The sequence below is a fragment of the Psychrobacillus sp. OK032 genome (genome assembly GCF_900111345.1).
GTDB lineage: Bacteria > Bacillota > Bacilli > Bacillales_A > Planococcaceae > Psychrobacillus.
The window spans coordinates 173015-230685 of record NZ_FOGY01000008.1 but is presented as its reverse complement, the minus strand read 5'-3'; the positions used below and the strand labels follow the sequence as shown (position 1 = coordinate 230685).

The 57671-nt window shown below is 37.1% G+C and carries 54 protein-coding genes, 1 pseudogene and 2 riboswitches (2 of these 57 running past the window's edge); of the genes and pseudogenes, 48 read left to right on the top strand and 7 right to left on the bottom strand.

The annotated features are described in order from the left end of the window. The 37 genes from cotE to BMZ04_RS16130 all read left to right on the top strand — a co-directional run. On the top strand, window positions 1-261 hold the final stretch of the coding sequence (gene cotE / locus BMZ04_RS16310) for an outer spore coat protein CotE (protein WP_093273715.1). The gene continues 288 nt to the left of window position 1, outside the view; only the last 261 of its 549 coding nucleotides appear in the window; the start codon falls outside the window, past its left edge; it ends in the stop codon at window positions 259-261. 980 nt (window positions 262-1241) lie between these two features. After that, window positions 1242-3803: a DNA mismatch repair protein MutS gene (gene mutS / locus BMZ04_RS16305; RefSeq protein WP_093273712.1), complete on the top strand. Its 2562-nt coding sequence runs from the start codon at window positions 1242-1244 to the stop codon at window positions 3801-3803. Between the two features lie 316 nt (window positions 3804-4119). Continuing rightward, complete coding sequence (gene mutL / locus BMZ04_RS16300; RefSeq protein WP_093273708.1) at window positions 4120-5928, top strand: DNA mismatch repair endonuclease MutL; 1809 nt, start codon at window positions 4120-4122, stop codon at window positions 5926-5928. Window positions 5929-5939: 11 nt separating this feature from the next. Then, entirely contained in the window at window positions 5940-7451 is a 1512-nt protein-coding gene (glpK, locus tag BMZ04_RS16295; RefSeq protein ID WP_093273705.1) for a glycerol kinase GlpK, read from the top strand. Then, a complete protein-coding gene (locus tag BMZ04_RS16290) occupies window positions 7452-9104 on the top strand; it encodes a glycerol-3-phosphate dehydrogenase/oxidase (RefSeq protein WP_093273700.1) in 1653 nt (550 codons plus the stop codon). It abuts the gene before it with no gap. Between the two features lie 20 nt (window positions 9105-9124). Next, window positions 9125-10021: an alpha/beta fold hydrolase gene (locus tag BMZ04_RS16285; RefSeq protein WP_093273696.1), complete on the top strand. Its 897-nt coding sequence runs from the start codon at window positions 9125-9127 to the stop codon at window positions 10019-10021. Further along, window positions 10014-10934 (top strand): tRNA (adenosine(37)-N6)-dimethylallyltransferase MiaA, encoded by a 921-nt coding sequence (miaA, locus tag BMZ04_RS16280; protein WP_093273691.1) that lies wholly within the window; start codon window positions 10014-10016, stop codon window positions 10932-10934. Before BMZ04_RS16285 ends, miaA begins: the two co-directional genes overlap by 8 nt. A 64-nt stretch (window positions 10935-10998) precedes the next feature. Next, window positions 10999-11220: an RNA chaperone Hfq gene (gene hfq, locus BMZ04_RS16275; protein WP_093273687.1), complete on the top strand. Its 222-nt coding sequence runs from the start codon at window positions 10999-11001 to the stop codon at window positions 11218-11220. A 73-nt stretch (window positions 11221-11293) separates the two neighbouring features. After that, window positions 11294-11593, top strand: coding sequence for a rhodanese-like domain-containing protein (locus tag BMZ04_RS16270; protein ID WP_093273682.1), 300 nt, complete (start codon window positions 11294-11296; stop codon window positions 11591-11593). A gap of 326 nt (window positions 11594-11919) precedes the next feature. Continuing rightward, entirely contained in the window at window positions 11920-13167 is a 1248-nt protein-coding gene (locus tag BMZ04_RS16265) for a methionine gamma-lyase family protein (protein WP_093273678.1), read from the top strand. Window positions 13168-13804: 637 nt separating this feature from the next. Beyond that, a complete protein-coding gene (locus tag BMZ04_RS16260; protein ID WP_093273672.1) occupies window positions 13805-14188 on the top strand; it encodes a MerR family transcriptional regulator in 384 nt (127 codons plus the stop codon). 41 nt (window positions 14189-14229) lie between these two features. Then, entirely contained in the window at window positions 14230-15564 is a 1335-nt protein-coding gene (gene glnA / locus BMZ04_RS16255) for a type I glutamate--ammonia ligase (RefSeq protein ID WP_093273667.1), read from the top strand. A gap of 528 nt (window positions 15565-16092) precedes the next feature. Then, window positions 16093-16212, top strand: coding sequence for a YjcZ family sporulation protein (locus BMZ04_RS16250; protein ID WP_093273663.1), 120 nt, complete (start codon window positions 16093-16095; stop codon window positions 16210-16212). 416 nt (window positions 16213-16628) lie between these two features. Further along, complete coding sequence (locus BMZ04_RS16245) at window positions 16629-17123, top strand: hypothetical protein (RefSeq protein WP_093273658.1); 495 nt, start codon at window positions 16629-16631, stop codon at window positions 17121-17123. 117 nt (window positions 17124-17240) lie between these two features. Beyond that, on the top strand, window positions 17241-17462 hold the full coding sequence (locus BMZ04_RS16240; protein ID WP_093273654.1) for a transcriptional regulator: 222 nt from the start codon (window positions 17241-17243) through the stop codon (window positions 17460-17462). A gap of 1 nt (window position 17463) precedes the next feature. Continuing rightward, the gene (locus tag BMZ04_RS16235) at window positions 17464-18720 is read left to right on the top strand and encodes a Y-family DNA polymerase (RefSeq protein ID WP_093273649.1); all 1257 of its coding nucleotides are present in this window, start codon (window positions 17464-17466) and stop codon (window positions 18718-18720) included. A gap of 12 nt (window positions 18721-18732) precedes the next feature. Beyond that, window positions 18733-19062: a YolD-like family protein gene (locus BMZ04_RS16230; protein WP_093273645.1), complete on the top strand. Its 330-nt coding sequence runs from the start codon at window positions 18733-18735 to the stop codon at window positions 19060-19062. Between the two features lie 15 nt (window positions 19063-19077). Then, window positions 19078-19278, top strand: a complete 201-nt coding sequence (locus BMZ04_RS16225; RefSeq protein ID WP_093273641.1) for a hypothetical protein — start codon at window positions 19078-19080, stop codon at window positions 19276-19278. Between the two features lie 403 nt (window positions 19279-19681). Beyond that, entirely contained in the window at window positions 19682-20416 is a 735-nt protein-coding gene (locus BMZ04_RS16220; protein ID WP_093273636.1) for a polysaccharide deacetylase family protein, read from the top strand. 502 nt (window positions 20417-20918) lie between these two features. After that, a riboswitch (cobalamin riboswitch) is annotated at window positions 20919-21105 on the top strand. A gap of 151 nt (window positions 21106-21256) precedes the next feature. Further along, window positions 21257-22978 (top strand): precorrin-3B C(17)-methyltransferase, encoded by a 1722-nt coding sequence (cobJ, locus tag BMZ04_RS16215; RefSeq protein WP_093273632.1) that lies wholly within the window; start codon window positions 21257-21259, stop codon window positions 22976-22978. 10 nt (window positions 22979-22988) lie between these two features. Beyond that, entirely contained in the window at window positions 22989-23744 is a 756-nt protein-coding gene (gene cobK / locus BMZ04_RS16210) for a precorrin-6A reductase (RefSeq protein WP_093273628.1), read from the top strand. 1 nt (window position 23745) lies between these two features. Further along, on the top strand, window positions 23746-24408 hold the full coding sequence (locus BMZ04_RS16205; RefSeq protein ID WP_093273624.1) for a precorrin-8X methylmutase: 663 nt from the start codon (window positions 23746-23748) through the stop codon (window positions 24406-24408). Then, window positions 24395-25531: a cobalt-precorrin-5B (C(1))-methyltransferase gene (locus BMZ04_RS16200; RefSeq protein ID WP_093273810.1), complete on the top strand. Its 1137-nt coding sequence runs from the start codon at window positions 24395-24397 to the stop codon at window positions 25529-25531. Before BMZ04_RS16205 ends, BMZ04_RS16200 begins: the two co-directional genes overlap by 14 nt. Then, window positions 25506-26702 carry a precorrin-6y C5,15-methyltransferase (decarboxylating) subunit CbiE gene (gene cbiE / locus BMZ04_RS16195; protein WP_093273814.1) on the top strand — a complete coding sequence of 399 codons (1197 nt, stop codon included), beginning with the start codon at window positions 25506-25508 and terminating at the stop codon, window positions 26700-26702. The genes BMZ04_RS16200 and cbiE overlap by 26 nt, the downstream gene beginning before the upstream one ends. Continuing rightward, the gene (gene cobI, locus BMZ04_RS16190) at window positions 26699-27406 is read left to right on the top strand and encodes a precorrin-2 C(20)-methyltransferase (protein ID WP_093273619.1); all 708 of its coding nucleotides are present in this window, start codon (window positions 26699-26701) and stop codon (window positions 27404-27406) included. Before cbiE ends, cobI begins: the two co-directional genes overlap by 4 nt. Further along, window positions 27406-28188, top strand: a complete 783-nt coding sequence (gene cobM, locus BMZ04_RS16185; RefSeq protein ID WP_093273614.1) for a precorrin-4 C(11)-methyltransferase — start codon at window positions 27406-27408, stop codon at window positions 28186-28188. The genes cobI and cobM overlap by 1 nt, the downstream gene beginning before the upstream one ends. Continuing rightward, a complete protein-coding gene (locus BMZ04_RS16180) occupies window positions 28181-29320 on the top strand; it encodes a cobalt-precorrin 5A hydrolase (protein WP_093273609.1) in 1140 nt (379 codons plus the stop codon). Before cobM ends, BMZ04_RS16180 begins: the two co-directional genes overlap by 8 nt. After that, window positions 29317-30675, top strand: coding sequence for a cobyrinate a,c-diamide synthase (locus BMZ04_RS16175; RefSeq protein WP_093273606.1), 1359 nt, complete (start codon window positions 29317-29319; stop codon window positions 30673-30675). Before BMZ04_RS16180 ends, BMZ04_RS16175 begins: the two co-directional genes overlap by 4 nt. Further along, the gene (locus BMZ04_RS16170; RefSeq protein ID WP_093273602.1) at window positions 30672-31301 is read left to right on the top strand and encodes a precorrin-2 dehydrogenase/sirohydrochlorin ferrochelatase family protein; all 630 of its coding nucleotides are present in this window, start codon (window positions 30672-30674) and stop codon (window positions 31299-31301) included. Before BMZ04_RS16175 ends, BMZ04_RS16170 begins: the two co-directional genes overlap by 4 nt. Further along, complete coding sequence (cobA, locus tag BMZ04_RS16165; RefSeq protein WP_093273597.1) at window positions 31298-32059, top strand: uroporphyrinogen-III C-methyltransferase; 762 nt, start codon at window positions 31298-31300, stop codon at window positions 32057-32059. Before BMZ04_RS16170 ends, cobA begins: the two co-directional genes overlap by 4 nt. Beyond that, entirely contained in the window at window positions 32053-32607 is a 555-nt protein-coding gene (locus BMZ04_RS16160; protein WP_093273592.1) for a nitroreductase family protein, read from the top strand. The genes cobA and BMZ04_RS16160 overlap by 7 nt, the downstream gene beginning before the upstream one ends. A gap of 13 nt (window positions 32608-32620) precedes the next feature. Continuing rightward, entirely contained in the window at window positions 32621-33160 is a 540-nt protein-coding gene (locus BMZ04_RS16155; RefSeq protein WP_093273587.1) for a cob(I)yrinic acid a,c-diamide adenosyltransferase, read from the top strand. Beyond that, complete coding sequence (locus tag BMZ04_RS16150; RefSeq protein ID WP_177184476.1) at window positions 33160-34638, top strand: cobyric acid synthase; 1479 nt, start codon at window positions 33160-33162, stop codon at window positions 34636-34638. The genes BMZ04_RS16155 and BMZ04_RS16150 overlap by 1 nt, the downstream gene beginning before the upstream one ends. After that, window positions 34614-34792, top strand: a riboswitch (cobalamin riboswitch). (Overlaps the previous gene by 25 nt.) Window positions 34793-34902: 110 nt before the next feature. Next, window positions 34903-35733: a class I SAM-dependent methyltransferase gene (locus tag BMZ04_RS16145; protein ID WP_093273582.1), complete on the top strand. Its 831-nt coding sequence runs from the start codon at window positions 34903-34905 to the stop codon at window positions 35731-35733. Beyond that, window positions 35730-36770 (top strand): FecCD family ABC transporter permease, encoded by a 1041-nt coding sequence (locus BMZ04_RS16140; protein WP_093273578.1) that lies wholly within the window; start codon window positions 35730-35732, stop codon window positions 36768-36770. Before BMZ04_RS16145 ends, BMZ04_RS16140 begins: the two co-directional genes overlap by 4 nt. A gap of 1 nt (window position 36771) precedes the next feature. Then, window positions 36772-37530 (top strand): ABC transporter ATP-binding protein, encoded by a 759-nt coding sequence (locus BMZ04_RS16135; RefSeq protein ID WP_093273805.1) that lies wholly within the window; start codon window positions 36772-36774, stop codon window positions 37528-37530. A 35-nt stretch (window positions 37531-37565) separates the two neighbouring features. Then, window positions 37566-38555 carry an ABC transporter substrate-binding protein gene (locus BMZ04_RS16130; protein ID WP_093273574.1) on the top strand — a complete coding sequence of 330 codons (990 nt, stop codon included), beginning with the start codon at window positions 37566-37568 and terminating at the stop codon, window positions 38553-38555. Window positions 38556-38921: 366 nt separating this feature from the next. Here the strand turns inward: BMZ04_RS16130 and BMZ04_RS23195 are convergent, their stop codons facing one another. Further along, window positions 38922-39032, bottom strand: a complete 111-nt coding sequence (locus tag BMZ04_RS23195; protein WP_369802681.1) for a hypothetical protein — start codon at window positions 39030-39032, stop codon at window positions 38922-38924. A 33-nt stretch (window positions 39033-39065) separates the two neighbouring features. Between BMZ04_RS23195 and BMZ04_RS16125 the strand changes: the two genes are divergently transcribed. Further along, window positions 39066-39968 carry a sirohydrochlorin chelatase gene (locus tag BMZ04_RS16125; protein WP_369802680.1) on the top strand — a complete coding sequence of 301 codons (903 nt, stop codon included), beginning with the start codon at window positions 39066-39068 and terminating at the stop codon, window positions 39966-39968. Window positions 39969-40516: 548 nt separating this feature from the next. Then, entirely contained in the window at window positions 40517-41341 is an 825-nt protein-coding gene (locus tag BMZ04_RS23070) for a methyl-accepting chemotaxis protein (RefSeq protein WP_304442103.1), read from the top strand. A gap of 143 nt (window positions 41342-41484) precedes the next feature. Here BMZ04_RS23070 and BMZ04_RS16115 read toward each other — a convergent pair whose 3' ends face one another. Then, on the bottom strand, window positions 41485-41691 hold the full coding sequence (locus BMZ04_RS16115) for a hypothetical protein (RefSeq protein ID WP_093273568.1): 207 nt from the start codon (window positions 41689-41691) through the stop codon (window positions 41485-41487). Between the two features lie 370 nt (window positions 41692-42061). Here BMZ04_RS16115 and BMZ04_RS23190 point away from each other — a divergent pair, with 370 nt between their 5' ends. The 5 genes from BMZ04_RS23190 to BMZ04_RS16090 all read left to right on the top strand — a co-directional run bounded on the left by BMZ04_RS23190 (window position 42062) and on the right by BMZ04_RS16090 (window position 47031). After that, window positions 42062-42160 carry a GntR family transcriptional regulator gene (locus BMZ04_RS23190; RefSeq protein ID WP_093273798.1) on the top strand — a complete coding sequence of 33 codons (99 nt, stop codon included), beginning with the start codon at window positions 42062-42064 and terminating at the stop codon, window positions 42158-42160. A gap of 209 nt (window positions 42161-42369) precedes the next feature. Further along, complete coding sequence (locus tag BMZ04_RS16105) at window positions 42370-43434, top strand: MBL fold metallo-hydrolase (protein ID WP_093273564.1); 1065 nt, start codon at window positions 42370-42372, stop codon at window positions 43432-43434. Window positions 43435-43862: 428 nt separating this feature from the next. Then, a complete protein-coding gene (gene aepX / locus BMZ04_RS16100) occupies window positions 43863-44765 on the top strand; it encodes a phosphoenolpyruvate mutase (protein WP_093273560.1) in 903 nt (300 codons plus the stop codon). A 5-nt stretch (window positions 44766-44770) separates the two neighbouring features. Further along, window positions 44771-45898, top strand: a complete 1128-nt coding sequence (gene aepY / locus BMZ04_RS16095) for a phosphonopyruvate decarboxylase (RefSeq protein WP_093273557.1) — start codon at window positions 44771-44773, stop codon at window positions 45896-45898. Between the two features lie 14 nt (window positions 45899-45912). Continuing rightward, on the top strand, window positions 45913-47031 hold the full coding sequence (locus tag BMZ04_RS16090; RefSeq protein WP_369802679.1) for a 2-aminoethylphosphonate--pyruvate transaminase: 1119 nt from the start codon (window positions 45913-45915) through the stop codon (window positions 47029-47031). 645 nt (window positions 47032-47676) lie between these two features. Here the strand turns inward: BMZ04_RS16090 and BMZ04_RS16085 are convergent. Further along, a complete protein-coding gene (locus tag BMZ04_RS16085; RefSeq protein ID WP_093273544.1) occupies window positions 47677-49089 on the bottom strand; it encodes a Mur ligase family protein in 1413 nt (470 codons plus the stop codon). Window positions 49090-49531: 442 nt separating this feature from the next. Here BMZ04_RS16085 and BMZ04_RS23185 point away from each other — a divergent pair, with 442 nt between their 5' ends. Then, window positions 49532-49927 (top strand): transposase, encoded by a 396-nt coding sequence (locus tag BMZ04_RS23185; RefSeq protein ID WP_093273539.1) that lies wholly within the window; start codon window positions 49532-49534, stop codon window positions 49925-49927. A 30-nt stretch (window positions 49928-49957) separates the two neighbouring features. Here BMZ04_RS23185 and BMZ04_RS22890 read toward each other — a convergent pair. Next, window positions 49958-50113: pseudogene (locus BMZ04_RS22890) on the bottom strand (SOS response-associated peptidase family protein); the annotation flags it as partial. A gap of 345 nt (window positions 50114-50458) precedes the next feature. Further along, window positions 50459-51901: a sigma-54 interaction domain-containing protein gene (locus tag BMZ04_RS16070; RefSeq protein ID WP_093273535.1), complete on the bottom strand. Its 1443-nt coding sequence runs from the start codon at window positions 51899-51901 to the stop codon at window positions 50459-50461. A 616-nt stretch (window positions 51902-52517) separates the two neighbouring features. Between BMZ04_RS16070 and BMZ04_RS16065 the strand changes: the two genes are divergently transcribed. The 3 genes from BMZ04_RS16065 to BMZ04_RS16055 all read left to right on the top strand — a co-directional run bounded on the left by BMZ04_RS16065 (window position 52518) and on the right by BMZ04_RS16055 (window position 56273). Continuing rightward, a complete protein-coding gene (locus tag BMZ04_RS16065; RefSeq protein ID WP_093273530.1) occupies window positions 52518-53426 on the top strand; it encodes a beta-keto acid cleavage family enzyme in 909 nt (302 codons plus the stop codon). Window positions 53427-53556: 130 nt separating this feature from the next. Next, complete coding sequence (locus BMZ04_RS16060; protein ID WP_093273525.1) at window positions 53557-54522, top strand: 3-hydroxyacyl-CoA dehydrogenase family protein; 966 nt, start codon at window positions 53557-53559, stop codon at window positions 54520-54522. A 428-nt stretch (window positions 54523-54950) separates the two neighbouring features. Next, the gene (locus BMZ04_RS16055) at window positions 54951-56273 is read left to right on the top strand and encodes a gluconate:H+ symporter (protein ID WP_093273520.1); all 1323 of its coding nucleotides are present in this window, start codon (window positions 54951-54953) and stop codon (window positions 56271-56273) included. Between the two features lie 296 nt (window positions 56274-56569). Here the strand turns inward: BMZ04_RS16055 and BMZ04_RS16050 are convergent, their stop codons facing one another. Both BMZ04_RS16050 and BMZ04_RS16045 read right to left on the bottom strand, forming a co-directional pair. After that, window positions 56570-57082, bottom strand: coding sequence for a flavin reductase family protein (locus tag BMZ04_RS16050; RefSeq protein WP_093273516.1), 513 nt, complete (start codon window positions 57080-57082; stop codon window positions 56570-56572). A gap of 75 nt (window positions 57083-57157) precedes the next feature. Continuing rightward, window positions 57158-57671, bottom strand: partial view of an acyl-CoA dehydrogenase family protein gene (locus BMZ04_RS16045; RefSeq protein WP_093273510.1) — the 3' end only. 695 nt of this gene lie beyond the right edge of the window; only the last 514 of its 1209 coding nucleotides appear in the window; its start codon lies off the right edge, out of view — the gene reads right to left on this strand; the stop codon is at window positions 57158-57160.

Genomic DNA, 57671 nt, shown 5'->3' with positions numbered 1-57671 from the left:
AAAGGTGAAGAAGTGCATGTACGTGTCCTTCAACAACCAAATTGTACAGAAGCTATTATTATTGAAAAAGGTACCAAGTTCCAAGTTACAGTAGAACGCGAGCTACTTGCAGAAGTAGTGGGAGAAACGACGATTTGCATCCAAGTACTAGATCAAGAATTTGAAGAAGAATGGGCAATTGAGGAAAGCTCTTCTAGTTCATCAGACTCTTCTGGTTCATCTAGTTCGTCTAACGAATCTGATCATTCTTCATCACTTTAACAAGCCGGACAGTATTTCCGGCTTTTTTTTGTTCTAGGAAATTATAAAAATTACTGTGTGTAAAATTTAAATCAAACAACTTTAGTATAAACGTAATTTAGTAAAAGTGTACAACAAGAAGTGACCGCTAGGATTTTCGCTGCAGGGCGGACGCTTTCCGCGGGGTGAGCGATGAGCCATCACCGCCGCTACGCGTACGTTGTGATGTCTCATCTGTCTCACTCATCCCGCAGGAGTCGCCGCCCTTACGCTCCAATCAAAGGAAATTGCTTACTTATCAGTACCGACTCGCTAAAAACTAAATATTATGTAGTTTTTCAAATGTGTGAACCTCAAAAAATGGCTTAGGGTAACAAACCGGTCATTGAAGGCAATTAATTCTATTTGGAAAGCAACTATATTAGCACGAGAGTAACTAAATTGCTGTGTAAGCAACCAATTCTTTAATATAACAAATTTACTTAAATTGAGACGGTAATGAATATGAGGTTTTATTCCAAAAAAATGGTTGAATGAAACTATATTTATCCCAGTGAATGCTCCACTTATTTGAAGACAGCATTTTCTAACTCGGTATAATAAATATTGCGTAGTGGATCGGATAAATTTAAATCTATGATAACTGCATACACTAAATTAGTAAGAAATTCCCATTGGTTGAAGTGGAAGGCGGCGACTCCAGCGGGAATAGCGTGAGCTGAAAGCCCCGCAGGAGCATAGCGACGAGGAGATTGAAGCCATGCCCGCGGAAAGCGTCCGCCTGGAGCGGAAATCCTGCGGTAACTTAGTAGTGCTCTTTAATGCGCAATTTTCTATTTGAGTGAACGATCGGTTTATAATGGTAGTTTTTTATTTGCTTTCCGGTATTAAAAGTGTGCCACTCGATTCTTCGCTCACGGCAAGTTTCATTAACATAAGCGTTCTCTCCATTGATTTGTTATAATAAAATAGAAAGTTTTTTGAAGAGAGAAGGGCAACTTATGACAACACATACACCTATGATGCAACAATATATAAAAATAAAAGATGAATATATAGATGTTTTTTTATTTTTCCGATTAGGCGACTTTTACGAACTATTTAATGAGGATGCGGTCAAAGCGGCGGCTATTTTAGAAATTACGCTAACTAGCAGAAAAGATGGCATTCCGATGTGCGGCGTGCCCCATCATTCTGCACAAAGCTATATCGAAACGCTTATTAGTAAAGGATACAAGGTTGCTATTTGTGAGCAAGTTGAAGATCCAAAACATGCAAAAGGTGTAGTAAAAAGAGAAGTAGTACGATTAATCACGCCTGGGACAATTATTGAAGGAAAAGGAATGCAGCATAAAACGAATTATTTTATTGCTTCAGCGGATGTGGTTTCTCCAAAAGAAGTAGCTTTTTCCTATTTAGATGTCTCGACAGGCGACGGATTTACAACAATTCTTCACGGCGATGAAAAAGAAGTCGTACAGGAAATATTAGCGATTCAAGCAAAAGAATTGATCGTGAGTGAACAAATGTATGTATTGATCAACGATTTATCGGCAATCCATGACTTTACTCTTTCAATCGAAAAAGATGAAGCCAATGAACAAGCGATTGATAAATACGTACCCGATCATCCGCAGGAAACACATCGAACAGTTAAACGATTACTACAGTACATTCAAAAAACACAAATGCGCTCCCTGTTACATATCCAACCATTTACCTTTTTGCGTAGAGACTCCTTTTTAGCAATCGACTATCATTCCAAACGAAATTTAGAGCTTATTTCTTCTATTCGAAATGCAGATCAAAAAGGAACTTTATTATGGTTACTGGACGAAACTGTTACGGCAATGGGGGGACGTAAGCTAAAACAATGGATCCATCAACCACTTGCGGACAAGCGTGCGATTGAAAGTCGACTAGCAATCGTCACAAGCTTTCTAGAAGATTTTATGTTACGAGAAGAAATAAAAGAAGCATTTAAAGAAGTATATGACTTGGAACGATTAGTTGGAAGAATCGGGTTCGGAAGTGCAGGAGGAAGGGATCTCGCCCAACTTAGACAATCCTTATCTAAAATTCCTTCTATTAAAGAGCAATTAATGCATGCAGATAAAAAAGCATTAAACGATCTAGGGCAAGCAATAGAGGATTGCCAAGATATTTGGAGTAAGTTAGAAGAAGCGATTCATGAAAACCCGCCTATTTCTGTGAAAGATGGCGGCGTCCTAAAAGATGGTTATAACGAACGACTAGATCAGCTTAGAGATGCTTCTGTTAATGGTAAAAGATGGATTGCGGAATTAGAACAAAAAGAGCGAGAACTAACTGGCGCTAAAAATTTAAAAATAGGATACAACCGAATATTTGGCTATTATATTGAGCTGACAAAATCGAATATTCATCTAGCGGATGAAGGAAGATATGTACGCAAACAAACGCTTGCAAATGCAGAACGCTATATTACGGATGAGTTGAAAGAAAAAGAATCACTTATTCTTTCTGCTGAAGAAGAAAGTTTAGTACTAGAATATAATTTATTTACGCAATTAAGGGAAGAGATTAAAGCATATATTCCTCGCGTACAGCAACTTGCTAAACAAATTAGTGAGTTAGATGTTTATATTTCTTTTGCACAAGTAGCTGAAAAGTACCGTCTAACAAAACCTACATTTCACGATTCGAATGCGATGATTATTAAAGAAGGAAGGCATCCGGTCGTAGAGAAAATGATGAACAATCAATTATACGTGCCGAATGATTGTCAATTAACGGAAGAAGAAAATATGTTACTGATCACTGGGCCTAATATGTCCGGTAAAAGTACGTTTATGCGTCAAGTTGCCATTACTGTTATTATGGCGCAAATCGGCTGTTACGTACCGGCGGAATCTGCAGAGTTACCGATTGTCGATAAAATATTTACGCGTATCGGAGCGGCAGATGATTTAGCTGGTGGACAAAGTACATTTATGATAGAAATGATGGAATCACAGCATGCCATTATGAATGCAACAAGTAAAAGTCTCCTCCTTTTTGATGAAATTGGACGCGGAACTTCGACATACGACGGGATGAGCCTAGCGCAAGCAATGATGGAATATATTCATGATCATATTGGGGCGAATACGCTATTTTCCACACACTATCATGAGTTAACCGATCTAGAAAAAACGTTAGCGAAACTTCGTAATGTGCATGTTGCAGCAACTGAAAAAGATGGGAAAGTCGTGTTTCTGCACAAATTAAAAAACGGTCCGGCAGATAAAAGCTATGGAATCCATGTAGCAGAACTAGCTCAATTACCAGAAGAAATTATTGAACGTGCACGAGAAATACTGGACACTTTCGAACAGCAAGAGAAAAAAGAGCCAACAGATGCGCAAGCCATTCAAGAACGACAATTATCGTTCTTTGATGAACAACCACCAAAACCAACCAAACCAGTAGAGCATCCCGCGGCGGATAAAGTAATGAAAAAGCTGAAAAAGATTAATATTTCCGGAACAACGCCACTAGCTGCATTACAAATACTATATGAGCTACAAAGTGAATTAGACTAAGAAAAGCGCAAGCGCCTATGTTAAAGGATTACAGTCTAAGTTCGCGACATCGTGTCGCAACGACTGCATGACCCGCATCGTGCGGGCCCAGGAGGCAGCTCCTCAGCCACCACAAGCGATTTTGTTTGCGACGAGCTTGCGCAGGAGCAGCTTTTTCACATTTGACCCCGAGGGGCAACGTTCTTCTGCGACGAGCTGTGCGCAGGAGCAACGTTCTTCTGCGACGAGCTGTGCGCAGGAGCAAGGCGCTGGAGCTAGATCGATACTGAGTACAAAGTATATACTTTCTAATCTAATAAAAAGGTAGGTGAAGAAAATGGGACAAATCATCGTAATGGAAGAGCTACTTTCCAATAAAATTGCAGCGGGGGAAGTAGTAGAACGTCCCGCTTCCGTCGTAAAAGAATTAGTAGAAAATGCAATCGATGCCGAAAGTACATCGATTGAAATACTATTAGAAGAAGCAGGGTTAGCGAAAATACAAGTTACCGATAACGGAAAAGGAATGGATGAAGCGGATGCCGTTCAATCATTTTCGAGACATGCAACATCTAAAATTACGACGGAGCATGATTTGTTTCGAATCAGGTCATTAGGTTTTCGAGGAGAAGCACTTGCCAGTATTGCATCAGTCTCGAAAATTAGTTTATGGACATCAGACGGAGACAATGTTGGAACGAAAGTGGAACTAGAAGGTGGACGAATCGTTTCTTGTACACCAGCCCCTATTCGTCGTGGAACAGATATCGCAGTCACACAATTATTTTTTAATACACCTGCTCGGTTAAAATATTTGAAAACAATCCAAACAGAACTTGGTCACTCGATTGATTTGATTAACAGACTAGCACTTAGTTATCCGAGCATAGCATTTAAGCTCATCCATAATGGGCAGACGATTATTCAAACGAGTGGAAGAGGAGATTTACGGCAAGTGCTCGCTTCCATATACGGCGTGACGAATGTAAAGAAAATGGTACCGTTCGAAAAGGAATCATCCGATTTTAACATTTCTGGGTTTGCAACGATGCCTGAAATTACACGTGCATCAAAAAACTATATAACGATTTTAGTAAATGGCCGTTGGGTCAAGCATTATGGGTTAAATAACGCGATTGTAGATGCATACCATACGCTACTTCCAATTGGAAGATATCCAATTGTTGTATTAAATATCGAAACGGACCCAATGCTTACGGATGTGAACGTCCATCCAGCAAAGCATCAAATAAGACTTAGTAAAGAAAAAGAGCTAATGGAGCTTGTTCGTCAAACGATCCGTTCGGTTATTCACCGTGTACAGCAGCCGCCTAAAATTACGGAAAAGCCAGAAGTGAAAAAGCAACAGAGTGTACAATTCGACTTCTTTAAACAAACATATTTACCACCTGAACAACCGATTGTCCAGAAAACGGAAGAAATTATAGAGCAGCCAACAATCATTCATGAAGCAATCATCCATGAAACGCATGAACCGTTACAAGAAGAGCCAGTACCTGTCGTTGAAGCGTATGTAGAAGAAAAAGTGGAAACAAAACAACCTTTTCCTGATCTACATGTCGTAGGACAAATCCATGGAACATATATTGTTGCGCAAAGCGATGATGGCTTTTATTTGATCGATCAACACGCAGCGCAAGAACGGATTAAATATGAATTTTATAAAGAAAAAGTCGGGGAAGTAAACGCAAGTGAACGGCAAGCATTATTGCTGCCTCTTACGTTCCATTATTCGCTAGATGAAGCATACCGGATTAAAGAATCACTTCAGGCGTTACAAGACGTGGGAATATTTTTAGAGGAGTTCGGTTCTTCTAGCTTTGTTATACGAGAGCATCCGACATGGTTTCCAGCAGGAAATGAAATGAAGATTATCGAAAATTTAATTGAACAAGTATTAACGAATCGAAAAGTAGATATTAAAAAGCTTAGAGAAGAAGCGGCTATTATGATGAGCTGTAAATTATCGATCAAAGCGAATCATTACTTAACGATGCATGATATGGAGCAACTGTTAGAAAGCTTGAAAAATGCGCAACATCCACTTACGTGTCCGCATGGTAGACCTGTCATTGTGCATTTTTCGACGTATGAAGTGGAGAAGATGTTTAAACGAGTCATGTAGGAGGGATCCAAATGGGGAAGTTTATTTTATCGATCGATCAAGGTACTACGAGCTCGCGCGCAATATTGTTTGATAAACAAGGCAATATTGTGCACACTGCCCAAAAGGAATTTACACAATATTTTCCGAAACCAGGATGGGTGGAGCATGATGCACAAGAAATTTGGGGCTCTGTATTGTCGGTCATTGCTTCAGTTCTGACGGAAAGTGGCAACCAACCAGAAAATGTGCATGCCATTGGTATTACAAACCAGCGTGAAACAACAGTCGTTTGGAATAAGAAAACAGGCCGGCCAATTTATCACGCAATCGTATGGCAATCAAGACAAACGCAAAGCATTATCGATAAGTTAAAAAAAGAAAAGCTTGATACATTTTTCAAGGATAAAACAGGACTCATGCTGGACCCTTATTTTTCTGCTACGAAAGTAAAATGGATTTTAGATAATGTCGAAGGAGCAAGAGACCAAGCAGAAGCGGGGGAACTTCTTTTTGGGACGATCGATACGTGGCTAATTTGGAAACTATCAAATGGAAGTAGGCATGTGACCGATTACTCCAACGCTTCTAGAACGATGCTATATAACATTTATGAACAGCAGTGGGATCAAGAAATTTGCGATAAACTAAATATACCGATAAGTATGCTTCCAAACGTTGCATCTTCTTCTGAAGTTTATACACAAACAGATCCTTCCGTATTTTTCGGAAAAGCGATTGATATTGCTGGAGCAGCAGGGGATCAACAAGCTGCATTATTTGGTCAATGTTGCTTTGAAAAAGGAATGGCCAAAAACACATATGGTACAGGTTGCTTTATGCTCCTCAATACAGGAGAGGAAGCGGTTCAATCACCATCTGGGCTACTAACAACAATCGCTTGGGGACTAAATGGCAAAGTGACCTATGCGTTAGAAGGAAGTGTGTTTGTTGCTGGTTCGGCTATACAATGGCTCAGGGATGGGCTTCGTATGGTGAAAAAAGCAGCGGACTCGGAAGACTATGCCAAAAGAGTCGAATCGACAGATGGTGTTTATATTGTTCCAGCTTTTGTTGGTCTTGGAACTCCATATTGGGATTCCGATGCAAGGGGCGCTATTTTTGGGCTATCTCGAGGAACGACAAAAGAGCATTTCATCCGTGCGACACTTGAATCGCTTGCGTACCAAACAAAAGACGTACTACATACGATGGAACTGGATTCCGGCGTGGATGTAGAAATACTTCGTGTGGACGGTGGGGCAGTGGGAAATGAATTCCTTATGCAATTTCAAAGTGACCTACTAGACTTACCAGTTGAACTAGCTAAGCTAAATGAAACAACTGCACTCGGCGCCGCCTTTTTAGCAGGGCTAGCCACCGGGTTTTGGAAAAATGAGCAAGCGCTTGCCGATATGCGTGAAAGTCAAAAGCTATACGAACCGAAAATGGAAGAAACTACACGAAACCAGTTATACAAAGGATGGAAAAAAGCAGTAGAAGCAACAAGAGTATTCAAACTTTCAGATGAAGAGGTGGATTAAGTGAAATCTTCTGTGGAACGAGAACAAATTTTGCACACATTAAATTTTTACGAGTTCGACGTATTAGTCATCGGCGGAGGCATTACTGGGGCGGGTATTGCATTAGATGCAGTGACTCGCGGAATGTCGGTCGCGTTAGTCGAAATGCAGGATTTTGCAGCAGGAACTTCCAGTAGATCGACAAAACTAGTGCACGGTGGACTTCGCTATTTAAAACAATTGGACGTGAAAGTAGTAGCGGAAGTCGGGAAAGAAAGAGAAATTGTCTATCAAAACGCAGTCCATGTAACAGAGCCAGAATGGATGCTGCTTCCGTTTCATAAAAAAGGAACATTTGGACCACTTAGCACATCTGCGGGGTTGAAAGTATATGATTTTCTCGCTGGCGTAAGAAAAGAAGAACGGCGTCATATGTTAACTCCGGAACAAACGTTAGAAAAAGAACCGCTCCTTAAAAGTAAGGATTTACTAGGTGCTGGCTATTACGTTGAATATCGAACAGACGATGCGAGACTGACAATTGAAGTACTGAAAAAAGCGATGGAAAAAGGTGCGGTTTGTCTAAACTATGCGAAAGCAAAATCGTTTATCTATAACGAACAAAACAAAATCGTTGGTGCAGAAATAGTTGATATGGTAAAAAATAAACGTATTAATATCCATGCGAAAAAAGTAGTCAATGCAACAGGTCCTTGGGTAGACACAGTTCGAGCACTGGACGTTATTGATAATAAGAAAAAGTTAAAGTTAACGAAAGGTGTCCATATTGTCATGGATCAATCTGTTTTTCCACTTAGACAATCTATTTATTTTGATGCACCGGATAAACGAATGATCTTTGCCATTCCACGTGATGGAAAAACATATGTTGGTACAACGGACACTTTTTTCGAGGGTAATATCGAACGTCCAGTTGCAACACAAGAGGATGTGGACTATTTAGTAAATGCTATTCATCATATGTTCCCATTTGTAAATGTCTCGAAAAAACACGTCGAATCGACTTGGGCTGGCGTCCGTCCACTTATTTTTGAGGGTGGCAAAAATCCTTCCGAAATTTCGCGAAAAGATGAAATCTGGAAGTCAGAGGCTGGATTATATACAATAGCTGGTGGAAAATTAACAGGTTATCGTAAAATGGCGGAAACAGTTGTGAACGCCATTTCCAAAGAATTGGGGGATGAACAATATGCTCCTTGTGTCACGAAGCATATAGTTTTATCGGGTGGTGATATAGGAGGGGCGGACCAATTCGAAGCTTTCATCGCGACAAAAGCGCAAGTAGCCCCTTCTTACGGCTTAACAACGGCAGAAGGAATAAGCTTAGCAAAATTTTATGGAGCAAATGTCGATCAAGTATTTCACTATGCCCATATACTTTCTACCATGCCATCTGATCTTCCGTTAAGCCTACTTGCACAAGTCTATTATGCGGTTCATGAAGAGATGGCTTATAATCCTGCTGACTTCTTAGTAAGAAGAACAGGTATGCTTTATTTTAAAATCGATCAATATAAAAAGTATAAAGAGGGTATATTGGACGTGATGGCTCAATTATTGCACTATAGCGAACAAGAAATGACTTCTTTTCAAAAACAATTAGATGCATTATTAATGGAAGCTACTACAAATGAAAGCGGGGCTGCTCTCTGAAAACGATTCTAGAAGGTCAAATGTCTGATGGTCATTTAATTCATATTGTAAAAAATATGCCGGAAGAATCCCCGATTTTGCATGTGCATCTTTTGCACGGAATGGCAGAGCATATAGAGCGATATGATGAATTCGCACAGTTTTTAGTGGGAAATGGCATTATCGTGAGTGGCCACGATCATCGTGGTCACGGAAAAACTGCCGAAAAAAATGGGAGACTAGGTTTTTTGGCGGATCAAGATGGTTTTGAACGAATTGTAGAAGACGCAAGGGAAGTATTAATGCATGTACGAGAAGATATCGAAGATGTGCCTCTTATTTTATTTGGACATAGTATGGGGTCGTTCGTTGCAAGAAGATATATGCAAAAATATAGTGAATCTCTTTCCAAGGTGATTCTTAGTGGGACGGCATTTAACCCGGGGATAATGGGGGATATTGGAACGGTAATCGGAAAAATTGCTTCTAAACAGAAAACACCGCAAACGGAAAGTGCTTTACTTAACGAACTTTCATTTGGTGGATTCAACAAGCAATTTGAAGACACCAAGACGGATTTCGATTGGTTAAGTTCAGATGCAAATGAAGTTAAAAAGTATATTGACGATCCGTATTGTGGTTTTATCCCTTCGAATCAGTTTTATATTGATCTCTTTTATGGTTTAAAAATAATTCATAATAAAAGTGAACTCACGAAAATAAGAAAAGATTTACCTATACTATTAATTAGTGGTCTAGAAGACCCGATCGGTAAAACTGGTAAGGATATTTTTAAAGTAGCGAAAGGTATGACGAATGTAGGAATGGAAAATGTAATGGTTCAATTAATAGAAAATGCGCGACATGAAATTTTAAATGAAGTGAATAAGCACGACACTTATCAATTTATCGAAAACTGGATGTTAAAAGATGTCTGAAAAACCAGTAGTACTTGCAATTGTAGGGCCTACAGCAGTAGGGAAAACGGCTTTAAGTATTGAGCTTGCAAAAACATTTAACGGAGAAATTATTAATGGAGATTCCATGCAAATCTACAGAGAGCTTTCCATTGGAACGGCTAAAATTACGGAAGAGGAGATGGAAGGAGTTCCCCATCATTTATTAGATATAAAGGATCCAACAGATAGTTTCTCAGTAGCAGAATATCAAAAAATCGTGCGAGAGAAAATAGAAGAAATCGCATCGAGAGAGAAACTACCAATTATCGTTGGGGGAACAGGGCTTTATATCCAATCCGTTTTATATGATTTTCGCTTTACAGAGCAGCCTAAAATAGACGTAGACTTACAAAGAGAATTGGAAAAGTTATCACCTGATGAATTATTTAATCGATTACAAAAGCTAGATCCAGAAGCGGCTATCGAAATTCATCCTAATAATGTACAACGAATTATGCGCGCCATTGAACGAGTAGAACTTAGCGGCAAGCAGAAAAAAGAAATTGAACAAGACCAAGGGCATGAAAAAGTATATCCCCATTATATTATCGGGCTAACTACCAATCGCGAAATTCTGTACGAACGAATAAATAAACGGGTAGAATTGATGGTAGAAAAAGGGTTATTAGAAGAAGTGAAAAAACTCCATGAGCGTGGGATTCGTGGAGTTCAATCGATACAAGCAATCGGCTATAAAGAAATTTATGCATACTTGGATGGACTCCTAACACTGGAAGAGGCGCTGGATAATTTAAAGCAAAATTCTAGAAGGTATGCTAAACGCCAGTTAACATACTTCCGTAACAAAATGGACATCCATTGGTACGATCCTTTTGTAGATAGTGAAAAGATCAAAAAAGAAATTACTGAATTCTTGCAGGAGAATAGATAATTAAGGCGAATAGTTAAATGTGGAGAGTACTTATTATTGTAAAATGCACAATGGGGGAATTGAAATGAAACCTATGAATATTCAAGACATTTATTTGAATCAATTAAGAAAAAACAATATTTTTGTTACAGTATTTTTATTAAATGGCTTTCAACTAAAAGGGTTAGTAAAGTCTTATGATAATTTTACCGTTCTTTTTGAGTCAGATGGAAAGCAACAGTTAATATACAAGCATGCTATTTCGACATTTGCGCCTTCAAAGCCTGTAGCACTTAACGAAGAATAAGTCGGGTAAATTGACAGACTAGCAGGTTCCTATTATGATTTTAAAGGAATAGACATGGAAAGGCAGATTAATAATGAATGTGATTACAACAGAACAACTCTTACAAAAAATAGATGCTGGTGAAACAGTTAGTGTCATTGATGTACGTGAAAGTAATGAAGTAGCAACTGGTATTATTCCAGGTGCAAAACATATTGCACTAGGTCAAATTGAAATAAGCATGGATCAAATCGACAAGTCCGTTCCTCATTATATCGTTTGCAAAGCTGGTGCTCGTAGTGCGATGGCTTGCGAAATTCTAGAGGAAAATGGGTTTACTGTAACGAATGTTGCAGGCGGCATGCTAGATTGGGAAGGCGAAGTTCAATTTTAACTTTATTCAGCAGAAGTTCAAAACCCTGCTGAATCGAGGAACTCCGGCTAAGATCGCCGCGTCCTGCGGCAACGCCTGAGTGACCAACATCCTGTTGGCCTAAAGCCTCCGGCGGATGTCGCAGATTTTGATAGGAGTTACTGGCGGATGTTAGCCTAAATGCGTCGCATCCATGCGACAATGGCTAACTGACCTGCATCACGCAGGCCTAAGCCAGGTTCGAAATCTGGACGCAATTACGCCAAGGTGTAATTGATGTAATAAGACTAATTTCATTCGTTGAGATTAGTCTTTTCTATTTGTATTAAAAGCAAGGAGCGAAACAAATGAATTTTACAACGACATTATCAGAAGAAGTTTTAAATTTAGCAAAAAGAGCGGAAGTGATAATAGCTAATTATCATCAAGAAGTAGAAAAAATAGCATTTTTCAATCAACAAAAAGTAATTCATGCGTTTAAAACGCATCATGTAAGTGATCATCACTTTAACCCATCTACTGGTTATGGCTATGACGACGAGGGACGGGATACGTTAGAAAAAGTGTATGCGACCACATTTGGAGCAGAAGCTGCACTCGTTCGTCCTCAAATTATTTCCGGTACGCATGCAATTTCGATTAGTTTATTTGGTGTACTTAGACCGAATGATGAACTGTTATACATAACTGGAAAGCCGTATGATACACTTCAATCGATCGTAAGTGGTGGAGAAGAAGATACAGGGTCACTTGCCGATTTTGGTATTTCTTATCAGCATGTTGACCTACTAGAGTCCGGTGCAATAGATTGGAATGCAGTAGAAAAAACGGTCAGAGGAAATACAAAAGTAATTGCGATTCAACGTTCTAAAGGGTATGCCTTGCGTCCTTCTTTTACGGTGGAACAAATAAAGGAAATGGTTGAAAAGATAAGAGTGATAAAAGAGGATGCCATTATTTTCGTGGATAATTGTTACGGTGAATTTGTGGAAGAGTTAGAACCGACAGATGTCGGAGTAGATTTAATGGCGGGCTCTTTGATCAAAAATCCCGGTGGTGGTATAGCGAAAACGGGTGGATATATTGCAGGAAAAAGCGAGCTTGTTACAAAGTGTGCGTATCGAATGACTTCACCAGGAATTGGAGCAGAAGCCGGTGCTTCTCTTAATACGTTAATGGATATGTATCAAGGATTTTTCTTAGCACCTCACATTGTTTCGCAAGCGGTAAAAGGGGCAATTTTTACCTCTGCGGTTTTAGAAGAAGTGGGAATGACAACGGAACCTCATTATTCGCAAAAGAGAACGGACCTCATTCAATCGGTATCGTTTCAAACGGCCGACCAAATGATACAGTTTTGTAAAGCGATTCAAATGCATTCGCCGGTAAACGCACAATTTGCTCCTGAACCTGCTTATATGCCAGGTTATGAGGATGATGTCATTATGGCAGCGGGGACTTTTATACAAGGATCTAGCATGGAGTTGACCGCGGACGGTCCTATTCGACCGCCGTATACCGCCTTTATTCAAGGTGGTTTAACGTATGAGCATGTGAAGTATGCTATTTTAGGAGCGGTACAGTCTTTGAGGTAGTTGTAATAATGAAATAAGTAGAAGCGTGGAAGTGACTTGATCATTTTCTGCGCTTTTTTGTTTTCAATTTGTTTTTCGTGGGTAAAGAATCAAGTGGATAGCTAAGCCAAACAACACATGGTTGTGACTTTATAGGAATAATGCGTAGCAATTAAGTTGCCGCTAGGATTTCCGCTCCAGGGCGGACGCCTTCCGCTTCAATCCACGGAAATTGCTAGCTAGTCAGAGTTACTGTATTAAATTCATTTTTTGTACTATTTCTTGAAAATAAAATCCAATAAATGGTTGAACGCGACATAATATACTGTGAACGCGACAAACTACCCAGTGAACACGACAAAGCCAACCACGAACGAGACAAACCGACCTCTGAACACAACAAACTTTCACGAAGTAAAGCCTTCGCTTGCCTTGAGATAAGTAAGTCATTGTCTGAATTCACATATTTGAAAGACGGCATAATAGTAGGGTGTAGCGAAAAGCCGAGTGGTCACTTAATTGAGCCACTTTAGTATGCATTATTTCTAAAAAGTGGCTTTTGATGTTTGAAATTTTCATGTCACTTTACCTTACATTAGGTTGACATGTTAGCTAACATGACATATACTATTTATATATCCAACTAGGAGGTGCAGCGATGGAAAAGGAATGGAGACGTTCCATGCCACTGCTATCTATGAATATTGTCATGCAGTTAACTGGCTTAACGGCTAGACAAATTCGATATTATGAAGAGCATGAACTTGTTCAGCCTGCCCGAACAGAAGGTAAACAACGCATGTTCTCACTGGATGATATCGATACTTTATTAGAAATTAAAGATATGCTCTCAACAGGTGTGAACATTGCAGGGATCAAACAAATATTTGAAATGAAAAAAAATCCGGCTGCAAAAAATGACACAAAACAAGTGATCACGGATGCACAACTCAGAGCAATTGTAAAAGAAGAAATGCAAATAGCACAAAGACACCAACGTGCATCATTAAGGCAAGGGGATCTATCTCGATTCTTTCGATAGAACGGGATTTGATTATAAAAATAATTTAGGAGAGTGAAAAAATGAGCAAGTACACAAGAGAAGATATTAAAAAGTTCGTTAAAGAACACGAGGTGAATTTTATTCGTCTTCAGTTTACAGACATACTAGGTACGATTAAAAACGTTGAAATTCCAGTGAGTCAGCTCGATAAAGCTCTCGACAATAAAATGATGTTCGACGGATCTTCTATTGAAGGATTCGTACGAATTGAAGAATCAGATATGTATTTAGTTCCGGATTTAAATTCATGGGTTGTATTCCCTTGGATAACTGGGAAAGGAAAAGTAGCTCGTTTAATCTGTGATGTAAATAAAGCAGATGGCACACCTTTTGCAGGAGATCCACGAAATAATTTAAAACGTGTACTAAAAGAAATGGAAGAGTTAGGATTCACGAGTTTTAACTTAGGACCTGAACCTGAATTTTTCTTATTTAAACTAGATGCACAAGGCGAACCAACTTTAGAATTAAATGACCACGGTGGATACTTCGACTTAGCACCAGTTGATCTTGGAGAAAACTGCCGACGTGATATCGTGCTTGAGCTAGAGGAAATGGGCTTTGAAATTGAAGCATCTCACCATGAAGTAGCTCCTGGGCAACACGAAATTGACTTTAAATATGCAGATGCGGTAACAGCATGTGATAATATTCAAACGTTTAAACTAGTTGTTAAAACAATTGCTCGTAAACATGGTCTACATGCGACATTCATGCCAAAACCACTATTTGGTGTAAACGGTTCTGGAATGCACTTTAACGTTTCGTTATTCAATGGAAAAGAAAATGCATTTTTTGACGAGTCTACTGAAAGTAAAATGAGTGAAACGGCAATGCAATTCATGGCAGGTGTGTTAAAGCATGTACAAAACTTTACTGCTATAACAAACCCAACTGTAAACTCATATAAACGATTAGTTCCAGGCTACGAAGCACCTTGTTATGTTGCTTGGTCAGGTCAAAACAGAAGTCCATTAGTTCGAATTCCTTCTTCTCGTGGATTGAGTACACGTATTGAAGTTCGTTCGGTGGATCCAGCGGCGAACCCATACTTGGCAATGGCTGTTATTTTACAAGCAGGTCTAGATGGTATTAAAGAAAAAATGACACCACCACCAGCAGTTGACCGTAATATTTACGTGATGTCTGAAGAAGAACGTATCGAAAACGGTATTTATAACTTACCACCGACACTTCATGAAGCAGTTGTAGAACTTGGAAAAAGTGAAGTAATTCGCGGAGCACTTGGTGAACATATTTATGCAAACTTTGTGGAAGCGAAAGAGATTGAATGGGATATGTTCCGTACGACAGTACATCCATGGGAACGTGAGCAATATCTAAAAATGTACTAAGCTCGATTTAGCAGTTTTATATACTTGATTTATGGGGTGCTTTATGTGAAATTAATTTTAAGATTTATTTGCACACCATTTTCATCCCCCAAAATAGATCAAATAATATTTGAAAGCATCGTTCAGTCGTGAGTTGACTCGTTCGGTGTTTTTCTTTTTTATTTTCTTTGAAACATGGGCATAAACGTCAGCCGTAGCTGCCATGGTTCGAGATTTAGAGAAAAACGGTGCATTGAAGTAAAGCCAATGGATATAGAGGACCAAATTACCAACTAGATTCAATTTTTTAAAGATAAAATATAAACATGGGAAGCCGAAGATCTCCCTTCGTATTTCTCAACAATTTTATAACGAGATTGGAGCCCCACTGTTGAAGAAGTGGGGCTTTTTTTATTTGAAAGAAACTTTGTTGAAAGGTTCACCACAGAAAGATACAAATAAAATTCTTAATTACAAGATAAATTACCTTATGCATTTAATAAACTCTGCATAATCTATAAATAGTAATAGGAAAGGAGGGGGAATAAGATGTCTGAATATGGTGGAAGCGAATATGGTGGACACAGTAATCGCGGATCAAACTTCGCGTTGATTGTAGTGTTGTTTATCCTACTTATTATTGTGGGAGCAAGTTTTATGAGATATTAAACAAATATGATGTAGATTAAGAGAGAGAGAGTTTCAGCTCTGACAACATCACTTTTTAGTCATCGGGTATATTTTGTCCGCTCTACCTAACGACTTTAAGAAAAATGGTTAGTAAAAAGTTAAAATGATTAATGCTTTCCCAATTTGTATCTCCTCTTCTAAAGAATCGACCTTCTCTTAATTGAGTTGGTTGATTTTTTTATTTGCCCCAAAATTAACATCAGAGTGTTGCTTTTTTTATTTGTCGAACGATTACGATAGTAATATTAAGATTTTTAACCATTATCCATTGTAGATAATTTTTCCACAAAGAAAACATACATTCAGTGATATGATTTGGGATAAAGATCTTTCAATTACCTATAATTAATGAGAATAATATATAAGGAATTGTCTATATAATGGAGGAATAAAAAATGAGTGAAGAATGGAATACAAGCGCATCTGATGGTGAATTTATTAGCGATGGGGGTAGAAAAAATCGTTCTAGCAAACGTACTAGAATTCCTAGGTTTCGAAGTATCATAAGTAAAAAAAGTAGAAAGCGTAGTGTTGGTAATGATTCTGAAGCCACCATTCTTATGTGGGTGATTTTTTCTATAATAGTGTCAGCAATATTTCATTCAGACTGGGCTTTCAAGTCTTTATATGGGATATTTTTATTTTATACAATTTTTACTAAAAACATCAAACCAATTAGATTTGTATCATCAGTTATTTTATTTATTGGGAGTTTGTCCTTCATAGCACTTACGTTAGTTGTTTTGATTGATTTACTAGGTGATGCTAACATGTTGCAAGATCCGATTACAAGAAAAGCATATACATACATTATAGGAGTCCCTATAATAAGTTGGGGAATTATAAGATTGTTAGAAAATTGGATTTATGGACCGTTTAAAAAGGGTTAATAAAATTGTTAATAAATTTACGCACCTCTATTCAGGTGCTTTTTTTATTTGCCCAAAATTTTCTTGTTGTAAAATCAAACTAGTGTTCGTATACTGAATAAAAAGGAGGGAACGTTCGTGCGTATAAATATTTTGAAGTCTTTAGAACATGGTAATATAGCAGAAATGATTTACATGAAAGATAGCGGTGAAATCAGTAAGCGAAAGGTGAAGGTGTTAAGTGTGGACGACAGTACATTTAAAGCTTATTGCTTTTTACGAAATACGAAAAGAACTTTCAAAATAGACAATGTACTAGCATGCGTTCCTGTTCTTCGTAGAGAGCGAGATGTAATCTAAAATGGACTACAACAAACTTCCAAATCGCTCTATTGCTTGCATTGATATGATGAGCTTTTATGCTTCTTGTATTGCTGCATTACATGATTTAGATGTAAGGACTGTACCATTAGCAGTAGTGGGAAGTCTCGAACAAAAAGGTAGTGTAGTGTTAGCGGCATCTCCGGCAATGAAGAAGAGATTTCGAGTGAAAACTGGAACACGATTGTTTGAAATACCTAATCATCCAGACATCAGATTATTCGAATCGAAAATGAGTTATTTCCTCGAGATGTCGATGGCAGTAACAGAAATATTACACAAATATGTTCCACCAGAAGCTATACATGTATACAGTGTGGATGAAAGTTTTATTGATTTAACTGGCACGGAGAAATTATGGGGAGATCCATCTAATACAATCCAACGTATACAAAAGGAAATACTTAATTCACTACAATTGCATAGTACGGTGGGTATGGGGCCAAACATGTTAATGGCAAAGCTCGCTCTTGATTTGGAAGCGAAAAAGAGTGGTTTCGCAAAATGGACATACGATGATGTGCAAACAAAATTATGGCCAGTAAGCCCTTTAAGTGAAATGTGGGGGATTGGTTCACGAACAGAAAAGACGCTAAATAATATGGGAATCACCTCAGTGGGGCAGTTAGCCAGAACTCCTTTACGTGTTTTAGAGAGTAAATTTGGCGTGATGGGAAATCAGTTATATCATCATGCGTGGGGTATCGATTTATCCAATTTAGGAGCTCCTTTAGAAGAAGGTCAAATTAGCTACGGTAAAAGTCAAATCCTTATGAGGGACTACAATAAAATCGAGGAAGTAAAAGCAGTTATCTTGGAAATGTGCGAAGATGTGGCAAAAAGGGCAAGAGATACTTATCAAGCAGCTAGAACGATTACATTAGGCTTGGGATATAGCAAGAATGCGTTTGGCGGAGGATTTCAGAGGGCTAGAACAATTTACGAAGCCACCAACGACACAATGAAAATCTATAATGTATGCTTAGATCTATTAAAAGAAAACTACCATAACAAACCAGTGCGTCAGCTGTCCGTATCCATCACGAAGTTAGAAGATGAACATTCAATGCAACTGAGCTTATTCGAGAAAGATAACTGGAAAAATAGAAAATTAGCGGCGGCCATGGATAGCGTTCGAAATCGATTTGGAACTGCAGCATTATTAAGAGCAGTATCTTATACACCAGCCGGAACTGCTGTAAAACGCTCTAAAATGGTTGGTGGACATAAAGGATAAGGAGGGTCCATATTGATAAAAGATCGTGGGATGAAAAAATGGCAAGGTATGATGTTACCAGAACATGTAGCAGTGTTAAACAAATTCTTTGGAGAAAAGAAGAGAGTACCTAAGCCGGATTTAAATGAATGGGATCTTCATGCAAATGAAGAAACTTTACAAATTGCATTAAAGCGGAAGTGTGAAATGACAATAAAAATGTGGTGGGATGGCGGTTTTCATTTTCGAGGTGGAATTATAAAAGATGTAGATTTAAGCAAGAGGACAATAGATGTAGATGACCCGTTCGGATTGCATACCTACATGTTAGACAGTATCGTAGACGTGACTGTAACAGAATAATTTGAGGTGTATTAAATGAATGAAGAACAAAAAGAAAAGCTATATGAAATAGTAGATATCATGGCAGGTAAAGCCCCAAAAGAAGTCTTGTTGGGAGCAATTGAAGAGATACAGCAAATGGACAGCAATCAATTAGAAGGATTGGTATCCTTATTTGAACTGTTAAATAAATATAATGTTGATGAACCTTATTACGACAAAACCACCAATCAGTAAGAAAGGTGGTTTTATTTTTTGACTATTAAAGGAAAAGGTTTATTTCTCGTAAAATGTTATGGTGACACCTACCATATATCTGATTGGATTAGTTTCACTAAAGTTGGATATTTACGTTAATAAAGGATGAGTTTGTGAAGGCTTACACTTAAACTAACGAAGCAGGTTAGTGGAAGAGTGTTGTTTAACTTTATTTCAACAATCGGGCCATTTTCTTGAATAACTCTCCACAAGTAAATTATATAAAACGTGCAATAAAAATTAGCATGTAATTTGGGATTATCGAAGTCACAATTGATCAATGGTAGATGGAATATAATATTGGAGAAATCATAATAATCCTATGTTTTTGGGGAATACTAAATTGAAAAGTAATAAATAAAGAAATAAAGCGAGGAGTTTTATGAAAAAGGTTGCAATGTTTTTCCTATGTCTACTTATATTAATTCTTCCATCACAAGTTTTTGCCCAACGTAAAGTACCTATTTTAATATATCATTCGATTGACGAATTTGAAGGGCATGGTTCTAAGGAGTTATATGTAACACCGAAGAATTTCGAGAAACAAATGATTTATCTAAGAGACCATGGTTACACATTATTAACTTTTGATCGATGGCAAGACATTTATAAAGTAAACAAACCCATTTTCATTACCTTTGATGATGGGTACAAAAACAATCTGAATGCATTTGGTATCTTTCAAAAACTAAAAAACGAACGTTTTAAACCAACTGGTACCATTTTTGTTATTTCTGACTTTATCGGTCGCTCCAACCGATTATCGGAATCGGATTTAAAAATGATGGCTGATTCGGGGATCATCTCAATTCAGTCTCATACTGCTACACATCCTGATTTAACGAAAATAAATAATTTTGAATATGAACTGAAAGAGTCCAAAGATAAAATTCAAAAAATAACGGGCAAACCAGTTAATGCTCTTGCGTATCCATACGGAAATTTCAGTAACAAGATCGTAGCAGAAACGAAGAAATACTATTTGTTTGGACTTACGACAACTCCTGAACTATTTTCTGAGAAGGGCATTAAAGACGAATTCTATCTTTTACCACGGATCTATATCAAGTATTCAACTACTCTTGATGACTTTGCAAAGATCGTTGACGGAGAATGAAGGCGGTTACTATACCAGTTAATCGTTTTTTCTTTTGGAACTATGGGAAAGTGGTTAATAGTGTTAATAAGCAAATGGGTAAAGAAACAGGAAAAATGGTTTATTGAGGGAAGGAGTAATCTCAATGGTTATCGGATTAATTGTCTTGGGGATTATTCTATTAATTTTTAGGAATTTTAACACCTATTGGTTCTGGAACAACTTTTTTGATCTCTATCATTCTGTTTGTTATAGGAATCGTGCTCTCATCTAATTTTTTAAATACAATTTAAGAGGTTTCTTTTTCCAAATGAATCAACCTCCTAAATGTATGTGGTGGGCTGATTATAGATTGTATTATGATGGATTGTTATGATAGTAATTGAAAGGCCCTACAATCAATTTATAAAACAAATAACGATTAGAATCAAATTTATAGATTAATATTTTCGAGTATTAAGATTTAACTAAAAGAAATGAATAGTTGAAATCTTTTATTTATATGGTATTGTTAAATCATAATTTAATATAATATTAAATAAGTGTTCATAATTTTGAAGTAATAGGGAAGTTAGTGAAAATCTAATGCAGCCCCCGCTACTGTAAACGCAGATGAAATCATAATAATCACTGTTCAGAAATTGGATGGGAAGATATGAGAGTAAAGTGAAGCGTAAGCCAGGAAACCTGCTTATTTAATTCAAGGCTTACTTTTCGGCGGGAGAAGTGTAGATGAGAAATCACATATTGCTAATCGTATTAGGTATTATTTTCTGAAAATACGGTTTTTTGTGTAAAATTCCAGATACCCACACCTCTTTTTAAAAGAAGTGTGGGTATTTTTAATTGGAGGAGAAGGATTTGCAAAAGGGGAAGATTTTTGTAGTTGGATTTGGTCCTGGAGATCGAGAACACATTACAAAACGAGCCGTAGATGCGTTACAGCAAAGTAATCATATTATGGGTTACAAGACTTATGTTGATTTGATCAGACATTTAGTAACGGCAAAAAATATTGTCAGTACTGGGATGACTGAAGAGGTATCACGAGCACAAGAAGCAGTTAAACAGGCAGAGGCAGGACATATTGTTGCTGTGATTTCAAGTGGGGATGCAGGGGTATACGGAATGGCTGGTCTAGTATATGAGGTGCTAATTGAAAAGGGATGGACAGAGGAGACAGGGATTGAGGTAGAGGTTGTACCTGGTATTTCAGCAATTAACTCATGTGCAAGTTTGCTTGGTGCACCTGTTATGCATGACTCTTGTACGATTAGTTTAAGTGATCATTTAACACCGTGGACAGTCATTGAAAAACGTATTGAAGCAGCAGCAATGGCAGATTTTGTTATTGCGTTTTATAATCCAAAATCAGGACGTAGGACACGCCAAATTGTAGAAGCTCAGCGTATTTTACTAAAATATAGATCTTCTGATACTCCAGTAGGACTTGTGAAGAGTGCTTACCGAGATAGCCAGAATATTGTGTTAACAACTTTAGCAGAAATGTTGGATCATGATATTGGAATGTTAACAACTGTTGTAGTTGGAAACTCATCGACGTTCTTTTATGACAATAAAATTATTACACCACGTGGTTATCAAAGAAAATATACGCTAGGCGATGAGAAGCAAGTTTGGAAGCCACATCAACGTTTGAAAAAAGAAGCAGAACCTTGGGCGCTTGATCAAGTAACAGGGGAAGCGAAATCTGGCTTTGAAAAAATTGAAGCTATTAAGGCTAAAAAAGAAGTAAAAATCGAGCCTTTAAAAGAAGTACAAAGTGTAGCTATCAAAGAAGTACAGCAAGTTATACCAACTAAAAATGAGGCAGTGCCTCAAAGAAAAACATCACTTGAAATGGCTAAAATGGCGTTAGCTTGTATTACAAATACGCCTGTGAAAACAGATTATTTAGTACAGCAAGCTATTGAATCTATTTTTGAATTTGCTGTTTCACCAGGTGTTGCTAATAAAATGATTACACCGAAGCAAATGAAAATACTTGCAGAAGTAGTTGGAGAAAACGGAACTATAGAATACACACCAGATCATCGATTCCATGTGAAAATTCCAACTGAAAATCCAGATGTCATCGTTGGAAAATTACGTGCGTCAGGTTTGTATGTGCTACCTATGGGTGATGTATTAAATGTAAAAGCATGTGATTTCTGTTATGGAGAAAAAGCCGAATCCATACCGTTAGCTGAGGAGATCATGGAGACGCTTGGTGGCATGAAATTACCAAAGGAACTTCATATTGGGTTTAATGGATGTGGCATGGCATGTTATCGTGCAGTTTTTGATGATATTGGAATTGTCTATCGAAAAAAGAAATTCGACTTATTTATCGGAGCAAAGCCAGTTGGAAGAACTGCACATGCAGCACAACCGGTAGCAGAAGGGTTAGAACCCGATGCGCTTATTCCGCTATTGACAAAAATTGTTGAGGAATATAAAGAACGTGCACATCCAAATGAACGATTGTTTAAATACTTTAAGCGTGTGAAAAAAATTGCACATTTCACATATCAGGATATGAGCAGCAAGATTAAAGTGGAAGAAGCACCTTGTGGCGATTAGGAGGCATAGCATGATTTTATTTTTAGCGGGAACAAGCGATGCACGAGAACTAGCAATTAAATTACAAAAGCAAGACCATTCGTTACTTGCAACAGTCGTTACACATTCAGCGGCTAATAGTCTTAAAGAAGCAGGAATTGCTTATCATATTGGACGTTTATCAGTAGTCGACATGGTGAATTTAATTCAGGAAAAGGGAGTCACAGCGGTGATTGATGCAAGCCATCCTTATGCAGAAGAAGCGTCAAAAACAGCCATGATGGCGGCAGAGCAATGTAATTTATCTTATATTCGTTACGAACGTCCTAAGCAGCAGTTTGTGCATCCATTAGTAACAGAGGTAGAGACGTATGAAGAGGCAGCCCTTATTGCGCGAGCGCATAAAGGAACTGTGATGTTGACAACAGGTAGTAAAACACTTGCCACTTTTACAAAACACTTACTAATCGACACGATTCGTTTAGTATGTCGTATGTTACCGAATAAAGAAAATATGGACAAGTGTGATGCGTTAGGTGTTAAGCAACGTGACATTATCGCAATACAAGGTCCATTTTCAAAGGAATTAAATACAGCGTTGTATCATCAATACGGGACTACGCTTGTTATTACAAAAGAAAGCGGTAAAGTTGGCTCCGTCGATGAGAAGATGGATGCCGCATTGGAATTAAATATCCCCATTATTTTAATCAAAAGACCAAAAATTACTTATATTAATCAATGTTCTACATTTGATGAAGTATTACAAACACTAGGAGGAATATGAAATGGCAAATATGAACTTTAATACTGATTTCGTACCACTAACAGTAGACCCAGACAAAATTTACGATTATAGCTTCTCCATTATTAAGGAAGAGATGGGCGAACATGAATTTACAGATGAACAATGGTTAGTTGTACGTCGTGTTATTCACGCATCGGCAGATTTTGAATTAGGACGTAGCATGATTTTTACACCAGATGCAATTGAGGCAGGTATTCAATCTATTTTAGCTGGTCGTCATGTAGTAGTAGACGTCCAAATGATTGAAAGTGGCTCGGGTCGTAAACGATTTCAAAAGCATGGGGGAGACTTGCACTGCTATATCGCAGACGAGGATGTATCAATTGAAGCAAAAAAGCTAGGAACTACACGCGCTATTATTTCTATGCAAAAAGCAACGAAGCTACAAGAAGGCGGTATTTATGCCATTGGTAACGCACCGACTGCTCTTTTAGAATTAATCCGTTTAATTAAAGAAGGGTTAGCAAAACCAGATTTAATCATTGGAATGCCAGTTGGCTTTGTATCTGCAGCAGAGTCAAAAGCAGAGCTAGCTATTTTAGAAGGTATTCCATTCATTACAAATGTAGGACGTAAAGGTGGCAGTACGGTGACTGTAGCAGCATTGAATGCCATCTCAATTATGGCTGATGAGCGAGCATAACAAGCGAAATAAAAAAGATCCATCACAAATGCGTTATGGCTACACAACCGGTTCATGTGCTACAGCAATGACAAAGGCCGCTTTACAAGCAATTGTTACTGGTCAGATTCCCGAAAAGGTCACGATTTATTTGCCGGTTGGACAATATGCAACTTTTAAAATAGACGCTAGTGAAATCCAAGGTGACGCCATCATGTGTGAAACGATTAAAGATGCTGGAGATGATCCAGATGCAACTCATCAGGCCCGTATTCAAAGTACAGTTCGTTTACTAGAGGTACCTGGCATACAGCTAGATGGTGGAGTAGGGGTAGGCCGTGTGACAAAGGCAGGCTTACCCGTGCCAGTTGGTTTAGCTGCGATAAATCCGGTGCCGCGTAAAATGATTATGGGCGTCGTACAAGAAGTGATTGATACATATGCCATTGAGCAAGGTGTCGAAGTAATCATCTCTGTCCCAGATGGGGAAGAGATTGCAAAAAAAACATTGAATGGTCGCCTCGGTATTATTGGCGGCATTTCAATATTAGGAACACGTGGCACAGTCGTTCCTTTTTCGAGTTCTGCATATATGGCGAGTATTGTTCAAGCGCTTAATGTTGCGAAGGAGGCAGGTTGTGACCATATCGTGATTACAACAGGCGGGCGCAGTGAAAAGTATGCGATGAAGCAATATCCTCATTTACCGGAAGAAGCTTTCATTGAAATGGGAGATTTCGTTGGATTTACCTTAAAGAATATTGCACGTAAAAAATTTTCACAAGTATCACTTGTTGGCATGATGGGGAAATTCTCGAAAGTAGCACAAGGTGTTATGATGGTGCACTCAAAAAGCGCGCCAATTAGCTTAGAATTTTTAGCGGGTATTGCAAAAAAGGTTGGTATTGAAGAGCCACAACTAAGTGAAATTTTAACTGCAAATACAGCCTCACAAGTCGGTGAGATACTTCAAGGAAATGAAGCTTATTTTGAAGCACTGTGTAAGAACTGTTGCTATTATGCATTAGCACATATGAATACAACGATTAGTGTTTCGACAAGTTTATATGCGATGAATGGTGATTGTTTAGGAAAGGCTGAGAATATTGACAAATTGGATGAAAATGATTGGCATAGGGGATAACGGTGTAACGGGCTTATTGCCACAATACATTGAATGGATTAATAACTGTGATGTATTAGTAGGTGGAGAACGCCATTTAGCGTTCTTTCCACAGTTTTCAAAAGAAAAGAAGGTCATAAAAGGTGGATTGTCTAAGCTTGTTGATGATTTACAAAAAGAAACACGTAACGTTGTTATTTTAGTTTCAGGAGACCCCTTATTTTATGGATTAGGTAGTGTGTTAGCTAAGAAACTACTGTTAGAAATTTACCCTTATACAAGCTCCGTACAGTTAGCTTTTTCAAAAATGCAGGATAGCTGGCAAGATGCATATATTACAAGTTTACATGGACGTTCAATCAAAGGCTTTGCACAAAAAATTGATGGACGTAAAAAAGTTGCCATTTTGACAGATGACAAAAACACACCACAAGTAATAGCTACATACTTAAAGCAATACGGTATGGATGAATATGATGCCTTTGTCACTGAAAATTTAGAAGGTAAGAATGAGCGCTGTCGTTTCTTGACATTAGATGAGATGGAACAGGCTACCTTTTCATCTTTAAATGTTGTGATATTAAAGCAGCGTCATTCAGTAAAGCGTAGCACGCTTGGGATTGCTGATGAAGAATTCTATCAGCGTAAGCCAGAAAAAGGCTTAATTACGAAAAAGGAAATTCGAGTTCTTTGCGTACAAGAATTACAACTTCGAGAAGATAGCATTATTTGGGATATCGGCACATGTACTGGATCAGTTGCAATTGAAGCGGCAAAAATTGCCCGTGAAGGTGCGGTGTTTGCTATTGAAAAAAACGAAGGTGATTTAGAAAATTGCTTATTGAATCAGGCAAAGCACCGTACTGATTTTATAGCCATTCTCGGAAAAGCACCAGAGCGTTTGAATGAATTTCCAGATCCTAATGCTATCTTTATTGGTGGTAACGGTGGCAATATGGAACATTTGTTAGAAACATGTATTACACGTCTATTACCAGGTGGGCGCCTCGTTATGAACATCGCAACAATTGAAAATTTAGCTGATGCGATGAAACACTTAAAAAATTTAGGTTGCGACGTAACGATTTTACAAGCTCAAATTTCAAAGAGTAAGCCTATTTTACACTTAACACGATTTGAACCATTAAATCCCATTTTTATTGTGACTGCACAGAAAGGAATTGACAAATGACATCATTAGGAAGTTTATATGGATTAGGCGTTGGTCCTGGCGATCCAGAATTAATTACAGTGAAAGCTTTCCGCAAATTACAAGAATGTCCTGTTATTGCTTACCCTAAAAAACTAAAAGGTAGCAAATCATATGCGCATCGTATTGTGGAAATGTACATTAACCCAGCTGAAAAGAATATGCTCGGGCTTGTATTCCCAATGACAAAAGATGAAGAAACATTAACCCTTGAGTGGACAAAATCAGTTGAAGCTATTTATACATATTTAGCACAAGGACTAGATGTTGCGTTCGTTACCGAAGGCGATCCTATGTTATACAGTACATTTATTCATCTAATGAAACTGATGAAGGACACATATCCAGAAGTTCACATGGAAACAGTGGCAGGTATTTCATCATTTAATGGTTCAGCAAATCGTTTGGGCATTCCACTAGCGGACGGAAATGACCATGTAGCGATGATTCCAGCAACCGAAGATATGACAGAAATGCGTCGGGTATTGGAAACAAATGATGCTGTAGTATTTATTAAAGTAGCAAAAGTATTAGAAGATATGCTCGACTTATTAGAGGATATGAATCTACTATATGGCACACACGTTGTCACAAAGGTAACTTCAGATGAGGAAGTTATTTGGAATGTAGATGAGTTACGTGGAGCAGAGCTGAATTATTTATCATGTATGGTGGTGCGTAAATAATGAAAAAAATATGGATTATAGGTGCAGGTCCTGGTGACCCAGAATTAATAACAGTAAAAGGCTTAAAGTTATTACAAACAGCAGATGTTGTCATGTATACAGATTCATTAGTAAGTGACAAATTAGTTGCTGAAGCACACCCAGAGGCAGAGGTTATTCGTACAGCAGGCATGCATTTGCAGGAAATGGTTGATTGTATCGTTGAGCGTGTAAATGCCGGAAAAACACTAGTCCGATTACATACAGGAGATCCAGCAATGTACGGTGCAACAATGGAACAAGTTGCACTATTAAAGGAACATGAAATTGGCTATGAAGTTGTACCTGGTGTAAGTTCAGTGTTTGCTGCGGCAGCAGCAGTTGGTGCAGAGCTAACAGTGCCGGACTTAACGCAAACACTCATTTTAACACGTGCAGAAGGACGCACGCCTGTACCCGACCGTGAAAAACTACAAGCATTAGCAAATCATCACTGTACGATCGCAATGTTCTTAAGCGCAACTTTAACCAAAAAGATTGTGAAGGAATTACAAGCTGCTGGCTGGGCAAATGATACACCAGTAGCGGTTGTACAACGTGCTTCTTGGCCTGATCAAAAAATAGTTCGTACAACACTTTCTCAGCTGGACGAAGCAATGAGAACAAATGGCATACGTAAACATGCAATGATTTTGGCTGGTTGGGCACTTGACCCTAATATTCATGAAAAAGATTACCGTTCAAAGTTGTATGATAAAACATTTACGCACGGTTTTCGTAAGGGTGTGAAGGAAGATGATTAGTTTACAAGAAGGAATTATTCCTAAAGTTAATAAGAGTAAGACATATGCTCTTGTTGCTATTACAAAGCATGGTGTGGAGCATGCACGTAATTATGCTGAAAAATTCCCCTATGTAGATCTGTATTACATGAAAAAATTTGAACGGGGTGATGAGAATACTCGTCACATTCAATTATTTGATGGAACAGTACGTTTGTTATTACCGGCACTTTTTCAGGAATATAAAGGAGTTATTTGTGTCATTTCACTCGGTGCGGTTATAAGGATGATTGCACCGCTTCTGGTAGATAAAAAGAAAGACCCTGCTGTGTTGGTTATTGATGAGAAAGGAGATTATGTCATTAGCGTAGTCTCGGGACATATCGGTGGTGCAAATGCTTTAACACATGAATTTGCGGAAGCTATTGGTGCACAACCTATTATCACCACAGCTTCAGATGTTCAAAAAACGATTCCTGTTGATTTATTTGGCGCGAAATTTGGTTGGGTATGGGATGCTGAGGACAAGTTAACACCCGTAAGTGCCTCTGTTGTAAATGAAGAACATGTTGCCATTGTACAAGAAACGGGAGAGAAAAAGTGGTGGATGCATGATGCGAAAATGCCTGAAAGTTTAAAATTGTATCCTTCAACTGATATAGCGCTCGCAGCAAATCCTCAGGCGACATTACTCATTACAGACCGTTTAATAGAAACATATGAAGAAGAGCTTCTTAAAAACGGTGTTATTTATCGTCCAAAGTCACTTGTGTTAGGGATGGGTTGTAATCGCGGTACTTCAGCCGAGGAGATTGAGGCACTTATTGACGAAACGCTATTAGAACTTAAGCTGAGTAAAAAAAGTGTCAAAGCCATTGCAACGATTGATTTGAAAAAGGATGAAGAATGCTTTTTACAAGTCGTTGCGAAAAATAATTGGCAGTTAGTCACGTATACACCAACAGAGTTGAATGAAATGCCTCTAAAAAACCCATCTGAAAAGGTATTTAAATATACAGGCGCTTACGGTGTATGCGAGCCAGCAGCACTGCGATATGCGAATACAAACGACTGGTTGCTGGAGAAAAAGAAAGGCCATAATGCAACAATTTCGGTTGCACGGATTTCATTTGATGAGGAGGTACCGCAATGAATCGATTTGTATTGGCTGGTACTGGTAGTGGTGTTGGAAAAACAACGTTCACAATTGGCATAATGCGTGCCCTCATGAAGCGTGGTTTATCAGTACAAGGCTTCAAATGCGGGCCTGATTATATCGACCCAACATATCACACAGCAGTAACGAAAAGGCCGTCTCGGAATGTTGATAGCTTTATGATGGCCCACGAGGTTGTACGTGATATTGTTGCACGTGCCAGTAAAGATACAGATGTCAGTATAATCGAAGGGGTTATGGGTTTTTATGATGGCAAATCACCATTATCTAATGAAGGCTCGGCGGCACATATTAGTGAGCTGACAAATAGTCCCGTTATTTTAATTGTTAACGCAGCGAGCATGGCGCGTAGTGTTGCAGCAATTGTAAAGGGATTCCAAATGCTGGATGAAAACACGAATATTGTCGGTGTAATTGCGAACCAATTAGGTAGCAAAAGCCATTTTGATATCGTGAAAACAGCGATTGAAGCAGAATGTAATGTACCGGTTATCGGCTATTTACAAAAAGGGGCGGTCCCAACGTTGCCAAGTCGTCATTTAGGCCTTATACCTGCAATTGAACGCGGGGATTTAGATGAATATTTCGACGATCTTGCAAATGCTATAGAGGCGACTGTTGATTTGGATCATTTACTTGAAATAACAAAAGCACCAACAATTGCAGTAGAAACATCTATTTTTGAAAAGCAAACAGACAGAAAACCTGTACATATTGCAGTGGCAAAAGATGCGGCCTTTAACTTTTATTACGAAGAAAATTTAGAACTTTTACGAGCCTATGGTGCTGAGCTACACTTCTTTTCGCCATTGCAAAATGAGCAAGTACCGTCACAAGCACAAGGTTTATATATCGGTGGTGGTTTCCCAGAAGAGTTTGCGGAACAACTAAGTAAAAATACGTTTTCCAACAAATCTATTTGTCGCGTAATTGAGCAAGGATTACCGACATTAGCAGAATGTGGTGGCTTTATGTATTTAACAGAAAGTATTACAAACCGTGCTGGTCAAACTTATGAAATGCTTGGTGTTATTCAAGGACATATAAAAATGCAAGACAAGTTAGCTGCACTTGGTTACCGTGAAATTACTGGAGTTAAAGGCAACTTCTTAATTCATGCCGATGAGCGAGCTAAAGGACATGAGTTTCATTATTCAACATACGAAGGCGACCATCAAACACCTGCATACTTTAGTAAGGGACGTCTTAAAGCGCAACAAGAAGGTTACTTACATGGCAATTTAGTTGCGGGGTATACACATTTCCATTTTGCATCAAACCCAAATCTTGTACAAAATTGGTTAAACAAATGTTTGGAGGAGGAACGATGAATTATTTCCCACTGCTATTAAATATCGAATATAAAACCGTTGTCATTATTGGTGGTGGACACGTAGCACGTCAAAAAGTAGAGGCATTGCTACCAACAAAAGCGAAAATTGTCGTGATTAGCCCAACGATTACAGAAGAGCTTTTACATTATGTTGAAAACCATGAAGTAACATGGAAAATGAAAGAATTTGAACCCGCAGATTTGGATGATGCTGCTCTTGTATTTGCAGTTACAAATAGTCAGGTTGTCAATGATGCGGTTGAAGAAGCAACTCAACATTGGCAGTTACTTAGCCGTGCAGATGTGAAGGGTCGTGTGGATTTTATAAATCCAGCCGTTTTGCGTCGTGGAGATTTTATTTTGACTGTATCTACCTCAGGTGCAAGTCCACGACTAACACGACAAGTAAAAGCAGAATTAGCAGAACAATATGGTGACTATTATGAACAGTATGTAGCCTTCTTGGGACAAGCACGTCAACAAATTCTAGCAACTTTTGAAGGCAAAGTAAAAAATCAATTATTGATAGATTTATTAGAACCACAGTTACTAGAGTGGATAAAGGATGGTCGCTTAGATAATTGTGACCAGTGGCTACAACAACGATTAGGAGATTATCTATGAGTGTAAAAGTATATATTGTTGGAGCTGGACCAGGAGATCCGAAATTACTAACACTACGTGGTCTTGAATGTATTCAACAAGCTGATGTAATTTTGTTCGACCGTTTAGTCAATCCTGTATTACTTGAGCATGCAAAAGATACAGCAGAATTGATTTATTGCGGTAAAGAGCCTGGAAAGCACGGCTTAATTCAAGAAGAGATTCATAGAGTCTTAGTTGAAAAAGCACAAGCTGGTCATATTGTTTTACGTTTAAAGGGCGGGGATCCGTTTGTGTTTGGGCGAGGCGCAGAAGAAGCCGCTGTTTTACGTAGAGCAAATATTGACTATGAAATTGTACCAGGTATTACAGCTGGTATTGCAGCACCTGCCTATGCAGGAATTCCTGTGACCCATCGTGATTATGCAACAAGCTTTGCAATAGTGACTGGCCATGGGCGAGCAGAAAAGGGGCAAGATTTTTTAAATTGGGAAGCGCTAAGCCATATTGATACAGTAGCTTTCTATATGAGTGTTGGCAATATCGAACATATTACAGCACGTTTAATGGACTGTGGGAAGCGAAGTGAAACACCAGTGGCAGTTATTGAATGGGGTACTACAGAAAAACAACGTACAATTATCGGTACTTTACACACAATTACAAAGCAAATTGAACAGGAAGCGATTCTAAACCCATCAATGATTTTAGTGGGAGATGTTGTAAATGTACGGGATGAGATCGCTTGGTTTGCAGAAAAGGAGCATAAAACATGTTAAAAGCATTAAAAAAGCGTAGAGCGATTCGCCAATTTGAAGCACGCGAGGTAGAACGTGAAAAAATTGAAAAATTGTTAGAAGCGGCTATATATGCACCAAATGATCGTATGCGTGAGCCATGGCACTTTTATGTTATGCAAGGAGATAGTTTAAAAGGTTACGAGCAGGTGGCACTCAATTTTTTAGAAAAGCGTTTTCCGACAAAACCACATTTAGTTGAGAGTTCAATGGAAGCCGTTACGAAAACACCACTAGTTATAGCTGTAACCTCAGCAATTGTAGACGGAGATGAAAATGCTACTAAAGACAATGTGTTCGCAGTAAGTAGCGCGATTATGTCAATGTGGTTAATGGCTGAAGAATTAGGGCTAGGGATGGTTTGGCGTACACGAGGTGTTGGCTTAGTACATGATACAGCACTTCATACATATATCGGTGCGAGTGAGTATGAACATTTAGTTGGTACGTTATGTATCGGTTACCCAGCTGAAGAGATTACATCACCGAAAAAGCGTACACCATTTGCAAAAAAAACAACGTGGCTTTAAGGGGGAATTGATGATGGCAAGACAAGGAATGTTGCTTGTTTACACAGGAAATGGAAAGGGGAAAACAACTGCTTCACTTGGAGTAACATTGCGTGCGATTGGACGTGGTATGAAGGTGAAATATTTTCAATTTATCAAATCACCTGAACGTACATACGGTGAACAAATTGCTTTGCGTAAATTAGGAGTCGAAACAGTCCAACTTGGTGTGGGTTTTACATGGACAAAAACGCCTGAGGAACATCGAGAAGCATTAAGAGTGGCATGGAGAAGAGTAAAAGAGGCGTTAGAGGACGAATCTATTGATTTATTAGTACTAGATGAACTAAATAATGCATTAGCTATTACCCGTTTTCCAGTAGATGATGTATTACCACTAGCTGAAGTATTAGAAGCAATTCAAAATCGACCCAAAACTATGCATTTAGTTGTGACAGGACGTTCAGCTCATCCATCACTTATTGCTCTAGCAGATTTAGTTTCAACAATTGATGCAACAAAACATTATTATGAAGAGCAAGATGTCAAAGCAATGAAAGGTCTTGAATTCTAATGAGAGCTATTATGATTCAAGGAACTTCCTCTGATGTTGGGAAAAGTGTTCTATGCACAGCACTATGCAGGATTTTTGTAAATGATGGTTATCGAGTAGCGCCATTCAAGTCTCAAAATATGGCATTAAATTCATATATCACCAAAGATGGTGGAGAAATTGGACGTGCACAAGGTGTACAAGCTGAAGCGGCAAAAATAGATGCCACTACAGATATGAATCCGATATTACTTAAGCCTAAAGGAGATATGGTATCAGAGGTTATTTTACATGGGAAGCATTTTGCCAATATAGATGCTGTCACGTACCGTGAAACATTTGTGGAAGCTGTTATGCCGGAAGTACGTAAATCTCTAGCGCGTTTACGTGTTCAATATGAAATATTAGTACTAGAAGGTGCAGGCAGTCCTGCTGAAATTAATTTGAAGTCACGCGACATTGCCAATATGCGCATGGCTCACGAAACAGATGCGGATGTTATCTTAGTTGCGGACATAGAACGTGGAGGCGTATTTGCCTCTATAGTTGGAACATTAGCACTTCTGGATGATAATGAGCGGGCGCGTGTAAAGGGCATCATTATTAATAAATTCCGAGGAATGAAACAATTACTCGATAGTGGTGTTGAATGGCTTGAGAACTACACAGGGATACCGGTTCTAGGGGTCATACCGTTTATTGATGTACAAATTGAAGCGGAAGATTCGCTGGCATTGTCAAGCTTACGTTTAAAAAAGCCTCAGCAGCAAGAATTTGCAATTGATGTTGCGATTATTCGTCTACCACGTATTTCAAATTTTACTGATATGGATCCATTATTCGAAGAGCCTGGAGTGGGCCCGCGTTTTGTTTCCTCTTTAAAAGATCTAAAGCATCCGGATGTCATTATCTTACCTGGTACTAAAAATACTGTCGAAGATTTTTTATGGCTTCAAGAAAGTGGCTTAGTGCAAGGGATATTACAACTTGTGCAAAAAGGTGTTAAAGTTGTTGGTATTTGTGGGGGCTATCAAATGCTAGGTGAACGTATTTGTGAATCAGCAATCGAAGGAAGTGGTGGCACTTATATGTCACTAGGATTATTACCAATTGAGACACATTTTGTTTCAGAAAAACAATCAAACCAAGTACAAGGTAGAACAGTAAACGGTCATAATGTGGTGGGATATGAAATTCATTCGGGTCGAAGTACGCCTACAAAAGTGGTTACACCATTTATTATTTTTGAAGATGGTCGGCAAGATGGTGTATATACAGAACAGGTGCTAGGTACATATGTACATGGTATTTTTCAAAATCGTCATTTTACTCGTTATTATTTCAATCGTTTACGTGCGGAAAAAAATATAGAGTTAATTGCCGACGATGTATTATCTGATGATGATCGTCGTGAACAGGCCTATGAAATGCTAGATGAGCATGTACGTCAACATTTAGATATGGAGAAAATTTATAATTTTATACATTCATCAGTGTAGCAATACGTAAAGGGAGGTGTGATGGAAAGTCACCACGGTACCCGCCACTGTGAAGCGGAGAGTTGTAGCGATACCACTGCAAAATTAATTGCGGGAAGGGCTATATACTTAGTGATGCGAAGTCAGGATACCTGCTGATGAAAGGATTATTGTTCTTACGGGAGTATAAGAGCCATTATGCAATATGCATAGGCTTTTTTAACGTATAAACAATTCGATTTATACGTTTTTTTCTGTAAGTAAATACGAGAGGAGATTCAGCGGATGAAAGGGTCACCTTTAGATATTGATTTTGAAAAGTTATGGAAACAGGGTATGCATGATTGGTATGGCGTGATGCCTGAACGGATGACAAACGATGCGCTAGAAGAAGCGTTTTGGGAACAGTCAATGCAAAAAAAAACATATCGTCAAACAGATGCACATGCAAAGTCGATTTATGCCAAAATACGCAAATATATTCCTGAAAATGCAACATGTTTAGAAATTGGTCCAGGATGGGGAAATTACACTTTTCCGCTTAGAGAAGATGTTGTACAGCTGACATTAGTAGATGGTTCAGAAAGTGTACTTCGTTATTTACAGCAATATTTTGTTGAGGATGAGGCGGTACAATTTGTGCATGCAAAGTGGGAAGAAGCTCAAGTCGAGCCACATGATATAGTAATCGGGGTAAATTGTTATTACCGAATTTATGAAATGAATGCTTCATTATTGAAAATGAATATGTTAGCGAAGAAGCGTGCAATTATTGGCTTGACAACAGGTCCTATCCAACCACACTATGTTGTACTTGATCAACAATATGGCTATAAAATTAAATATCCACGCCGTGATTATATAGAGATTGTCAATATGTTATATCAACTTGGGATTTATGCAGATTGTGAAATGCTTCCATTAGAGCGTACCTATCGCTATGACAGCTATGAAGCATTATACAATGCACAAAGTAAAAAAATTTTAAATGAAACATTTCGGGTAGATGATATAAAATCTGCGCTTGTAGATTTTATATCAGAAGAAAACGGACAAATTGTGTATCGCCATAAATTTTATGCGGCAATTATTAGTTGGGAGCCTGTGAAAATATGAATAAAAGTAAATATTCACTTTGGATATCTCTTTTAGTCATTGTATTACTCGGTTCTATGATTGGGGCAATTATGGTTGGTTCTGTTGGAATAACCCCCTCTCTTATTGTAGAGGTAATATTGTATAAGCTTGGAATATTAGAACAAACAAACGCAACTAATGCACAACAAATTATAATTTTAGAGATTCGCGTACCACGGGTGCTACTGGCTGCTATTGTAGGTGCTTCCTTAGCTATTTGCGGTGCAGCTATACAAGCCCTTGTAAAAAACTCTATTGCAGATCCTTATATATTAGGAGTTTCATCTGGCGCTTCGGTAGGCGCAACGTCTGTTATTTTGCTTGGGACTTTCTCATTTCTTGGCATGTATGCGTTATCTTTTGCAGCATTTTTAGGTGCAATTTCTGCAGTTATCATTGTTTTCTTTCTAGCTCGTGTTGGTGGTAGATCATCGATGATTCGTCTTTTGTTATCTGGGATTGCAGTGTCTATGGTGTTAAGCGCTGTAACAAATTTCATGCTTATGATGTCTAAGGAGCAGGGGGGAATTCAAGCAGTTATGCATTGGATGCTTGGAAGTCTTGGAGGCGCTAAATGGTCGAATGTTTGGATTCCATTTTTCACATTCTTTATTGTTTTTACATTGCTGACACTAAGTTATCGTAAATTAAATGCATTGCTTCTAGGCGAAGAAACAGCTGCAACACTAGGAATTAACATTGAGAGATTCCGTATTTTTATCATTTTAATAGTTTCTTTATTAACGGGTGTTGCGGTGGCAGTGAGTGGTAGCATAGGCTTCGTTGGGTTAATCGTACCCCATATAGTACGCATGCTCTTTGGAACAAACTATAAAATTGTGTTACCACTTAGTGCAATTATTGGTGCTATTTTTATCGTTTGTGCAGATGTGGGTGCTCGTGTACTAATTGCACCTGAGGAAATGCCTATTGGAATTATTACAGCATTATGTGGAGGTCCATTCTTTATTTGGCTGTTACGTCGCCAACGTTATGCTATGGGAGAGGGTGAGTGATATTTTACAGCTACAACAACTTGAGTTTACTGTTGAGGAAAAACAAATTTTAAAGAATATATCGCTTACAATTAATGAGGGGAAATTCATTGGAATTATAGGTCCGAACGGTAGTGGCAAAACAACAATGCTCAAAATCGTCTATCGTCATCTAAAACAGACATCAGGTAGCGTGACATTACACGAAAAAGAAATTTGGGATATTCCACCGAAAAAACTTGCACAACAAATGGCTGTAGTTAGTCAAGATTCACCAGTATTATTTGATTTTACAGTTAAAGAATTAGTGATGATGGGTCGCACTCCATACAAAAAATGGCTAAGTACTGACAACTCAGAGGATTTTAATATTGTTGAAAAAAGTATGAAATTAGCGAATGTTTTTCATTTAGCAGATTGCACGTTAAACAACTTATCAGGAGGTGAAAAAAAACGTGTCATGCTAGCAAGAGCACTTGCTCAGCAAACAAATATCTTAGTATTAGATGAACCGACTAATCATTTAGATATAGAACATCAATTGAATTTAATGGATTTGGTGAAAGATTTACCAATAACAATCATTGCTGCGTTGCATGACTTAAATTTAGCGGCAGCTTTCTGTGATGAAGTGATTGTCATGAATGATGGCACAGTATATATGCAAGGTACACCACAACAGGTGTTAACGAAACAGACTTTAGAAGAAGTTTTTCGTGTTCAAGTTGGCGTTTCAACAAATCCATATACAAATAAAATACATTTATACTATTATACTTAAAAAATCTAAACAGAGTGCTAGAGGAGAAAATAGAAATGTTGAAAAAACGTAAGTTTATAGGGACTTCTTTTGCCATAACAGTAGCACTGTTTTTAACAGCTTGTAATGCTGAAAAACAAAATAGTGAACAAGCGATTATAAATTTAGACGAGTCATCCGAATTGATAACAATTGAAAATGAAGGTATGAAAATTGATTACACTGAAGCACCAACACGAGCTATTTCTGTTAATCAGCATGTAACAGAAGTCATGCTCGCACTAGGCTTAGAAGATTCTATGATTGGAACTGCATATTTAGATGATGAGATCTATGAGCCACTTCAAACAGCATATGATAAAGTTCCTGTATTAGCCGAACAATATCCTTCAAAAGAACAAGTAATTGCTTCTGAAGCTGACTTTATTTATGGAGGCTGGGCTAGTGCGTTCAATGATAAAGGATTGATGTCTCGAGAAGAACTAAAAGAGCTTGGCATTGATAGTTATTTACAATCCTCTTCGGTAAAAGTTGCACCAACACTTGAAGATATCTATACAGATATTCGTAATATCGCAAAGATATTCAGAGTAGAAGAGCGCGGTGAAAAGTTAATCGAAGAAATGAATAATGATATAGGAGATATTATAGAGAAGCTTCCGAAGAAAAAGGATTCAATTGATGTACTTGTATTTGATAGTGGTAGTAATGATGTTTTTACTGCAACGCAAAACTTTTTGAATACACTCGTTACTATGGCCGGTGGCGAAAATGTTTTTGGTGATATCGAGGATAACTGGGCAACTGTTTCAAAAGAAGATGCAGTAGAACGAGCACCAGAAGCAATCGTTGTTATTGATTACGGTTCAACGACCGCACAAGAAAAAATCGACTTTTTAAAATCGGATCCAGCACTAAGCAAAATACCAGCTGTACAAAATGAACATTTCGTTGTATTACCATTATCAGCAGCTTCTGAAGGTGTACGTGTTGCTGAGGCACTTGAAGTTTTAGCTAAAGGTCTTTACCCAGATTCATACAAATAATGGGATAGGATTTTTATTGAGATGAAGGAATTGGTCCAACAAAATTTCGAGCAAGCAATGGCGTTACCTATGCCGCAAAAACATTTGCAAAATTGAAAGCTAATGATAATTATGTTGCATTAAGAGTTCGTACAGGCCTTATTATAAACATTTGACATGTGAATCCTTTGTAAAAAAGGAGAAGACATGAATTCAGCAATATATCTATGAAGGAGGATTATAATGACAACTTGGAACTTAACACCGATGCAACGGCACATTTTAATTTGTAATGGGGAAACCTGTATGGGTGCTGGTGCGGAAGGAGTAACACAACAAATACGAGATGAGATTCGGAAAAACAAACTAGATGATACCATTCATACATCACGTACACGTTGTAATGGTCGTTGTAAAGATAAATGTGTAGTTATCGATTATCCAAAAGGTACATGGTATTCCGTTCAACAAGAAGTAACAGCACGTGCAATCGTGCATGAAAATGTTTCGAAAGAAAATATTATTTATTCGATGGAACAAGGAGAACGTCTGCGTGGTCAGTCGCGTATTAAAGGGATTGAAAAGTACCGTAAACGTAAGGAGAAGAAACTTAAGGCGGTATTATTTGTTGGACATGGAAGTCGTTTAGAAGCGGGAAATGAAGAAGTTCGTCAGTTTATCGAGCGAATGAGACCAGACATTGATCCAGCACTTTTAGTGGAAACATGCTTTTTAGAATTCGCATCACCAAATATAGATGATGGAATTCAATTATGTATTGAACAGGGGGCAGATGAAATTCATGTGATCCCCATTATCTTATTACATGCAGGACACTCAAAACTCCATATTCCAGCAGAAATTGAGGAAGCCAAAGGTCAATTCCCAGACATTCGTTTTACGTACGGTCAAACGATTGGCATCCATAATGAAATTTTCCAAATCTTAAAATCTCGCTTACAAGAGGTTGGGTTTGATTGCACTGCTAAACATGAAGATACGGCTATTTTATTTATTGCTCGTGGGAGCAGTGATTTTGATGCAAAGGAGGACTTTTATCAAATTTCTCGTTTGCTGTCAGAGCAGATTAATGTACCAATTTTCGAAAGTGCATTTATGGGAGTAACAACGCCAACGGTTGAACAAGGAATTGAGAGATGTGTCGAGTTAGGTGCCAAAAAAATTATTATGCTACCGTACTTTTTATTTACAGGTATCTTAATGGAGCGAATGGCACGTATGGCGGTGGATTTTACTGAAAAATATCCAGTTGTTGACATTGATATTGCTAATTATTTTGGCTACCATCCAAAACTACAAAATATATTACTAGAACGTTTGCACCAAGCAATCGATGGCACCTCAACAGGAATGCAAGACTTAGAAAACTTCCGAAAATATGTAGCTGAGCATGGATATGAACATCATCATTAATTATGAATTTTCAGCCGGAGCATTAGACTTAATATTTGCTTCGGTATTTATATTTTATAATAACTAAATTTATGAGGGTGTATACACTATTTTATATATAAGGGTAAGTACTTGCGATTAAAGGGTCTTATCACGGTTATTGTGACTGTCTATAGTACAACTTTCACTGTTTTATTAATCGTGTAAATTGCTCTAAAAAGTTCATTTTATTATAAGGGTATATTTTACTTATGTCGAAATGAGATTGAATAAGGAGTGATTATTTTTGATAAATTTAATAGGTCAAGAAAGCGACCTTTTCATTCATTTGAGTTGGTCGCTTTTTTATTTGCCCAAAATTTAATGGTTGTAAATCAAACGAATGTTTGTATAATAATTTGGTTACAATATAAACTAACTTCAAAATGATAATATATAGATAGTTTAAACGAACTATTGTTTAATAGATTATTTATTAGTCTTTTTATTCATTTTCCCTAATCTAATACCAAAGACATAATTAGATGGTATAATACTGAAAATAAATGCATAATAAGAGGAGTTTGTAAATGAATAGTACTATCATTAACGCCAACAGTACTCAGGTTTTAGATGGCAATTATGTTTTGTCAGCATTAGAGTCTAACCTTGCTATGATTGAATTTGACCTAAATAAAAAAGTTATATGGGTAAATGAAAATTTTGCTCAAACACTTGGATATACTGTAGAAGAAATGTTAAATGTTGAGCACATGCAATTTTGCACAGATGAATTTAGACTTAGTATAGAATATGAAAAGCTATGGGCCAATTTAAAGAGTGGTATAAAGTTCCAAGAGAAAATTCAAAGAGTTGGTAAATCTGGTAAGATAATTTGGCTAGAAGCTACCTATATTCCAATTCTAACGAAAGACAATGTCGTTGAGGCTGTGCTTAAAATAGCTACTGATATTACGGAAAGAGAAAACAGCACTAACGAAGTGATTTCTCGGCTAAGAAAAATGACGGAGGAATTAGTGGATCTAGTAATTGCTAATTCCAACGAGAAAATCAAAGCGATTGATTCATTAAAAAAACAAACGGACTTAATAAATGCTACTTCAAACGGGATACGAAATATTTCACGACAAACAAACATGGTTGCTTTAAATGCAGCAATTGAAGCTGCTCGTGTTGGTGTACATGGGTTAGGTTTTAAAGTTGTGGCAGATGAGGTAAGAAGGTTATCAAGTAATGTTGATGAGGCAATAAAGAATGTAATTTATAACGTTGAAAATATTGTGGAAGAAGTAGGGAAAGTTAGCGAAGTCACCGAAATATTACAGAAATCAATTATAGATACTCAATCAAATTTTAAAAAGAATATAGAAGAATTTGAAGTCCTTACTAAATGAATTAGGAATAAATATTGCCTACCTATATGCTAGTAATTATTAATTACAAGTGAAATGTCAAACAAGGAAGTTGATGTAAATGTAGAATCATATGAGCTACTTAAGAGTGTAAAATTAGAAAGACAAAATGAAACCACCTACCATTATTTTGGCAGGTGGTTTTTATTAGTTTTATTCAATATTAAGTGTTCAATTACCGTCTGCTGTAATTGTAAAAAAGTAGATGCTAGTGTCATTGTATATGAACCGATTTCATTTGCTAATAAAACTTGTTCGTTCCCTAATACTACAAAATTCCGTGAACCATCGTGAGTCATAGATACTGTACGAGCGCTGCTTTCAACATTCATAAATACAACGCTATCGCCTTTACCTGAATAGTTTTACTCCATAAGTTTTTACAATCCTAATAAATCCCGATGTAACCACACTTCGTTGAATAATGAGACTATTTTTACTAAATTTTCGGAAAATTCATAACAAATCATTGACCAATTAATAAATATTATTTATTATAATAGTCAGATAAATATTATTTATTAATTTTAAAGGGGGTTTTTAATGGGAGCGTTACCATCATCCATTTAATATTCTATTATTCTATCCTACTAAAGTGAATTCCACTTATAATGTTGGAAAGGTAATAACGTAGTGAGGATAGGAGGAATTAGCCTTAATGAAAAATAGAAGTGAGCAATTAGTTTCTGAGTTAGGCAAAAAATAGTTTTTGGAGAAATTACTGGTGAAGTATTGCCAAAAGTAGAAGATTTGAGTGAAATATACGGAGTAAGCCGTACTGTGGTTCGTGAATCATGTTAGTACAGCAATAAACGAGCCGTGTCAGGTATCCCAAAACGACATTTATGGTATGCATGACACCCTTGTAATGAATAAATAAAAGTTAGTCGCGCTATTGAACTATTTTCCAAAAGACTTTATTCACCGTAAGCGGTCACATGTGCTAATTAGAGGAACGATTGACAAATAACTTAACCATTTAAAAATAGTTTGAGAGGGGTTATTTCATTTTGAAAAAGCAGTTAGTTTTTCTTACAATTTGTTTATTATTTTTGATTGGGCTTATAGCAGGTTGTAGCGGGGGAACGAATCAATCTGTATCCTCCGAATCGCCTTTGGGAACTGAAAATCCATTAAAAGCGTCAGCAAAAACGAAAGAGACCAACGACGAGGAAGCTAGTTCTATGGGAGAAAACGATATAGATGAGGAAAGTAACGAAGATTTCAAAGTAACTCTACTTGGAACTGGATCCCCTTTATTATCAATGGAGCGCTTTAGTAATTCAACCTTAGTTGAAGTTGGTGGGGAAAAATTGCTCTTTGATGTTGGGAGGGGCTCGACGCTTCGATTGAATGCAATGAATGTTTCTCCAGGAATGATCGACAAGCTGTTTGTTACACATTTACATCACGATCATACAATGGGATTTGATGATTTATTAATTACTGGCGCTGCTGTACCTGATCCTAGAGGGAATAGAGAAAATGCTCTTCAGGTTTGGGGGCCAAAAGGAACAGAGGATTGGGTCAATAACACCATATTATCATATAAGGCTGATATAGACGTAAGAAATAAAGTTGAAGGAGCTACAATAGAAGCAACTGTAAATGAGATCGAAGAAGGCGTCGTTTATGAGGATAACGGGGTGGAAGTAATCGCTTTTAAAGTAGATCATGGTCCTATGGAACCGGCGTTTGGATATAGAATTAATTATAATGGACATTCGGTTGTGATTTCTGGTGATACTACTTTTAGTGAGAACTTAATTAAACACGCTAGAGGAACCGATTTGCTCATCCATGAAGTAGTTGTGGTTAAACGTGAAGGGGAAGATTACAAATCAGAAGCGATTAAAAATATTGAGGCGTATCATACAACACCAGAGCAAGCTGGAGAGGTATTTAAACAAACACAACCAAAACTTGCTGCTTACACCCATCTTGCTCTTCTAGTTTCAGAAGAAGATGCGAAACTAGTCGAGAGAACCAAAAAAAATTTTGATGGCGAAATAGTTGTTGGAAAAGATTTAATGGCTTTTGAAATTGGCGATGAGATAAAAATAATAGAACCATAGATATAAGAAAATAATCTTAGTCTCCATTCTCACCCCAGAATATAGGTAAAAAAATATTATTTGAAAACATCGTTCAGTCGTGAGTTGACTCGTTCGGTGTTTTTATTTTTTTTTTTGCTTGATATATGAGCATATACATCAGCAGTTATTTGATAATTACCATGCCCTAGTTGAATTTGAATATTTTATTGGCTTCTAAATTAGCATGTAATAACGGCAGATAGCCTCGGAAAAACAACAATAATGCGGATAGAGAATTATTGCCTGGGCGAACTAAATAAGTACAATCGCCTGTTTAATTTCTGTCACGAGTTCGTTCATACTAGCTCCAGCCCTGTCGGTTTTCAAATTCTTACGTATGTTAATAAGATATTCGCGATTAGTATGTGATAGGAATTTATAAATTGCAAGGTAGGAGTATGGTAATCATGAAGAAAACGACAAAATTAAAATCCTTACTGCATTCACAAAAATTAGAGTTTTTAATGGAGGCTCATAATGGGTTATCGGCGAAGATTGTAGAGGAAGCTGGTTTTAAAGGAATCTGGGCTAGTGGGTTATCGATATCAGCATCAATGGGTATTAGAGATAGTAATGAAGCTTCATGGACGCAAGTATTAAATATACTTGAGTTTATGAGTGATGCTACCACAATTCCGATCCTTTTAGATGGGGATACAGGCTATGGAAATTTTAATAATGCTAGAAGGTTAGTGAAAAAACTAGAACAATTAGATATAGCTGGCGTGTGTATTGAGGACAAACTCTTTCCGAAAACTAATTCATTTATTAATGGTCAAGCTCATCCTCTAGCATCGATTGAAGAGTTTTGTGGGAAAATAAAAGCGATGAAGGATTGTCAAGTGGATGATGATTTTATGGTTGTAGCCAGGGTTGAGGCTTTTATTGCAGGTTGGGGGTTAGAAGAAGTCCTAACACGTGCAGAGGCATATAGAAAAGCAGGTGCCGATGCGGTTCTTATCCACAGTAAAAAGACTCATTTTAAAGAAATTGAAGCATTTATGAAGAAATGGAATAGCAGAAGTCCTGTTGTTATTGTTCCTACAAAATATTATACGACACCAACTTCTGAATTCAGAAAGCTAGGGATAAACACTGTGATTTGGGCAAACCATAACTTAAGGGCATCGATTACCGCTATGCAAAACATTTCAAAACAAATTCAAAAAGAGGAAACTCTCATCCAGGTAGAGGACTCAATTGCAAGTGTAAATGAAATTTTCAGACTCCAAAATGTGGAGGAACTTCAAAGAGCAGAAAAGAAATATTTGCCTTCAACTACTAACCTCATACAGCCGGATAAGGAGTGATTTTAATGTTAAACACGAATAAATTTGGAAATGAACTTAAAAGACTTGGTTTCGACTTTCACAGTGGGGTTCCATGTTCATTATTAAAAAATCTTATTAACTACTCCATAAACGAGTGTAATTATATTGCTGCTGCTAATGAAGGTGACGCAGTCGCCATAGCGTCGGGAGCTTACTTAGGAGGAAGGAAACCAGTTGTTTTAATGCAAAACTCAGGTCTAACTAATGCTGTTTCTCCACTTACTTCCTTAAACTTTCCCTTTCAAATACCTGTACTTGGGTTTGTTAGTCTACGAGGAGAACCCGGTTTGATCGATGAACCCCAGCATGAATTAATGGGGCTGATAACGACACAAATGTTAGACCTCATGCAAATAAAATGGCAATTCTTATCTCCTGATAATAGCATTGCAATGAAACAGCTTGAAATAGCTAACGAGTGGATTGAAAAAAAGCAACCATTCTTCTTTGTGGTGAAAAAAAGGACATTCGAAAGTGAAAATTTAAAGATAGTGAAACAATTTATTTATAAAAACAAGGAAAAAAACGAAAAAATGTCTGCAGATGCATTGCCAAGTAGATTTGATACATTAAAAGTGATTAATGGCTGCAAAGATGAGAAAACAGTGCAATTGGCAACAACGGGTATAACTGGTAGAGAACTTTATGAAGTGGAGGATTGCCCCAACAACCTGTACATGGTTGGCTCCATGGGTTGTGTAAGTTCTTTAGGGTTAGGATTAGCCCTTACGCGAAAAGAACTGGATATAGTTGTCATTGATGGAGATGGTTCGCTGCTTATGCGAATGGGGAGTTTAGCTACAAATGGTTGCTATCAACCCGAAAACATGCTACACATCCTACTGGATAATAATACTCACGATTCAACTGGAGGGCAAAGTACTGTTGCACACAACGTTAATTTTGTCGATATCGCTGCCGCTTGCGGATACGAAAAATCATCTTATATACACAGCTTAGACGAACTCGAAAATAGAATACAAGGATGGAAAGAGACAAAAGGATTAACTTTTTTGTATGTGAAAATTGCAAAAGGATCTACGCCAAACTTAGGGCGTCCTAAAATTTTACCTAGTGAAGTAAAAACACGGCTTCGAAAATTTATTAGCTAAAAGGGATGAGCAACTTGCGAAAAATTAAGAGAAATATATTATTAAATCCCGGACCCGGTACTACAACGGATACGGTTAAATACGCACAAGTTGTACCTGATATTTGTCCGCGTGAAGATGAATTCGGTCATTTAATGCAATTCGTATCTTCCGAACTTACTAGCCTAGTAGCAGATATAGAACAATATACAACGATCCTGTTTGGTGGTTCCGGTACTGCTGCAGTAGAGTCAATCTTGAGTTCAGTTATGAATGATGGGGTTATAGTAATCATTAATAACGGAGCATACGGAAAACGAATGTGTGAAATTGCAGAAGCTTATTCGCTGGATTGGGTCGAGTTTTTAAGTCCAACGGATAAACCCATTCAATTAGACGAATTACAAATATTTATTCAAAAATTTCCGCGAACTGTGTCATATCTTGCTGTCGTGCACAATGAAACAACAACAGGATTATTAAATGATATTGAAACGATTGGATCTATTTGCAAGGAAAACAAGATTACAATGATGGTAGATGCCATGAGTTCGTATGCTGCCATTCCAATTGAAATGAGTAAAATGAATATTAGTTATTTGGCAGCTAGTTCCAATAAAAACCTGCAAGGTATGGCGGGAGTCTCTTTTGTTGTAGCTAAAAAAGGTGAATTAGAGAAAGAAAAAAAGACAAAGCCAATCAATTATTACCTAAATCTTTATAGTCAATATAAACATTTCAATGAGACGGGTCAGATGCGGTTTACCCCGCCTGTCCAGACAATTTATGCACTAAAACAAGCCATTTTAGAAGTAAAAGAAGAAGGGGTAAAAGAAAGATATGAAAGGTATTCTCTAGCTTGGGAAACGTTAATTGCTGGCATCTCCAGACTCGGCTTAAAACATCTTGTCGCTGCCGAACACCATTCTAAAATTATTACAGCAATAGTAGAGCCTACATGTGAGGCTTATGATTTCGACAGCATGCATGATTATTTATACGCTAACGGGATAACGATCTATCCCGGAAAGCTTAATTATTTGAATTCGTTTAGGGTAGCTAATATTGGCGATCTCACTAAAGATGATATTGAGCTCTTTTTAACATTATTGGAAAAGTATCTGCAAAGCATTGGAATCAATTCTGCAAACTAAAAGGAATAAATCGTTTATCTGGGCAATTAGGAACTTTCTGAAGAAGAGATTTCAAATGAAAAACAAATGGTCTCCAATGATAGGAGGTCATTTTTATATGTGCCCAGCATGGACTTAGTTTATAGGTTGCAAGTCCCAAGCTAAGGAGGCAGAAGTATAAAAGTTAACTAGATTGTAAGGGTGTCCAAAGTGAAGTGGAATCTGAAGTAAACTTTGAGCCAACACGAACCTCATATAGAATATGTAAAATTAGGTGAGTTTGCGTAACGAAACAAAACTCTTTTTGACGATGGCGTGCGGTTATTAAGCATTGACAGGTACGGCAGGTGCTCCAAAAGATAAGGAATATGAGTGGGGAACCTCACACAAAAGGCTACTGGAGAATTTCCAAAAGCCATACTACACCGAGACCTAGGAAACTCCTACTGAAGTTCCCTAGGTCTCAAAAGTTTATAATAATTTTCTCGATACGAAACTTTGCGTGATCAATCATAATTGAATCGCCATTTACAAAAATGGTACATATGGTGAAGTGAGTAGTCGGAATTTAATCAACGGAATTTAATCACTCCCTATTACTCGATTTTATTGATGTGGACGATTACTTTCATCTTAAAGTTGAATAGAAGCGACCAAGCAAACAGCTTAGTTAGGCTTCCGACGCTTTAATTTGCTTTTCAAATTAACGATAGCATCATTCGTAGATGAACTTTTAATAAGTAAGATGCTATTCTCATCTAATATTTTTTTCAATAATAACTCAACCCCACGGATATTGGGAAAAGAATGGACTTTACCGTTTAGTCCTTTAAGTTCTGCTTGTTTTGCGATCTCGACAGCCATTGGACCAACTGTAATCAATACGTCTACCCCATTTTCAGCTATCATCTCTCCTGTTTGACGATGAAAATCTAAGCTGAAATCACCTAAACGCTTAATATCTCCAATGAGGGCGATCCTTTTCTTCCCCCGAGAAATCCCATTTAGTGTTTCAAATGCAGCCTTTAGAGAAGCAGGATTTGAACTCCAAGTATCATCCAAAATGATGCAGCCTCCCATTCCTATGTTACTTTCAAGATGAGCAGGAAGGTTCTGAAATGACCGTATCCGTTTTGCAGCTAAAATTATGTCAATTCCCATTTCATGTACAGCTACAAAGGCAGCTAAAGCATTTAGAACTTGATGCTGCCCATAGCCAGGGACAAAAATTGAATATGTCTCTTTTATGGTATGGTAGGAAAAAATCCTTTTTTGAAAGATTAACTCAAAGTGCATCCCGTTATCGCCGTATCGAATTTTAGTTGCCTGAAAATCAGCATGATTATTAACACCAAAGGTTAGCACCTTTCCCTGAAATTCTTTTAGTCCAATTTTTTTTGTATTCTCATCATCGGCATTAACGATAAGTGTACCTTTTAATCCGACAGCTTGAACCATTTCAGCCTTTGCTTGAAGATAAGCTTCCGGTGTTTTACATCCATCAAGATGATACACACCGATATTTGTAATAATACCGATTGTTGGCTTATAGTATCGAGAAGCGAGTAGCACATCTCCTGGTTCTCCTACCGCCGATTCAAAAACAGCGGCATCTGTGTCCTTTTCAATGGATAGTAGATAAGTAAGATGATTGGTCCTTGAGTTTGCTGATTTTTTAGTACCGGTGACGATACGGTCAAAACTAAGAATATGTCTAATCATATCTTTAGTTGTCGTTTTCCCATTTGTTCCTGTTACAGAAACAACAGGGATAGAAAATTGGTTTCGATATAAATCAACGAACTCCCAAAATGCCTGCTCGATGTCTTGGACCTTGATAATAGTATAATTTTCAATAAGCTCTAATTCAGCATACAATGAATCTGTTACGACCACACAAGGGACCGATTGAGCAATTTTTTCCCAATCAATTCGCCATTTCTGTCTTAAGAAAATTAATTTGTTAGGCCCCATCTTCTGAAGATGATAAACGATATCGTTAACCATAAATTTATCAGAGCCGTGAATAAGCTGTCCATTTACACATAGGCGGATTTCTTTCACTGATAATGGCTTCATTTTTAATTCCTCCAATTCTGTTATATATTTTGTCTCAGTATTATTCTTTATGTTTATTAAATTCTCTTTATACTTTAAAAAAACTATTTAAAGAATCTCTTCGATATAAAGTATATATATGAATTTTTATTCCATCTGAAATGGACAAACACCTACTTAAATGGTTCAGGAGGGACTTTTGAACAACTTTATTTCAAAGCTGTAGCAATTCATTAACTTAGATTAAATCCTATAAGATATTTGTGCTAGATAGTGATGGGAAGACTATAAATTAAGAGACCATATAAATCGATTTAAAGAAATAAATATTGTTATATCTTCAACTAGCGGGTGCGCGCGACAAGTTCTGTTATAAGCGCTTTTTTAGCGTGAAACTACAGGAAATTTATAAAAATAATTTTCAACTTTATTACGGAGACGCCGAGTATCCATTGAGCAGAACTTGAAAATACGAGACGTAAACATTGAGCGATTAATTGATTTTGCCAGTCAATCGGTTTCTAAGTCCAAAGCGTTATTGCATGCGGAGATTCTTCTCTTAGAGTTGAAGCTGAATGAATATGCGTTATTAAGCAGCCAAATCGATCGTTTGAAAGCCGAGATAGAAAAGATACTTCTCCAAACGGATGGTGGAATTCTGTTGAGTATTCCAGGAGTAGGTGTAACTACAGCGGCAGAACTGACAGTTGAAATGGGTTATTTATCCAAATTTACTCACCCAGAACAGCTGATCAAAATGGCCGGGACCAATCCAATTATTAGACAATCTGGTGGAAAGCGAGCCTCCACATATCAGATTTCCAAACAAGGTAGGGCTGGTTGCCCATCTCGGTATTAAACCCCATCTTAATGTGCATAACCGATTCTTATTCGCGTCATTAATAATAGATACTACTTGTTGTGAAGGGGCGATATTATAGCTAGGTATGAATAGGTCCTCTTCCATAGAATATTCAATATCGAATCGGTCTATCAGTGATTCAAAATCTGTAAAAAGTGTAAATCTTCCACACACAACTATCATCTACTTTGTTCTTTTTCAATTGTATAAATTAGAGACCCTAATTGCGGTAGTTATTCGTTGGCACATTTTGGACAACCTGAAAGTAAAAAATATGGACTATGCTACCATGCCCTGGTAGTTTTGAATATATTTAATATTAGTTTCGGCTTCCATTAAAATGTAAAGGTAGAGACTTGGAGATCTCGTTCGAAGGCATTAAATAGAGAAGACTTAATAAGTATGCTAAAGGTACACTTTGGGAGAGTGAACTATTAACAAGGAGAGAATTGGCATATTAGTTTTGGTTGCGGGATAGCCCAAACTGATACACCAAAAATCGTCACAACTTAGTAGAAAGTAGAATAATCACAAGTTATACTGTTTTTTTCGTCTCATAATTAAGGATTGATTTGTGCTAAGAGCTGTAGCTGCTTTGTATGTACTGCCGTATTTATTTAATGCTACAGAAAGATAATTCTTTTCACAGTCATCAATATATTCCTGTAAGGAAATGTTATTTTCCAATAGAGATTCTAAATAATCGGACTCATTATTGAGTTCTTGAGAATGGGTAGATTGGACTTCATTTTTTTGCTTATCAATAATTGAATCAATGTCTGTTGAATCGATATATTCGTGATCCGTCATTACTATAGCACGCTCTATAGCATTTCGAAGTTCTCGAATATTACCAGGCCAATTGTAGAGAACCATCTTGTTTAGAGCATCGCTACTGAACATGCGATTTCTACTATATTTTTTGCAGTACATTTCATTGAAATGCTGGGTAAGCGGAATTATATCTTCTTTTCGTTCTGCTAAGCTTGGAAGGTCAATTGGAAGAATATTAATTCTATAATATAAATCTGAGCGGAATGTGCCGTTTAATACTTTCTGCTCGAGGTTTTCATTTGTTGCAGTTAATAGTCTAAAATCTACAGGTATCTCTTTACTTGATCCAATACGTTGAATTTTTTTCGTTTCTATAACACGTAATATTTTGCCTTGTAATTCAAGTGGGAGCGAATTGATTTCATCAAGAAACAAAGTTCCCCTATTCGCCTGTTCAATTAATCCACTTCTGCCTGTAGGTAATGCACCAGAAAAAGAACCTTTCTCATAACCAAAGAGTGTTGATTCAAGTAAGTTTTCAGGTATTGATGCACAATTTATTACAATCATCGGATATTCTTTTCTGTTGCTGTTCTCATGAATATACTCTGCAATAATTTCTTTTCCGGTCCCTGTAGCACCTGAAATTAGTACAGTAGTATCAACGTTTGCGATACGTATCGATGCGGAAAGAACTTTCTTCATAAGAGATGAATTAGCAATAATCGAAGTACCAGTCATCTGAGAATAAGGCTTTGTTATCCCGGTATTGAAAGAAGAAGATTCAAATGATAAATTTAGATTTCGAGCAGTAGCTTCATGAAATCTTGAATTAATGTCACGAACAAGTTCAATCTCAACATGCACATATTCAATATTGTCATGTTGGTCAAAAACTGGCATAGCATTAATCATAAGTCGTTCATTTCTAATAACACCATCACTATTAACTGCGATATTTCCAAATATGGACACGAAGTTTTTTTCTTGGAAAACGATGTCAGATGCACATGTATCATATTTCCCTTTGTCTCTAAATTCGTACACAGAATGACCGATTAATTCTTCTCTGGATACTCCAAGCATTCTTAAGAATGTATCATTTGAATAAACATAATTTTTCTGATTATCTACAATATACATTCCTTTTTGACTATTGTTTAAAATATGCAGTATGAACATACTATCATCATTCAACGAAATAACCTCCTCACCTTAAATTATTTAATTGTTTTTCTGTACCCACTCGGAAGATCCTCTTTACGTCAATATAAAAATATAGAAGTAAAAAAACTAACTTCATAATAATATCGTTCTTTGAAACGCTGTGAGCAATAGGCGATACACTCACTCCCGCATGTCCTTTTTAAAAGATCTGCCTAGAAACAGGTACCTGTATTTACAAAAAAATTCCCTATTATTTAACTCAAATATAAATACATATAAATACCCTAGTATTAGTAGTAAAAAAGAAATATATGTATGTAAATAATTATAAGTCAGAATTGATTTATAGTAAATCAATTCTTATAGAATGAGTCAATGATGATTTAAAATATTCAGAAAGACCTAATTTAAAGAACTATAGGTTGTTAATTTAGTAGTTCTTGGTTTTAGAAATACTGGATTGGATGAACTCTTCTGGTTAGTGAATAGCTAGATTTCCAAAAATGAAATATTTATAAGTACAAACTAATGAAAGGACTTATTTAGCTGCATCTAATGTTTGTTAACCTATTAAATTCAATTGGCATGATACTTGCATTGAAGATATTGAAGACTTTCATAAATTTATTATTTGAAGGAGAATTATATGAAGAATAAAAGAGTAATAACGTGTGCGTTAACTGGTGCAATACATATTCCTAGCATGTCACCTTATCTACCAATAACAATTGAGGAAATAATTAGAAGTGGTGTTGAAGCTGCAGAAGCTGGTGGGGCAGTTCTGCATATTCATGCTAGAATTCCTGAAACAGGAGAACCGACTAACGATCCGGAGCTTATTGGTAAAATTGTTAGTGGTATCAGAAAGGAATCAAATGTTGTTTTATGTGTAACTACAGGAGGAAAGTTAGGGTCATCTACTTCTGAAAGATTGGCTTCAATTCCAGTGCTTCATCCAGAGCTTGCTTCATGCAACGCTGGGTCATTTAACTTTAATGTTTCTGGAATTGCGCAAAAAATAAAAAATCCAAAATATGATTGGGAAATTCCATATGTTGAAAAGACATATGACAATATTTTCTCCAACACCTTTAAGGGGATAGAAGAATATATTCTAACAATGAATGAGCATAACACAAAACCAGAATTTGAAGTATATGATGTTGGGATGATTAATAATATATCATTTTTTGTTAATAAGGGGATAATAAAGGGGCCGGTCTATATTCAATTTGTTATGGGTATAGCAGGAGGGATTCCAGCTACTGTAGAAAATCTTGTTTTCTTACTTAATACAACTAAGAATGCACTCGGAAATAACTTTATTTGGTCTGTAGGAGTAGCTGGGAAAGCTCAATTTGAATTGACTACTGTTGCTATGATATTGGGAGGAAATGTTAGGGTTGGTCTTGAAGATAATTTATATCTAGGAAAAGGACAACTGGCAAAATCTAATGCTGAAACAGTTCAAAAAATCAAAGGAATAGCCGAATCTTTGGGGTACGAAGCTGCAACACCAGACGAGGCAAGAAGAATGTTGGGTATAAAAATGTAAATAGATATTACTTCAACCGCTCCGCTGCTTAGGGGTGCAGAACCTTCAGATATGAATAGAAATTTATCAATAACTTCAGAAGGCAAAATAAATTAATATTTATGAATATCAAATATTAGGAGGAAGAAGTATGGAAGAAAACAAAGTGTTAAAAGTCGCTTGTGTAGGAACCGGTGTAATAGGTTCCAGCTGGGCTGTAAATTTTGCATTAAAGGGATACCCTGTAAATGTTTATGACGTGAAGGAGGAATTGTTTGAACTAGCTAAAAAAAGAATTAATGAGAGTCTAGAATACCTTGCTAAAAATGAAGTAATTAAATATGAAGAGATTTCAGAAATAACAGATAGAATATCTTACTTCACATCAATAGAGGAAACTGTTAAAGATGTTCAATTCATCCAGGAGAGCGGTCCTGAAAATTATGATATTAAACGAAACATCCTGGCCCAAATAGAAAAATATGCTCCTGCTGATACTATTTATTCAAGCAGCACATCCGGATTGCTGATAACAGAAATAGCAAAATTTGCACAACATCCTGAGCGCTGCGTAGGTGGACATCCCTATAACCCGCCCCACTTAATCCCTCTTGTAGAAATTACGAAGGGTGAAAAAACTGCTGAAGAATTTGTACAAAAAGCGAAGGCATTCTATTTAGCAGTTGGCAAAGAACCAGTTGTTCTTCAAAAAGAAGCTTTAGGTTTCATAGCAAACAGATTGCAGCAAGGATTGTTCAGAGAAGCAGCCAATTTAGTAATGAATGGCGTTTGTACCGTCGAAGATGTAGATAAAGCAACTACTTTCGGACCTGGTATTCGTTGGGGTATAATGGGACCGGCACTGATATTCGATCTTGGCGGCGGCGAAGGCGGAATTAAGGAAACTTTTGACCATATGGGACCTTCTATTAACCTTTGGTTGAAAGATATGGCAGATTTCAAAGAATACCCTGAAGGCTTCAGTGATTTCATACAACAGGGAGTTAATGAGGAATTAAAGAATCGTCCTGTTGAACTTGGTAATAATCGCGAAAGTCTACGACAATACAGAGATGATATGCTTATAGGATTGTTAAAACTTCATAAAAAATTATAATAAATTGAAACCTGATTGTTAAAGCAGTCAGGTTTTTTTATTAGTTTCAAGACCCTTTGTAATGTCCTAGAAATTTCAAGTCAAAATTGATTTGGAGTAAATCAATTCTTATTGAATAAGTCAATAATGATTTAAAATATTAAGTTAATGTAGCATGACATATTATCATACAACATACTAATACTCTCGATTAGTCAGATAACTAATTAAATTCAATTGGCATGATACTTGCATTAAAGATATTGAAAGCTTTCATAAATTTATTATTTGAAAGTAATTCATCAAGCCTAGCATTATCGGATATGCGGGCATTGGTTCCGGAAAAGAGAGGAGAAAGGATGATGATACCTCACTATTAAAATTACTTGTTAGGATTTTGATAAAAGTTTTATAGAATTTAATATTACACTTAGAAGTGGGGGATTTGTATGCCGCTAATTATTTTGGCATTGGGAATCGTTTTATTATTTGTTTTAATTATTGCATTCAAACTAAATGCATTTCTATCATTAATAATTTCTTCCATATTTGTAGGTCTTTTTCAAGGGATGGAGCCTCTAACAATTGTCAAGTCAATTGAGTCTGGTCTGGGTGGTACTTTAGGACATTTAGCTGTTATTATCGGCTTAGGTGCTATTTTTGGGAAAATCATCTCTGAAGGGGGTGGAGCTAACAGAATAGCTAGGACTTTGATATATATGTTTGGAGAAAAAAGGGTAGATTGGGCAATATGCTTGGCATCCTTTGTTTTAGGTGTAATTTTATTCTGGGAAGTTGCCTTCATGCTATTAATCCCAATAGTATATACTGTTGCTGTTGAAGCAAAAGTTAAGCTGTTAAAATTAGGGATTCCGTTTTTAGCAGCAACATCTATTACACACTGTTTTTTACCACCTCATCCAGGGCCTACAGCAATTTCGGGAGTTTTAGAAGCAAATTTAGGTCTTGTATTAGCTTATGGGCTAATTTTAGCGGTTCCAGCAACTATACTTTTTGGACCTTTATTTTCTAGGTTCTATAAAAATTGGGATATCGAGATTCCAGACCATTTAGTATCCAAACAAGAATTTAATATGGATGATGTTCCATCTTTTTATACAAGCATATTGGTTACTTTATCTCCAGTAATATTTATTTTAATAGGAGTTATTACAGAATTTACATTACCTGAAACTTCTATGGTATATAAGACTCTTACTTTTATTGGAAATGCTGATATAGCTCTACTTATAGCCGTTTTCATAGCATTTTATGTATTCGGATTGCACAAAAAAAGAAAGAGCATATCTCAACTAATGAAAATCGTAGAAACAGCATTAGTATCGATGGGTGGAATCATCTTCATTATTGGTGGGGGAGGTGCATTTAAACAAGTTATCCTTGATAGTGGAATGGCCGATTACATTGCGAATTTTACAAGTGATTGGAATATCTCACCATATATTTTAGCATGGATTATTGCGGCTATTATTCGTTTAGCGGTTGGATCTGCTACAGTAACTGTTTTAACAACTGCAGGAATTATGCTTCCAATTCTTTCAGCAACTGGTGCAAGTCCAGAATTAATGGTATTAGCAATCGGAAGTGCTTCTATAGCTTGGGCTCCACCAAGTGACGTATCTTTCTGGTTCACTAAAGAGTATCTTAACTTAACTATTGGACAAACGGTTAAAATGGTTTGTGTAATGTTTACTCTTCTAGCGATATATGGATTACTTGGTGTAATGGCATTAAGTACGTTTATTGGATAATATTTAATGATTACTCAATTATTCTCTTAATAGATAATAATTATTAATCCTTCGTTAGCAAGCGCTACAATAAATTTAAAAAGGCTTTAGTTAGTAGATACTTAAACTAAAGCCTTTTTATTATATTTAAGTTGTGTAATTATAGAAGCCTTTACCGATCTTCTGGACAAATAGCCTACTCTAACAGTTTTTCTAAGTAAAGGATGTAGCAAATACTTTGATCACCAAATTCAAAAGATAATGTTTCCAATTATATAAAGTGTATAATTGGTTAGATTAGCTTCAGTTATCCTTTTTTAACTCTTTATTCTGGGATAAAACTCCGCTGGAATTTCTCCAAAATGTCTTCGATGATATAACATAGGATTAAGTTCTTTATTCACTTGAATATTTTGAACTTTACCAATTAATATTGTATGATCCCCAGCTTCGATTGTTTTATATGTTTCGCATTCTAATACTGCAAAAGCTCCTTCTATTACTGGTAGTTCTAATGATGAGTATGACCAATTACAGCTAGCAAACCGATCAACGTTTTTACTAGCAAAAGTTTTACATAATTCAGATTGGTTTCCACTCAAAATATGAATTGCAAATTTACCACTATTTTTAAATGCATCTATACTAGAAACTTTATGATCAATTGACCATAAGACAAGTAACGGGTCTAAGGAAACAGAAGCAAATGAATTAACTGTCAAACCAAGGGGGGTATTATTTTCATCAGTTGTTGTGACAATTGTTACTCCAGTAGGATAATTTCCAAGTGCTTCTTTGAATAATTCTTGTTTATCTAAAATTCCATTCATAGGGTGCTCCTCCTTCAATTGTTACTAATTTTAATGTAATCACACTGTTTAAACGCTTTTGAACTAAACAAAATTTTAAATTAAGTGTGTGTTAGGTTCTTGTTCTGCTAAAATTCTTCCAAATAACTCAAGACCTGTTGTTGGTACAATTAAGCCATGTTGTGGAGGCGTTTTAGAATCTTTCATAATTTTAGAAAGTAGGTTTGACTCTGAAATCGCACTTCCACCGGCAAGCGAAAAAATAAGATCTACTGCTTCGCAGTTCAATCTATTAGCGTAACTACAGTCCACACGGGCTTGTACACGACCATTAAAGTCCATATATTCTCCAGAAGCTGCCCATTTATCAATTTCATCTGCGCAACGATATGCTAATAGACTAGCTGTTTCCATTTTCATTACAGCCTCTGCTAATTGTAAATGCGTAATTGCTGCTTCTGCCTGTTTGTTATGGAATGTATATTGAATTCTTCTGTTCGGTAGTTTTTCTAAGAAGATCTCTTTTGCTGCTGCACTTAACCCGATTCCCGGAGCTAGTAGAACTAGTGCAGCTACTGGAACGAAAGCTGATTTATACAATGCTTGATCT

Excerpts from the sequence above, each read along its gene's own strand:
- cobM (WP_093273614.1), top strand. The coding sequence starts at position 27,406 with ATGAAAAAAATATGGATTATAGGTGCAGGTCCTGGTGACCCAGAATTA.
- aepY (WP_093273557.1), top strand. The coding sequence starts at position 44,771 with ATGTTAAACACGAATAAATTTGGAAATGAACTTAAAAGACTTGGTTTC.
- BMZ04_RS16285 (WP_093273696.1), top strand. The coding sequence starts at position 9,125 with ATGTCTGATGGTCATTTAATTCATATTGTAAAAAATATGCCGGAAGAA.
- BMZ04_RS16140 (WP_093273578.1), top strand. The coding sequence starts at position 35,730 with ATGAATAAAAGTAAATATTCACTTTGGATATCTCTTTTAGTCATTGTA.
- BMZ04_RS16115 (WP_093273568.1), bottom strand. The coding sequence starts at position 41,691 with ATGAATGTTGAAAGCAGCGCTCGTACAGTATCTATGACTCACGATGGT.
- BMZ04_RS16180 (WP_093273609.1), top strand. The coding sequence starts at position 28,181 with ATGATTAGTTTACAAGAAGGAATTATTCCTAAAGTTAATAAGAGTAAG.
- BMZ04_RS16160 (WP_093273592.1), top strand. The coding sequence starts at position 32,053 with ATGTTAAAAGCATTAAAAAAGCGTAGAGCGATTCGCCAATTTGAAGCA.
- BMZ04_RS23195 (WP_369802681.1), bottom strand. The coding sequence starts at position 39,032 with ATGCACGATTGCACGTGCTGTTACTTCTTGTTGAACGGAATACCATGT.
- BMZ04_RS16170 (WP_093273602.1), top strand. The coding sequence starts at position 30,672 with ATGAATTATTTCCCACTGCTATTAAATATCGAATATAAAACCGTTGTC.
- BMZ04_RS16065 (WP_093273530.1), top strand. The coding sequence starts at position 52,518 with ATGAAGAATAAAAGAGTAATAACGTGTGCGTTAACTGGTGCAATACAT.
- BMZ04_RS23070 (WP_304442103.1), top strand. The coding sequence starts at position 40,517 with ATGAATAGTACTATCATTAACGCCAACAGTACTCAGGTTTTAGATGGC.
- cobI (WP_093273619.1), top strand. The coding sequence starts at position 26,699 with ATGACATCATTAGGAAGTTTATATGGATTAGGCGTTGGTCCTGGCGAT.
- BMZ04_RS16145 (WP_093273582.1), top strand. The coding sequence starts at position 34,903 with ATGAAAGGGTCACCTTTAGATATTGATTTTGAAAAGTTATGGAAACAG.
- BMZ04_RS16050 (WP_093273516.1), bottom strand. The coding sequence starts at position 57,082 with ATGAATGGAATTTTAGATAAACAAGAATTATTCAAAGAAGCACTTGGA.
- BMZ04_RS16130 (WP_093273574.1), top strand. The coding sequence starts at position 37,566 with ATGTTGAAAAAACGTAAGTTTATAGGGACTTCTTTTGCCATAACAGTA.
- BMZ04_RS16250 (WP_093273663.1), top strand. The coding sequence starts at position 16,093 with ATGTCTGAATATGGTGGAAGCGAATATGGTGGACACAGTAATCGCGGA.
- cobK (WP_093273628.1), top strand. The coding sequence starts at position 22,989 with ATGATTTTATTTTTAGCGGGAACAAGCGATGCACGAGAACTAGCAATT.
- BMZ04_RS16055 (WP_093273520.1), top strand. The coding sequence starts at position 54,951 with ATGCCGCTAATTATTTTGGCATTGGGAATCGTTTTATTATTTGTTTTA.
- mutL (WP_093273708.1), top strand. The coding sequence starts at position 4,120 with ATGGGACAAATCATCGTAATGGAAGAGCTACTTTCCAATAAAATTGCA.
- mutS (WP_093273712.1), top strand. The coding sequence starts at position 1,242 with ATGACAACACATACACCTATGATGCAACAATATATAAAAATAAAAGAT.
- BMZ04_RS16150 (WP_177184476.1), top strand. The coding sequence starts at position 33,160 with ATGAGAGCTATTATGATTCAAGGAACTTCCTCTGATGTTGGGAAAAGT.
- BMZ04_RS16200 (WP_093273810.1), top strand. The coding sequence starts at position 24,395 with ATGAGCGAGCATAACAAGCGAAATAAAAAAGATCCATCACAAATGCGT.
- BMZ04_RS16220 (WP_093273636.1), top strand. The coding sequence starts at position 19,682 with ATGAAAAAGGTTGCAATGTTTTTCCTATGTCTACTTATATTAATTCTT.
- BMZ04_RS16155 (WP_093273587.1), top strand. The coding sequence starts at position 32,621 with ATGGCAAGACAAGGAATGTTGCTTGTTTACACAGGAAATGGAAAGGGG.
- miaA (WP_093273691.1), top strand. The coding sequence starts at position 10,014 with ATGTCTGAAAAACCAGTAGTACTTGCAATTGTAGGGCCTACAGCAGTA.
- cobA (WP_093273597.1), top strand. The coding sequence starts at position 31,298 with ATGAGTGTAAAAGTATATATTGTTGGAGCTGGACCAGGAGATCCGAAA.
- BMZ04_RS16205 (WP_093273624.1), top strand. The coding sequence starts at position 23,746 with ATGGCAAATATGAACTTTAATACTGATTTCGTACCACTAACAGTAGAC.
- glpK (WP_093273705.1), top strand. The coding sequence starts at position 5,940 with ATGGGGAAGTTTATTTTATCGATCGATCAAGGTACTACGAGCTCGCGC.
- cbiE (WP_093273814.1), top strand. The coding sequence starts at position 25,506 with ATGAAAATGATTGGCATAGGGGATAACGGTGTAACGGGCTTATTGCCA.
- aepX (WP_093273560.1), top strand. The coding sequence starts at position 43,863 with ATGAAGAAAACGACAAAATTAAAATCCTTACTGCATTCACAAAAATTA.
- glnA (WP_093273667.1), top strand. The coding sequence starts at position 14,230 with ATGAGCAAGTACACAAGAGAAGATATTAAAAAGTTCGTTAAAGAACAC.
- BMZ04_RS16260 (WP_093273672.1), top strand. The coding sequence starts at position 13,805 with ATGGAAAAGGAATGGAGACGTTCCATGCCACTGCTATCTATGAATATT.
- BMZ04_RS16265 (WP_093273678.1), top strand. The coding sequence starts at position 11,920 with ATGAATTTTACAACGACATTATCAGAAGAAGTTTTAAATTTAGCAAAA.
- BMZ04_RS16085 (WP_093273544.1), bottom strand. The coding sequence starts at position 49,089 with ATGAAGCCATTATCAGTGAAAGAAATCCGCCTATGTGTAAATGGACAG.
- BMZ04_RS16270 (WP_093273682.1), top strand. The coding sequence starts at position 11,294 with ATGAATGTGATTACAACAGAACAACTCTTACAAAAAATAGATGCTGGT.
- BMZ04_RS16125 (WP_369802680.1), top strand. The coding sequence starts at position 39,066 with ATGGAACAAGGAGAACGTCTGCGTGGTCAGTCGCGTATTAAAGGGATT.
- BMZ04_RS16225 (WP_093273641.1), top strand. The coding sequence starts at position 19,078 with ATGAATGAAGAACAAAAAGAAAAGCTATATGAAATAGTAGATATCATG.
- BMZ04_RS16245 (WP_093273658.1), top strand. The coding sequence starts at position 16,629 with ATGAGTGAAGAATGGAATACAAGCGCATCTGATGGTGAATTTATTAGC.
- BMZ04_RS16175 (WP_093273606.1), top strand. The coding sequence starts at position 29,317 with ATGAATCGATTTGTATTGGCTGGTACTGGTAGTGGTGTTGGAAAAACA.
- BMZ04_RS16060 (WP_093273525.1), top strand. The coding sequence starts at position 53,557 with ATGGAAGAAAACAAAGTGTTAAAAGTCGCTTGTGTAGGAACCGGTGTA.
- hfq (WP_093273687.1), top strand. The coding sequence starts at position 10,999 with ATGAAACCTATGAATATTCAAGACATTTATTTGAATCAATTAAGAAAA.
- BMZ04_RS16235 (WP_093273649.1), top strand. The coding sequence starts at position 17,464 with ATGGACTACAACAAACTTCCAAATCGCTCTATTGCTTGCATTGATATG.